This is a genomic window from Cellulomonas sp. P4_H4 (genome assembly GCF_056400865.1).
Genome location: NZ_JBFUKL010000002.1, coordinates 396711 through 454381, shown reverse-complemented (window position 1 = coordinate 454381; position 57671 = coordinate 396711). Strand labels below are relative to the sequence as shown.

General features: G+C 70.6%; 50 protein-coding genes and 1 tRNA gene (2 of these 51 cut by a window edge). 30 read left to right on the top strand and 21 right to left on the bottom strand.

Features of this window, described 5'->3' with window-relative positions:
- Positions 1-179, top strand: the 3' portion of a protein-coding gene (locus AC1DPN_RS08370; protein ID WP_477084272.1) for a GNAT family N-acetyltransferase. 883 nt of this gene lie to the left of the window's left edge; 179 of the gene's 1062 nt are visible here — the last part of the coding sequence; its start codon lies off the left edge, out of view; it ends in the stop codon at positions 177-179.
- Positions 180-185: 6 nt separating this feature from the next.
- On the opposite strand, the gene AC1DPN_RS08365 is transcribed toward AC1DPN_RS08370, so the two are convergent.
- From AC1DPN_RS08365 to AC1DPN_RS08355, 3 genes are all read right to left on the bottom strand, one after another.
- Entirely contained in the window at positions 186-2330 is a 2145-nt protein-coding gene (locus AC1DPN_RS08365) for a DEAD/DEAH box helicase (protein ID WP_477084271.1), read from the bottom strand.
- A 329-nt stretch (positions 2331-2659) separates the two neighbouring features.
- Positions 2660-3940, bottom strand: a complete 1281-nt coding sequence (locus AC1DPN_RS08360; protein ID WP_477084270.1) for an endo-1,4-beta-xylanase — start codon at positions 3938-3940, stop codon at positions 2660-2662.
- Complete coding sequence (locus tag AC1DPN_RS08355; RefSeq protein ID WP_477084269.1) at positions 3937-4992, bottom strand: LacI family DNA-binding transcriptional regulator; 1056 nt, start codon at positions 4990-4992, stop codon at positions 3937-3939. The genes AC1DPN_RS08360 and AC1DPN_RS08355 overlap by 4 nt, the downstream gene beginning before the upstream one ends.
- A gap of 201 nt (positions 4993-5193) precedes the next feature.
- Between AC1DPN_RS08355 and AC1DPN_RS08350 the strand changes: the two genes are divergently transcribed.
- The 9 genes from AC1DPN_RS08350 to AC1DPN_RS08310 all read left to right on the top strand — a co-directional run bounded on the left by AC1DPN_RS08350 (position 5194) and on the right by AC1DPN_RS08310 (position 14293).
- Positions 5194-6585, top strand: a complete 1392-nt coding sequence (locus tag AC1DPN_RS08350; protein ID WP_477084268.1) for an ABC transporter substrate-binding protein — start codon at positions 5194-5196, stop codon at positions 6583-6585.
- 4 nt (positions 6586-6589) lie between these two features.
- On the top strand, positions 6590-7579 hold the full coding sequence (locus AC1DPN_RS08345; RefSeq protein ID WP_477084267.1) for a carbohydrate ABC transporter permease: 990 nt from the start codon (positions 6590-6592) through the stop codon (positions 7577-7579).
- A gap of 3 nt (positions 7580-7582) precedes the next feature.
- Positions 7583-8371, top strand: coding sequence for a carbohydrate ABC transporter permease (locus tag AC1DPN_RS08340; RefSeq protein WP_477084266.1), 789 nt, complete (start codon positions 7583-7585; stop codon positions 8369-8371).
- Positions 8368-9123 carry an SDR family NAD(P)-dependent oxidoreductase gene (locus AC1DPN_RS08335; RefSeq protein WP_477084265.1) on the top strand — a complete coding sequence of 252 codons (756 nt, stop codon included), beginning with the start codon at positions 8368-8370 and terminating at the stop codon, positions 9121-9123. Before AC1DPN_RS08340 ends, AC1DPN_RS08335 begins: the two co-directional genes overlap by 4 nt.
- A 63-nt stretch (positions 9124-9186) precedes the next feature.
- Positions 9187-10260 carry a Gfo/Idh/MocA family protein gene (locus AC1DPN_RS08330; protein WP_477084264.1) on the top strand — a complete coding sequence of 358 codons (1074 nt, stop codon included), beginning with the start codon at positions 9187-9189 and terminating at the stop codon, positions 10258-10260.
- A complete protein-coding gene (locus AC1DPN_RS08325; protein WP_477084263.1) occupies positions 10260-10646 on the top strand; it encodes a tautomerase family protein in 387 nt (128 codons plus the stop codon). The genes AC1DPN_RS08330 and AC1DPN_RS08325 overlap by 1 nt, the downstream gene beginning before the upstream one ends.
- Positions 10647-10668: 22 nt before the next feature.
- Positions 10669-12948, top strand: coding sequence for a beta-xylosidase/alpha-l-arabinosidase (locus AC1DPN_RS08320; protein WP_477084262.1), 2280 nt, complete (start codon positions 10669-10671; stop codon positions 12946-12948).
- Positions 12945-13691, top strand: coding sequence for an SDR family oxidoreductase (locus AC1DPN_RS08315; protein WP_477084261.1), 747 nt, complete (start codon positions 12945-12947; stop codon positions 13689-13691). Before AC1DPN_RS08320 ends, AC1DPN_RS08315 begins: the two co-directional genes overlap by 4 nt.
- A 5-nt stretch (positions 13692-13696) precedes the next feature.
- A complete protein-coding gene (locus AC1DPN_RS08310) occupies positions 13697-14293 on the top strand; it encodes a LacI family DNA-binding transcriptional regulator (RefSeq protein ID WP_477084260.1) in 597 nt (198 codons plus the stop codon).
- A 111-nt stretch (positions 14294-14404) separates the two neighbouring features.
- Here the strand turns inward: AC1DPN_RS08310 and AC1DPN_RS08305 are convergent, their stop codons facing one another.
- The 5 genes from AC1DPN_RS08305 to AC1DPN_RS08285 all read right to left on the bottom strand — a co-directional run bounded on the left by AC1DPN_RS08305 (position 14405) and on the right by AC1DPN_RS08285 (position 18287).
- Complete coding sequence (locus AC1DPN_RS08305; RefSeq protein ID WP_477084259.1) at positions 14405-15550, bottom strand: endo-1,4-beta-xylanase; 1146 nt, start codon at positions 15548-15550, stop codon at positions 14405-14407.
- A gap of 216 nt (positions 15551-15766) precedes the next feature.
- Positions 15767-15910 (bottom strand): hypothetical protein, encoded by a 144-nt coding sequence (locus AC1DPN_RS08300; RefSeq protein WP_477084258.1) that lies wholly within the window; start codon positions 15908-15910, stop codon positions 15767-15769.
- Positions 15907-16890 carry an alcohol dehydrogenase catalytic domain-containing protein gene (locus AC1DPN_RS08295; RefSeq protein ID WP_477084257.1) on the bottom strand — a complete coding sequence of 328 codons (984 nt, stop codon included), beginning with the start codon at positions 16888-16890 and terminating at the stop codon, positions 15907-15909. The genes AC1DPN_RS08300 and AC1DPN_RS08295 overlap by 4 nt, the downstream gene beginning before the upstream one ends.
- On the bottom strand, positions 16887-17306 hold the full coding sequence (locus AC1DPN_RS08290; RefSeq protein WP_477084256.1) for a MarR family winged helix-turn-helix transcriptional regulator: 420 nt from the start codon (positions 17304-17306) through the stop codon (positions 16887-16889). The genes AC1DPN_RS08295 and AC1DPN_RS08290 overlap by 4 nt, the downstream gene beginning before the upstream one ends.
- A gap of 111 nt (positions 17307-17417) precedes the next feature.
- On the bottom strand, positions 17418-18287 hold the full coding sequence (locus tag AC1DPN_RS08285) for a helix-turn-helix domain-containing protein (protein WP_477084255.1): 870 nt from the start codon (positions 18285-18287) through the stop codon (positions 17418-17420).
- 165 nt (positions 18288-18452) lie between these two features.
- Between AC1DPN_RS08285 and AC1DPN_RS08280 the strand changes: the two genes are divergently transcribed.
- Positions 18453-19301, top strand: a complete 849-nt coding sequence (locus tag AC1DPN_RS08280; RefSeq protein ID WP_477084254.1) for an SDR family oxidoreductase — start codon at positions 18453-18455, stop codon at positions 19299-19301.
- Between the two features lie 58 nt (positions 19302-19359).
- A complete protein-coding gene (locus tag AC1DPN_RS08275) occupies positions 19360-20124 on the top strand; it encodes an SDR family NAD(P)-dependent oxidoreductase (protein ID WP_477084253.1) in 765 nt (254 codons plus the stop codon).
- 113 nt (positions 20125-20237) lie between these two features.
- Here AC1DPN_RS08275 and AC1DPN_RS08270 read toward each other — a convergent pair whose 3' ends face one another.
- Positions 20238-20792, bottom strand: coding sequence for a TetR/AcrR family transcriptional regulator (locus tag AC1DPN_RS08270; RefSeq protein ID WP_477084252.1), 555 nt, complete (start codon positions 20790-20792; stop codon positions 20238-20240).
- A gap of 80 nt (positions 20793-20872) precedes the next feature.
- Here AC1DPN_RS08270 and AC1DPN_RS08265 point away from each other — a divergent pair, with 80 nt between their 5' ends.
- Positions 20873-21778 carry an alpha/beta fold hydrolase gene (locus tag AC1DPN_RS08265; protein ID WP_477084251.1) on the top strand — a complete coding sequence of 302 codons (906 nt, stop codon included), beginning with the start codon at positions 20873-20875 and terminating at the stop codon, positions 21776-21778.
- Positions 21779-21860: 82 nt separating this feature from the next.
- Here the strand turns inward: AC1DPN_RS08265 and AC1DPN_RS08260 are convergent, their stop codons facing one another.
- On the bottom strand, positions 21861-23036 hold the full coding sequence (locus AC1DPN_RS08260; protein WP_477084250.1) for a VOC family protein: 1176 nt from the start codon (positions 23034-23036) through the stop codon (positions 21861-21863).
- Positions 23037-23187: 151 nt separating this feature from the next.
- Complete coding sequence (locus AC1DPN_RS08255; protein ID WP_477084591.1) at positions 23188-23562, bottom strand: PH domain-containing protein; 375 nt, start codon at positions 23560-23562, stop codon at positions 23188-23190.
- 728 nt (positions 23563-24290) lie between these two features.
- Between AC1DPN_RS08255 and AC1DPN_RS08250 the strand changes: the two genes are divergently transcribed.
- Positions 24291-25160, top strand: a complete 870-nt coding sequence (locus tag AC1DPN_RS08250) for a hypothetical protein (protein ID WP_477084249.1) — start codon at positions 24291-24293, stop codon at positions 25158-25160.
- A 275-nt stretch (positions 25161-25435) separates the two neighbouring features.
- Here AC1DPN_RS08250 and AC1DPN_RS08245 read toward each other — a convergent pair whose 3' ends face one another.
- From AC1DPN_RS08245 to AC1DPN_RS08225, 5 genes are all read right to left on the bottom strand, one after another.
- Positions 25436-26173: a primase 1D-like protein gene (locus AC1DPN_RS08245; protein WP_477084248.1), complete on the bottom strand. Its 738-nt coding sequence runs from the start codon at positions 26171-26173 to the stop codon at positions 25436-25438.
- Entirely contained in the window at positions 26170-26901 is a 732-nt protein-coding gene (locus AC1DPN_RS08240; RefSeq protein WP_477084247.1) for a ComF family protein, read from the bottom strand. The genes AC1DPN_RS08245 and AC1DPN_RS08240 overlap by 4 nt, the downstream gene beginning before the upstream one ends.
- Positions 26898-27776, bottom strand: a complete 879-nt coding sequence (locus tag AC1DPN_RS08235) for a DNA-processing protein DprA (protein ID WP_477084246.1) — start codon at positions 27774-27776, stop codon at positions 26898-26900. The genes AC1DPN_RS08240 and AC1DPN_RS08235 overlap by 4 nt, the downstream gene beginning before the upstream one ends.
- A 56-nt stretch (positions 27777-27832) precedes the next feature.
- Positions 27833-29224, bottom strand: a complete 1392-nt coding sequence (locus AC1DPN_RS08230; protein WP_477084245.1) for an SIR2 family protein — start codon at positions 29222-29224, stop codon at positions 27833-27835.
- A 305-nt stretch (positions 29225-29529) separates the two neighbouring features.
- Positions 29530-29934 (bottom strand): ankyrin repeat domain-containing protein, encoded by a 405-nt coding sequence (locus tag AC1DPN_RS08225; RefSeq protein WP_477084244.1) that lies wholly within the window; start codon positions 29932-29934, stop codon positions 29530-29532.
- 438 nt (positions 29935-30372) lie between these two features.
- Here AC1DPN_RS08225 and mobF point away from each other — a divergent pair, with 438 nt between their 5' ends.
- Both mobF and AC1DPN_RS08215 read left to right on the top strand, forming a co-directional pair.
- Complete coding sequence (mobF, locus tag AC1DPN_RS08220; protein WP_477084243.1) at positions 30373-33210, top strand: MobF family relaxase; 2838 nt, start codon at positions 30373-30375, stop codon at positions 33208-33210.
- A gap of 303 nt (positions 33211-33513) precedes the next feature.
- The gene (locus AC1DPN_RS08215; protein ID WP_477084242.1) at positions 33514-34644 is read left to right on the top strand and encodes a tyrosine-type recombinase/integrase; all 1131 of its coding nucleotides are present in this window, start codon (positions 33514-33516) and stop codon (positions 34642-34644) included.
- 166 nt (positions 34645-34810) lie between these two features.
- Here AC1DPN_RS08215 and AC1DPN_RS08210 read toward each other — a convergent pair whose 3' ends face one another.
- Complete coding sequence (locus AC1DPN_RS08210; RefSeq protein WP_477084241.1) at positions 34811-35176, bottom strand: VOC family protein; 366 nt, start codon at positions 35174-35176, stop codon at positions 34811-34813.
- A 266-nt stretch (positions 35177-35442) separates the two neighbouring features.
- Between AC1DPN_RS08210 and AC1DPN_RS08205 the strand changes: the two genes are divergently transcribed.
- Positions 35443-35781 (top strand): hypothetical protein, encoded by a 339-nt coding sequence (locus AC1DPN_RS08205; RefSeq protein ID WP_477084240.1) that lies wholly within the window; start codon positions 35443-35445, stop codon positions 35779-35781.
- A 116-nt stretch (positions 35782-35897) separates the two neighbouring features.
- On the opposite strand, the gene AC1DPN_RS08200 is transcribed toward AC1DPN_RS08205, so the two are convergent.
- Positions 35898-35970: transfer RNA gene (locus AC1DPN_RS08200), tRNA-Arg, on the bottom strand.
- Between the two features lie 199 nt (positions 35971-36169).
- Here AC1DPN_RS08200 and AC1DPN_RS08195 point away from each other — a divergent pair.
- Entirely contained in the window at positions 36170-36655 is a 486-nt protein-coding gene (locus AC1DPN_RS08195; RefSeq protein WP_477084239.1) for a VOC family protein, read from the top strand.
- Here the strand turns inward: AC1DPN_RS08195 and AC1DPN_RS08190 are convergent, their stop codons facing one another.
- A complete protein-coding gene (locus AC1DPN_RS08190; RefSeq protein WP_477084238.1) occupies positions 36656-39286 on the bottom strand; it encodes a LuxR C-terminal-related transcriptional regulator in 2631 nt (876 codons plus the stop codon). It lies immediately after the preceding gene.
- Between the two features lie 290 nt (positions 39287-39576).
- Here AC1DPN_RS08190 and AC1DPN_RS08185 point away from each other — a divergent pair, with 290 nt between their 5' ends.
- From AC1DPN_RS08185 to AC1DPN_RS08165, 5 genes are all read left to right on the top strand, one after another.
- Positions 39577-41145, top strand: a complete 1569-nt coding sequence (locus AC1DPN_RS08185; RefSeq protein WP_477084237.1) for a phage tail sheath family protein — start codon at positions 39577-39579, stop codon at positions 41143-41145.
- 40 nt (positions 41146-41185) lie between these two features.
- On the top strand, positions 41186-41665 hold the full coding sequence (locus tag AC1DPN_RS08180) for a phage tail protein (protein WP_477084236.1): 480 nt from the start codon (positions 41186-41188) through the stop codon (positions 41663-41665).
- A 77-nt stretch (positions 41666-41742) separates the two neighbouring features.
- Positions 41743-42144, top strand: a complete 402-nt coding sequence (locus tag AC1DPN_RS08175; protein ID WP_477084235.1) for a hypothetical protein — start codon at positions 41743-41745, stop codon at positions 42142-42144.
- Between the two features lie 9 nt (positions 42145-42153).
- Positions 42154-42327: a DUF6760 family protein gene (locus AC1DPN_RS08170; protein WP_196804605.1), complete on the top strand. Its 174-nt coding sequence runs from the start codon at positions 42154-42156 to the stop codon at positions 42325-42327.
- Positions 42320-42784 (top strand): phage tail protein, encoded by a 465-nt coding sequence (locus tag AC1DPN_RS08165; protein WP_477084234.1) that lies wholly within the window; start codon positions 42320-42322, stop codon positions 42782-42784. The genes AC1DPN_RS08170 and AC1DPN_RS08165 overlap by 8 nt, the downstream gene beginning before the upstream one ends.
- 1132 nt (positions 42785-43916) lie before the next feature.
- Here the strand turns inward: AC1DPN_RS08165 and AC1DPN_RS08160 are convergent.
- Positions 43917-44969, bottom strand: a complete 1053-nt coding sequence (locus tag AC1DPN_RS08160) for a hypothetical protein (RefSeq protein WP_477084233.1) — start codon at positions 44967-44969, stop codon at positions 43917-43919.
- Between AC1DPN_RS08160 and AC1DPN_RS08155 the strand changes: the two genes are divergently transcribed.
- The 7 genes from AC1DPN_RS08155 to AC1DPN_RS08125 are packed head-to-tail and all read left to right on the top strand — an operon-like array spanning position 44968 to position 52226.
- Positions 44968-46353 carry a hypothetical protein gene (locus tag AC1DPN_RS08155; protein WP_477084232.1) on the top strand — a complete coding sequence of 462 codons (1386 nt, stop codon included), beginning with the start codon at positions 44968-44970 and terminating at the stop codon, positions 46351-46353. The two genes, AC1DPN_RS08160 and AC1DPN_RS08155, sit on opposite strands and share 2 nt — an antisense overlap.
- On the top strand, positions 46353-47042 hold the full coding sequence (locus tag AC1DPN_RS08150; RefSeq protein ID WP_477084231.1) for a CIS tube protein: 690 nt from the start codon (positions 46353-46355) through the stop codon (positions 47040-47042). Before AC1DPN_RS08155 ends, AC1DPN_RS08150 begins: the two co-directional genes overlap by 1 nt.
- Entirely contained in the window at positions 47039-48805 is a 1767-nt protein-coding gene (locus AC1DPN_RS08145) for a phage baseplate assembly protein V (RefSeq protein ID WP_477084230.1), read from the top strand. The genes AC1DPN_RS08150 and AC1DPN_RS08145 overlap by 4 nt, the downstream gene beginning before the upstream one ends.
- Positions 48802-49227: a GPW/gp25 family protein gene (locus tag AC1DPN_RS08140; protein ID WP_477084229.1), complete on the top strand. Its 426-nt coding sequence runs from the start codon at positions 48802-48804 to the stop codon at positions 49225-49227. The genes AC1DPN_RS08145 and AC1DPN_RS08140 overlap by 4 nt, the downstream gene beginning before the upstream one ends.
- Entirely contained in the window at positions 49227-51173 is a 1947-nt protein-coding gene (locus AC1DPN_RS08135) for a putative baseplate assembly protein (RefSeq protein WP_477084228.1), read from the top strand. The genes AC1DPN_RS08140 and AC1DPN_RS08135 overlap by 1 nt, the downstream gene beginning before the upstream one ends.
- Before the next feature lie 10 nt (positions 51174-51183).
- A complete protein-coding gene (locus tag AC1DPN_RS08130) occupies positions 51184-51744 on the top strand; it encodes a phage tail protein (protein WP_477084227.1) in 561 nt (186 codons plus the stop codon).
- A complete protein-coding gene (locus AC1DPN_RS08125) occupies positions 51741-52226 on the top strand; it encodes a hypothetical protein (RefSeq protein WP_477084226.1) in 486 nt (161 codons plus the stop codon). Before AC1DPN_RS08130 ends, AC1DPN_RS08125 begins: the two co-directional genes overlap by 4 nt.
- Positions 52227-52334: 108 nt before the next feature.
- Here the strand turns inward: AC1DPN_RS08125 and AC1DPN_RS08120 are convergent, their stop codons facing one another.
- Positions 52335-57671, bottom strand: the 3' portion of a protein-coding gene (locus tag AC1DPN_RS08120) for a carboxypeptidase regulatory-like domain-containing protein (RefSeq protein WP_477084225.1). The gene runs 765 nt beyond the window's last position; the window shows 5337 of its 6102 coding nt (coding positions 766-6102); its start codon lies off the right edge, out of view; it ends in the stop codon at positions 52335-52337.

The window sequence follows — 57671 nt, the reverse complement described above, 5'->3', positions numbered from 1 at the left end:
GTCACGGGCTCGGCATGCTCGCGAAGCTCGCGGTCCTCGACGCCCTGTCCGTCGTCCGCCCGCAGGCCGAGCGCATCCACACGTGGAACGCGCAGGAGAACCAGCACATGCTCGCCATCAACGTCGCGCTCGGGTTCCGGCAGGAGAGCGTCGACGCCGAGTGGCAGCGGCCCATGTGACGTCGGTCAGCCGTCGCCCTCGGCGACGAGCGCGTCGGTCAGCAGCCCGACCAGCGTCTCGAGCTGCACGTCCGTGGATCCGGGAGTGTCCTCCTCGGCGGCCCCGTCCAGCGCCCGCGCGGCCAGGCCCGCCTTGCTGTCGATCAGCTCGGCGATCTTCGAGTCGATGGTCTGGGCCGCGATGATCCGCCACGCGGTGACGGGCTCGTCCTGGCCGATGCGGTGGATCCGGTCGATCGCCTGGGTCTGCTCGGCGTCGGTCCACGACAGCTCGGCCAGCACCAGGTTGGACGCGACCTGCAGGTTGATCCCCACGCCGGCGGCCATCAGGGAGCAGACGACGATCTGCACCTCGGGATCGTCGACGAACGCGGCGATGTTCTTGTTGCGCGTCCTCGTCGTCTGGTCGCCCCGGATAGAGGCGTACTTGATGCCGCGGTCGGCGAATGTCTGCTCGGCCTGGTCCATCACGTCGACGTGCTTCGCGAAGAACACCACCTTGCCGACGTTGCGGGCGAGCTGCGCGGCGTAGTCGGCCGCCAGCCCGGCCTTGGCCTGGCCGATCCGACGCACCATGGTGAACACGTTGTCGCCACCAGTCTGCGAGCTCGAGTCCTTGAGCTCCCCCGCCGCGATCCGGCGGACGAGGTCGTGGTCGATCCCGTCCATGACGCCCTCGGCGGCGCGCACCTCCATCGCGGATCGGTAGCGCGTGACCATCCGAGAAGCGAGCGCGGCCTCGGCGGCCCGGATCGAGCGGCCGACCGCGCCGTCGAGCTCGACCGGCAGGTCCGCCACGCGGCGGGCGGGGATGTCGGCGACGACGTCGACCTTGCGACGACGCACGATGCCCATGTCGATCACGCTGGCCCGCGCCTCGGAGTAGAACCCCGGGTCGGCAGGGGTGAGGCCGGTCTCGTCGAGCGCGACCTGCAGCTTGCCGAGCGGCTTCTTGTCGTCGATCCAGCCGAGGAACTGCCAGATCGCCCGGAAGTCCTCGATGTCGTTGATCAGCGGGGTGCCGGTGAGCGCCATCAGCAGCGGCCGCGCAGTGCGCGCGCGGATGCGCTCGGAGAGTGTGAGGACGTGCTGCGAGCGCTGGGACGACTTGTTCTTGATGAAGTGCGCCTCGTCGACGACCATGCCGCGGAAGCCGAGGGTGCCGAGCCAGCCGACGTGCCGGTCCAGGATCTCGTAGTTCACGATCACGACGTCCGCGAACGCGTCCACCTGGGCGCCGTCGCCGTGCACCACCGTGGCTGTGCGGAACGGCGTCCACAGCCCGACCTCGTGCGCCCAGTTCGTCTTCACCACGTTGGGCACGACGACGAGCAGCGGGTAGGCGTCGGCCGCCTGGGCCGCGAGCAGCGCCTGCGCGGTCTTGCCGAGCCCCGGCTCGTCGGCGAGCAGGAAGGTGCGATGGCCGTTCGCCGTCGCCGTGACCACCTGGGCCTGGTGCGGCATCAGCTCCCGGCCGGGGGCGACGGACACGTGGCGCGGCTCGGGCAGCGCCATGCAGGCGGGTGCGCCGGTCGCGGCGCGTTCGAAGGAGTTGAAGAGCGGTTCGAGCAGCTCCCAGCCCGCCAGTCGACCGGCCCGGGTCATGCGCTCGGCCGCAGCCTCGAAGTCCGGGGCCAGGAACGGGTTCGCCAGCTGACGCGAGATCACCGATCGCGGTACGACCTGCGGCGCCGCGGAGGCGGTCGGTGGGGCCACCGGAGCGGGTTCGGGCTCCTCGGGTGGCTCCAGACCGCCCGCGCGCATGACCGTCGCCTTGTAGGCGCGCGCCGCGTCGGAGACTCGGGCGTCCTCGGCGAGCAGCTCGAGCAGCGAGGTGTCCCGCGCCGCGGTCCTGGCCAGCATCGTCGCCACCCCGTCGAGGCGCTTGAGCTGTTCGGTCCGTCGCGACGAGGACAGGCCGCTCTCCGACATCACCCGCGCCCGCTCCTCGCGAACGAGCAGCGCCACGACCTGGAACTGGGTACGCACCGCCGGACGTGTCGGGGGTCGCTGCACCGCGCGGTCGACGTCGCGAGCGATCTCGGCGAGGACCGGGATGATGCCCTGCTCGGAGGGTCGCGGAGCGCGAACCCGCTGAGCGCCGGGGTCGGTGCGCGCACGACCGGACCCGCGTCGACCTGCTTGTGCCACATCTCCTCCTTCGCACACCATCCGCACTGCAGCTGCAGCCCAGCGCGCGCCGCCACGGCCACCGGGCCATGTCGACGTCGGCCCCCGACCTGCAGAAGCCAGCGCCCGGGCAAGGGCGCCCTGATGCGGCGCCAGGTCATCGGGCAGCGTCCCCGCCTGCGCCGCCGCGGCCCCGTGCTCATGCCGATGGTGGAATGCCGCCGGCATCTCGGTGATCGCCGCCAGGCACGGGCGTGGCCCTGCGTGATCGCCGGAGACCTGGAGCCTACCGCCGCGCACCTCCAGCAGTCTGGAGGCGGCGGTGATGTCAGTCACCCAGGACCCGGACCCTACCGAGCGACGACGTCTACTGCGTGCTCACCGGGCAGGCCGAGGTGCACCGGAACCGTCGAGCCGTGCACGTCCAGCGCGTAGTCCCCCGCGAACGCCTCGACGACGATCCGCCCGTCCTCGTCCGTGACGACGGTCTGCGGTGTGAGCCACCACTCGTCGCGGACCAGACGGCGCAGGACCTCATAGCCGGGCTTCGGGGTGCCGTCGGCGCGCACGAGACCGGAGGGCGCGCCGAGCCACGACCCGTCGTCGGTGAACCCCCAGTAGGTCGCGGCCTGCACGGCGGGGTGCGAGAGCAACGTCCGGTAGTGCCGCTCCAGCTCGTCGGCCTGCCGTTCCTCGCCCTCGGGGGTCGTCGGCCACGACGGCACCTGGTAGTCGTTGAGGTCGTCGATCTCCGGCGGCATGAGGTCGCCGGACACCAGCGTCGTCTCGGTCAGGTGCAGCGGAAGACCGAACCGGGCGAAGCGGTCCAGCACCTCGAGCGTGCGCTCCTCGCCCCAGTAGCCCTGGTGCATGTGGCTCTGCAGGCCGAGTGCGTCGATCCGGATTCCGGCGCCGAGGCACTCCTCGACCAGCCGCTCGTAGGCCGCCGACATGTTGAAGTCGTTGAGCAGCAACGTCAGCCCGGGATCGGCCGCACGCGCAGTCTCGAAGGCGAGCCGGACGGTCTCGACGCGGCCGAGCCGGCGGGCAAGCTCGGTGACGGCGTTCTCCTCCTTGTCGAAGACCGGCATGATGACGACCTCGTTGATCGCGTCCCAGGTCCGGATGACGTCCGCGAAGTCGCCGACCTCCCGCGTGACCCGTGCTCGGACCACCTCCTCGACGTCCTGGTCGTCGACGTCGAGCAGCCACCGTGGCGCCAGGGTGTGCCAGACCAGAGGGTGGCCCTTGACCGCGACGCCCCGGTCGACGAACCACTGCGCGGTCCGATGCAGCCGCCGGGTGTCGGGACGGCCACGCTCGGGCTCGAACCCCGCCCAGTAGAACGGCAGGGTCGCGGTGTTGAACACGTCGAACCACAGGTCGGCGAAACGGCGGGCGTTCGCCGGGGTCGCGCCGCCGAACGCGGCGCGCGGGGCGTCGTCGTCCTCGTCGTTGGCGACCGGCACGAAGTCGAAGCCGATGTTGCCGAACAGGAAGGCGTGCCGGGTCTGGCGCACCGTGACCTCACGGCCCACGAGTGCCTGTCCGTCCGGGCCGCGCAGGGTCAGCTCCGAGCGGACGACGCGGTGCGCGAAGCGGGGGTCCACCTCGAGGCGAGCGAGGTTCACCGTGCCACCCCTCGCGTCGTTGCCCGGCGCTCCGCACGGCCGGCCGCGTCGCGCGGGGGCGCGGTCGACTGGCGGATGACGATCGACGTGGCGAGCTCGACCCTGGGGTTCGGGGTGACGCCGTCGCGGGCCGCCTCGATGACCATCCGCGTCGCCTCGCGCGCCATCTCCGCGATCGGCTGGCGCACCGTGGTGAGCTCCGGCGACACCCACTGGCACAGGTCGACGTCGTCGAAACCGATCACGGAGAGGTCGTCCGGGACAACCAGGCCACGCGCCCGGGCCGCCTGGTAGACGCCGTAGGCCTGCTCGTCGGACGCGCTCACGATCGCCGTGGGGGGCTCACGAAGGTCCAGCAGCTCGCCGCCGCGCCGCCGCCCGCCACCGACCAGCGAGTCGCCGTTGCGCACGAGCGCCGCCTCGTACTCGATGCCGGCGCGCTGGAGCGCCGCGCGGTAGCCGTCCAGGCGGTCCTGGTGGCACACCTGCTCGATCGGGCCGGTGATGAAACCGATCCGACGGTGGCCCTGCTGCAGGAGGTGCTCGGTCGCGTCCCTGCCGCCGGCCCAGTCGGTGGCTGCCACGGTGGCGAGCGACGACGAGCCGGAGCCGACCGGGTCGACGAGGACGACCGGCATGTGCAGCCGCGCCAGCTCCTCACGGCCGGCGGGCAGCAGCTCGGAGACGACGAGGACGACGCCGTCGGTCCCGCGATCGAGGAGGTGCTCGATCCAGTCGGGCGTGCCGACGGGGCTGCCCTGCGTCGTCGTCACGACGAGGTCCACGCCGAGCCGGGCCGCCTCCGCCTGGGCGCCGCGCAGGAGCGCCGTGGCCCACTGGCTCTCGAGGCCGCTGATGACGAAGTCCACGAGACCGCTGCTGGGGCCCGAACGGCCGCGGCGCTGGTACCGGTGCTCCGCCAGGAGCCCTTCGATCTCGCGGCGCTTGTCCGCAGACACGCCCTTCCGGCCGTTCAGCACCTTCGAGACCGTCGGCACGGAGACACCCGCCTCGGCCGCGATCTCCGCGATGGTGACGCCCCGAACAGCCATCCGCGGCACTCCTCTCGATCCGAACGTTGACGGCGAGTTGCCGACGTGTCTATCGTACGGCATCGCGAAAGTTGCCACGCAACAGTTTCGCGCCAATCGGAGGAAGGCGTGGCGTTGAAGGCGTGCCTGGGTGTCCAGCACGTCACCACGCCACTCGGCGACGGTCCGCGCTGATGCGCGGCCAGATGAGGAGAAGTCACCATGCGGACGTCAACGACGACGCTGCGGCACCGCGGACGGACGGCGGCCGTCGCGGTCGCCGGAGCCGCGCTGCTGGCTCTGGTCGCGGCGTGCTCGAGCGGCACGGCCGGTTCCGCCGACGCGGCGGCCACACCCGGGGCCGCGGCCTCGGGCGACATCACGTGGTGGGGCTGGACGCCCGACGCCACGAACGCGAAGAAGCTCATCGCGAGCTTCAACGAGGAGTACCCCGACATCAAGGTCACGTTCGTCTCGAAGCCGATCGACTCCTACGACTCGGTGCTCGGCCCGGCGATCACGTCGAAGGACGGGCCGGACGTGTTCAACGTCGCGCCCGGCTCCGCCAACGGTGGCGTCGACACGTTCGCACCCGGCGCGATCGACCTCACACCCACGGTAGAGGCGGCTCTGGGCAGCGACTGGAAGGACAAGCTCGCCCCCGCGGGCGTCGACGGCCTGACCTCCGACGGCAAGCTGGTCGGCCTGTCCGCCGGCGCGGTCTACTCGGGCGGTCTCTGGATCAACCAGGGCATCTTCGACCAGTACGGGCTCACGGCTCCCACGACGCTCGACGACTGGAAGCAGGTCTGCGCCACGCTCGAGAGCAACGGCGTCGGGTGCTTCGTGCAGGGCGCCGGCCAGTGGGCGTTCGACATGGACACGTTCGAGGCCATCAGCAACAACGTCGAGCCCGGCCTGTACGTGAAGGCGACGAAGGGCGAGGCCAAGTGGACCGACCCGAGCTTCGTCACGGCGATGAACCTGTGGAAGCAGCTCTTCGACGACGGGATCATGCAGGACGGCGCGATCGGCCTGCAGCAGTACCCGGACGCCAACAACGACTTCATGTCCGGCAAGTACGCCATGGTCATGATGGGCACCTGGTACACGCAGTACGCGGTCAAGGACAGCATGGTCGCGGCGATGGAGGCCGCAGGCGTCGGTAGCCCGACGCCGATCGCGATCACGCCCGTGCCGTTCCCGGACCTCGCCGGGACGGGCAGCACCGGGTCGATGTTCGGCGACGCCGACTACGGGCTCGCGGTGAGCGCGAAGTCGGACCAGCAGTCCGCGGCGGCGACGTTCGCCACCTGGCTCACGACGAGCGAGGCGGGCCAGCAGGCCGTCGCCAACACGCTCAACGACATCCCCGCGCTCAAGGGGATCACGCCGCAGTGGGACTCGATCGACCTCGTCGACCCGGCGAAGCAGAGTGCCGCGCTGCAGGCGTACACCGAGGCTGCGGGGCAGGCGACCGAACCGCGCTTCGCGACCGTGAGCGCGGACCTCAACACCGCGTTCAAGGACGCTCTCATCGGCGTGGCCTCGGGTCAGACGTCGACGGAGAAGGCGCTCGACGGCCTCCAGAAGGTCCAGGATGCGTCGAAGTGAGGTCGTGACGCAGCCCGTCGCGCCTCGCACGCCCGAGGACGCGGTCGGCGCCGTCGTCGCACCGACGTCGGGACGGGTGGCCACTCCGGCCGCCCGCCCCGGCGGAGGGCGCCGGCGCGGCAGGGGTCACCGGCAGCCGACCGGGCTGCCCTGGATCATGCCGGCGATCGTGCTGGTCGTCGGGCTCGTGTACTTCGGCATCGGGTACACCGGGTACGTCTCGACGCTCGACTGGAACGGCTTCATCCTCTCGGCGCCCGAGCACGTCGGTTCGGCGAACTTCGTCGCGATGGTGCACGACACCGTCTTCTGGACGGCGCTGCGCCACACGGCGGTCTTCTTCGTCGTGACGTTCGCGGTCCAGACGGTGCTCGGGTTCGTGCTGGCCGCGATCATGCACTCGCGCATCAAGCTCGCCGTGCTCTACAAGATCGTCATCTTCGTCCCGACCGTGCTGGCCCCGGCGACGATGGCGCCGGTGTTCCGGCAGATCTTCGACGCGGACGGCCAGCTCAACTGGCTGCTGAGCCACGTCGGCCTCGGCGCCCTCACGCAGCCGTGGCTCGCGCAGCCGTCGACCGCCATGGCCGTGGTCATGACGGTCACTGTGTGGCAGTGGACGGGACTGACGTTCATCCTCTTCTACGCCGCGATGAGCCAGATCGACCCAGAGGTGCTCGAGGCGGCACGGATCGACGGCGCGGGGAACCTGCGCGCCCTGCGCTCGATCGTGTGGCCCATGTGCCGCGGCACGACGGCCGCTCTGGCCGTCCTCGGCTTCATCGGGGCGCTCAAGACGTTCGACGTGCCGTACCTCGTCACCAAGGGCGGCCCCAACCACGCGACCGAGTTCCTCGGCACGTACATCTACCAGACGATGGTCCAGGAGAAGCACTTCGGCTATGCCGCCGCGATCTCGGTGGCACTGCTGGTCCTGGCCGTCGGCGGCGGCGTCGTCATGAGCGCACGCAACCGCCGCACCGAGAGGAGCTAGGACGTGTTCGACGTGCGCACACGCCGCTCCCGCATCGGCCTGCAGATCTTCGCCACCGTGATGGTGCTGCCGTTCCTGGCACCGCTCGTCGCCATGGTGCAGGGATCGCTGGCCGGGCTGGGGCTGGAGAACTACGCGAAAGTTTTCGCGACAGGTGTCGTCGGCACCTACTTCAAGAACAGCATCCTGATCTCCGCAGCGACCATCGGGCTCGTCTACGTCTGCACGATGCTCGCCGCGTTCGGTTTCGCGAAGCTGCGGATCGGCGGCAAGGAGATCTGGTTCTGGGTGCTGCTCGCGGCGCTCACGATGCCCGAGGCCGTGCTGCTGACTCCCCTGTTCGTCACGGCGTCGACGTTCGACCTCTACGACGAGCTGATCGCGGTCATCGTGCCGCTCGCCGCACTCCAGGTGCCGTTCACCATCCTGCTCGCGCGCAACTTCGTCGCCGGGATCCCGACCGAGCTCATCGAGGCCGGAAGGGTCGACGGCGCCAACGTCGTGCAGGTGTTCTGGCGGATCGTCCTGCCGCTCACGCGCCCGATCGCCGCCGCGATCGTCGTGCTCACGCTCATCAACGCGTGGAACGCCTACCTGATCCCGATGCTCATGCTCAACGACCCGAGCAAGCAGGTCGTCACGCTGCTGCCCTCGTTCTTCACGAGCCAGTACACGAACGACCAGACCGGGGTGCTCGCCGCGGCCGTCATCACGGCGGTGCCCGTGATCGTCGCGTACGTCTGCCTGCAGCGGTTCTTCGAGCGCGGGCTGTCGGCCGGAGCGCTCAAGTGAGCGCGGGTTCCGGGCTGCTGGCAGGCCGGCTCGCGGTCGTCACCGCCGGCACCGCCGGCATCGGGCGAGCGGTGGTCGAGAGGTTCGTCGCCGAAGGTGCGCACGTCGTCGTCATGTCGCCGAGCAAGCGTGAGCTCGACGCGGTGGTCGACGAGCTCGGACCGCACGTCACCGGAGTCTTGGGCGACGCGGGCGAGCCCGAGGACCTCGCCCGGCTCGCGCTCGCCCTACGCGAGACCGGACGGCTCGTCGACGTCCTCGTCGCCAACGCTGGCCGGGACGTGCCGTCGACCCTCGTCGCCGACACGACGCCCGAGCAGTTCGACCACGTGTCCGGCCTGAACTTCCGCGGCACGTTCTTCACGGTGCACCACGTGGTCCCGGCGATGCGCGACGGCGGCACGATCGTGCTGACCGCCTCGATCGCCGCGCACAACGGCGGGCCTGGGCACGCGGTCTACAACGCGTCGAAGGCCGCCGTGCGGTCGCTCGCGCGGACGCTGACGTCGGAGCTGCGCGACCGGCGCATCCGCGCCAACGCCGTGAGCCCCGGCCCGACCGCGACCGCGGGGTTCGCGGCCTTCACCGGCGGCTCGGCGGAGGTCGAGCAGCGGGTGGTCGCGCAGATCCCGGTCGGACGGGTCGGCCGCCCCGAGGAGGTCGCAGCCGCCGTGCTGTTCCTCGCCTCGGACGAGTCGAGCTTCGTCGCCGGAGCCGAGCTGGTCGTCGACGGCGGCATGAGTCAGGTCTGACCACCCGGTCGGGCCGGAGGACCGCCGTCGGCGGTCCCCATCCATCGAGAGGAAGTACGTCTGGTGTCGGGTCCCGTGAAGTACGCGATCGTCGGGAGCGGTTGGCGCTCCGAGTTCCACCTGCGGATGGCGCAGGCCGCCCCCGAGCGGCTGGAGGTCGTCGCCGTCGTGACGACGACCGAGGCAGAGAGCGAGCGCATCACCGCCCGGTGGGGCGTCCCCGCGGTCGAGACGATCGCGGAGGCCCTGCGCTTCGGCCCGGAGCTCGTCGTCGCGGCCGTGTCCTGGCCCGCGATGCCGGGCGTGGTCCGGGAGCTGGTCGCCGCGGGGGTCAAGGTCCTCGCCGAGACGCCGCCGGCGCCGGACCTCGACGGGTTGCGCGCTCTGTGGGACGAGGTCGGCGCCAGCGGGCTCGTGCAGGTAGGCGAGCAGTACACGCTCATGCCCGGGCACGCCTCGCGGCTCGAGGTGGTGCGTCAAGGAACGATCGGCCGGGTCAACACCGTCGAGGTGGCCTCGACGCACCTGTACCACGCGGTCGCGCTCGTCCGGGCGTACCTCGGCGTGGACATGGACGAGGTCGTCGTGAACGCGCGCTCGTTCGTCGCGCCGCTCGTCGACCCGCTCGGGTTCGACGGCTGGGTGAGCGAGCCCCAGGCCGCTCCGCGCACGACCACGCTGGCGACGCTCGACTTCGGCGAGGGCCGCGTGGGTCTCTACGACTTCGTCGAGAACCAGTGGTGGAACCCCCTGCTCGCCCGCCGCCTCGTGGTGCGCGGGTCGCTCGGCGAGATCGTCGACGACAACGTCACGCGTCTGACCGAGGACGGCGTGGTGTCGTCGCCCCTGGTCTACCGCCGCACGGGCGTCGACATGAACCTCGAGGGCAACGAGGTGGTGCACACCTCGTTCGACGGTCGCGTCGTGTACCGCAACCCGTGGGTGGGCACGCGCCTGTCCGAGGACGACATCGCGGTGGCGAGCCTGCTCGCAGCCGCAGGCAGCTGGGCGCGCGACGAGGGGCCCGAGCCCTACCCGCTCGCTCAGGCCTGCCAGGACCACGCCGTGGGCCTGGCGATCGAGGAGTCCGCCCGGACCGGCGCCGACGTGCGCGTCGCCAAGGAGGTGTGGGCCTGATGCCGCTCGTCACGATCGAGGTCGCCGACACCGTCCCGGTGGCCACGCGGCTCGCGTACGCGGACGCCGTCAACGCCGGGCTCGTCGAGGGCCTGGGGATGGACGCCGAGGACCGGTTCCAGGTGATCCACCCGCTCCCGGCCGACCACATCGTCGCCGACCCGCACTACCTGGGCGGCAACCGCCGCGACGTCGTCTACGTGCGGATCCTCATGGTGCGCATGTACGACCCGGCCACCAAGGCCGCCATGTACGAGGCCGTCGCGCGACGGCTCGAGGCGCAGGGGGTGCGGCCCGACGACGTCTTCATCGCCGTCACCGAGAACGGGCTCGAGGACTGGTACCCGGGCGCGCGGGGCGCACGACCGACCGACCTGACCGCGTAGAGACGACGAAGGACGAGAGCAGATGGTGCAGCAGCTGACGGACACGGGCGTCCGCGTCGCCGAGCTCATGACGCGGATGACCCTGGAGGAGAAGCTCGCGCAGCTCGTGGGCGTGTGGGTCGACGCGGGCTCGGGTGAGGGCGTCGCCCCGCTGCAGGGCGCGATGGTCGCCGACCAGCCGCCCTTCGAGGAGTTCGCACGCGACGGCGTCGGCCAGATCACGCGGTTCTACGGCACCGCGCCGGTCGAGCCGGCGGCCGCCGCCGGACGCCTGCGCGAGCGGCAGCGGTGGCTCGTCGAGCAGACCCGGCTCGGCATCCCGGCGGTCGTCCACGAGGAGTGCCTCACCGGGCTGGCCGCGTGGCGGGCGACGACGTTCCCGGCACCCCTGTCGTGGGGGGCCGCGTTCGACCCGGACCTGGTGCGTCGGATGGGGCAGGCGATCGGGTCCACGATGCGCTCGCTCGGGGTCCACCAGGGCCTCGCGCCCGTGCTCGACGTGGTCCGCGACGCCCGCTGGGGCCGCGTCGAGGAGTGCATCGGCGAGGACCCGTACCTCGTCGGCTCGATCGGGACGAGCTACGTCCGCGGCCTGCAGGACGTCGGCATCGTCGCGACGCTCAAGCATTTCGTCGGGTACTCCGCGTCGCGGGCCGGGCGCAACCTCGCCCCGGTGCACGCGGGCCCGCGCGAGGTGGCCGACGTCCTGCTGCCGCCGTTCGAGATGGCGGTCCTCGACGGCGGCGCGCGCTCCGTCATGCACTCCTACGCCGAGGTCGACGGCCTTCCCGCGGCCGCGGACCGCTCGCTGCTGACCGGCGTGCTGCGCGACCGGTGGGGGTTCGACGGGGTCGTGGTCGCCGACTACTTCGGCGTCGCCTTCCTCGCGTCCCTGCACGGCGTCGCGGCCGACTTGGCCGACGCCGCGCACCAGGCGCTCGCGGCCGGGGTCGACGTCGAGCTGCCGACCGGCAACGCGTTCCGCGAGCCCCTCGCGGCGGCGGTCCGGTCCGGAGCCGTCGACGAGGCCCTGGTCGACCGGGCCGTCGAGCGGGTGCTGCGGCAGAAGGCGGAGCTCGGGCTCCTCGACGAGCGGTTCGAGGGGCCGGCCGACGACCCCGGAAGCCTCGACCCAGTCGAGCACCGCGAGATCGCGCGGACGCTGGCCGAACGCTCCGTCGTGCTGCTCGCGAACGACGGCACGCTCCCCCTGCGTGCGCCGGCCCGCGTCGCCGTCGTCGGGCCGAACGCGGACCGCGTGAACGCGCTGTTCGGCTGCTACTCGTTCGCCAACCACGTGCTGGACAAGCTCCCCGGCGTCGAGCTCGGCATCGAGGCCGAGTCCGTGCTCGACGTGCTGCGCGCCGAGCTCGACGACGTCGTCTACGCCCAGGGCTGCGGGGTCGACGACCCGAGCCTCGCCGGGCTGCCCGCCGCCGTGCACGCCGCGCAGAGCGCCGACGTGGCGATCGTCGTCGGCGGCGACCGCGCGGGACTCTTCGGGCGCGGCACGTCCGGCGAGGGCTGCGACGCCGAGTCGCTCGAGCTCCCCGGCGTGCAGCGCGAGCTCGTCGAGGCCGTCGTCGCGACGGGCACGCCGGTCGTCCTCGTCCTGGTGACCGGGCGTCCGTACGCGGTCGGCTGGGCGCTCGACTCGTGCGCCGCGGTCGTGCAGACGTTCTTCCCGGGCGAGGAGGGTGCTGCCGCGATCGCGGGCGTGCTCACCGGCCGCGTGAACCCGTCGGGCCGGCTGCCCGTGAGCCTGCCCCGGTCGGCCGGCGCCCAGCCGTACTCGTACCTGCACCCCGTGCTCGGCGGCACCACCGAGGTGTCGAACGTCGCGCCCGACCCGGCCCGACCGTTCGGCTACGGCCTGTCCTACACGACGTTCGAGCGCACCGACCTCACGGTCGCCTCCCCCTACGTCACGACCGACGGGAGCATCGAGGCGACCGTTCGCGTGACGAACATGGGCTCCGTGGCGGGCTCGGACGTCGTGCAGCTCTACGGTCACGACCCCGTCGCCTCGATCACCCGGCCCGTCGCCCAGCTGCTCGGCTACGCACGGGCGACCCTCCAGCCGGGCGCGTCCGCGCTCGTCCGGTTCGTCGTGCCGACCACGCGGCTCGCGTTCAGCGGGCGCGACCTGGTCCGTGCCGTCGAGCCCGGGACGATCGAGCTGTGGACCGGCGCCTCGTGCGCCGACCGCGAGCAGGAGACCGTCGTGGAGCTGGTCGGCGAGCGCCATGTCGTGACGACCGCCGACGCACGGTGGGTCGACGTCAGCGTGGTGGACGCATGAGCCCCGGGCGTCTCGACGGCGAGCTCGCGGTCGTCACGGGCGGCACCGCCGGGATCGGGTTCGCGGTGGCGGAGCGGTTCGTCGCGGAGGGCGCGGAGGTGCTGGTGACCGGCCGCACGCGCGACCGCCTCGCCGCCGCGCTCGAACGCCTAGGCCCGGCAGCGACGGGCATCCTGGGCGACGGAGCCGACATCGACGACCTCGACAGGCTCGCGGCGGCCGTCCGCGCGACCGGCCGCCCGCTCGACGTGCTCGTCGCGAACGCCGGCGGTGGCAGCGAGCCGCCACTCGCCGAGATGACGCCGCGCGAGTTCGACCGCGTGGCCGACCTCAACGTGCGCGGCACCTTCTTCGCCGTCCAGCGGCTCCTCCCCCTGCTGCGCGACGGCGCCCGCGTGGTGCTCGTCGGGTCGATCTCGGGCAGCAACGGCGACCCGGGCCACGGCGCGTACAACGCGAGCAAGGCCGCCGTCCGGTCGCTCGCCCGCACCCTGACCGCGGAGCTCGCCGACCGGCACATTCGGGTCAACGTCCTGAGCCCCGGCCCGACGATGTCCGCCGGGTTCGCCGACTACGTCGGGCACGGTGAGGAGGTCCTGTCCCGGATCGCCGCCGCGGTGCCCGTCGGCCGCGTCGGACGTCCCGACGAGATCGCCGCCGCGGCACTGTTCCTCGCCACCGACGAGAGCAGCTTCGTCGCGGGCGTCGAGCTCGTCGTCGACGGCGGCATGAGCCAGGTCTAGCCGACGTGTCCCTCGACCCTCCCGGTGCGCGCCCGGTTCCGTCGCGCCGAGGGTCGACGCCCACGATCGCCGACGTCGCCGCCCTGGCCGGCGTCTCGACGTCGACGGTCTCGAAGGTGATCAACGGCCGCGACGGCGTCTCGGGGGCCACCGGGAGGCGCGTGCGGGAGGCCGTCGACCTGCTGAGGTTCACGCCGAGCATGGCCGCGACGTCCCTGCGTGGCGGCTCGACGCGAGTCATCGGTCTCTTCGCCGCCCGCCTCGGCGCCTGGGAGAGCGAGGTGCTCCGGGGCGCGACGCTGGCCGCGGGAGCCGACGGCTACGGCCTGCTCGCCTGGGTCGGTCCCCGCGCCCCGCAGTCCGCGAGCTCCATGGTGGAGGGGGCGATCCTGCTCGCCGACTCGACGCCGGCGGGCCTCGCGGACGTTCCGCTGGTCCTCATCTCGTTTCGCGCCCCGACGATGTCGGTGCAGTGCGATCTTCTAGGCCCGCCGCCCGACGCACCTGCCCTCACGCCACACGACATCGGGAGCGGTGCGGTCCGCTGCCTGATCTCTCTTCTTCCGAGCGGCGCCGCTGAGCGAGACGGTGCGCAGGTCTGACGCGCCACCGCCAAGGCGCCAGTGTTGTGTCCCGGGAGCGCCTCCTCGCTCTGCGTCGGAGAGGCCGATGGCGCGTGGCCCGGTCCGGGCCCACGCGCCATCGACGCCTTCCTAGCTGTTCAGTCCGGGCGGCGTGCGCGGGGACGTGCCGGGGGTGGCGTCGGTGAGGCTCTCGAGCAGCGCGTAGTACGCCGGCTTCTTCTCGAAGTCCTCGGTCATGATCGTCGCGTAGCCCTCGGGGAAGACGCCCGGGACCCACGAACGCCCGTCGTCGAAGCCCCAGACCGTGAAGCTGGTGCAGGCGGAAACGTTGAGGCACGCCTCGAGCATCTTGTCGTACCGCTCGGCCTGCAGCGCGATCTGTGAGGCGTCCGGCTCCCCGTCCTCGCCGAGCGGCATGCGGACGTCGGCCTCGGTGACTGCCACCTTCAGCCCGAGCGCCGCGAACCGCTCGAAGTTCGCCTGGATCGACTCGTCGAAGCCGTACATGAGGCTCAGGTGACCCTGAGCGCCGAAGCCCTGCAGCGGCGCGCCGTCGGCGAGCAGCTCCTGCGCCAGGGCGTAGTAGGCGTTGGTCTTGTTGTTGATGCCCTCGGCGTTGTAGTCGTTGAGGAAGAGGACCGCCTCGGGGTCGGCCTCGTGCGCCCACCGGAAGGCGTCACCGATGAGGGCGACCGGGTCCGCGGCGCATGCCTTGAGGAAGGGGTTGGCCTCGGTGCGCAGGCGGACACCGCCGGCGTCCCAGTCGTCCTGGAAGATCTCGTTGGCGACGTCCCACTCGTAGACATCGCCGGCGTAGCGGCCGACGACCGTACGGATGTGGTCCTCGAGGACGTCGCGCGCCTCGTCGCAGGTCCAGTCGGCGCTGGCGTCGGTCACCCACTGCGGGTTCTGGCTGTGCCAGAGCAGCGTGTGGCCGCGGACCTTCTGGTGGTTGGCCCGAGCGAACGCCACGACAGCGTCCGCACCGGAGAAGTCGTAGACGTCGGGCTGGGGGTGGACCTCGGCCCACTTCATGTCGTTCTCGGGGGTCAGCGAGCTGAACTCGGCGCCAAGGATGCTCTGGAACTCCGTGGGGTGCTTCCGGTCGTAGTTCAGCAGGTCACGCTGACCCCACACGGCGCTGCCGATCTTGAGGTCTCTCGGGGCCTCGGAGCGCAGGGTCGACTCCGGTGGAGTGGCCTGCGCGAGGGGGGCTGACAATGCGAGGGCGGTGATCGCCGACGCCGCGACGGCGGCGGCACGCCTCATGGTCATGGAATGGGACATCGTTGTTCCTCTCCGATCGGGTTCCGACGCTGGCACAGCACCGGATACCGGACTTTTGGACAATAACGATGTCGATAACGATTTCGCAACCGGTGGAGCTCGTCCGTCCTTGGCCCGACCCGGCTCGCCCAGGCGCCCACTGCGCGCCTGGCGCGCAACGACGGACGGTGCGGTTCTGTCATCGCGCGGACGGGACGGACGCCGTCACAGCGCGCGCTGGTCGTCTTCCTCGCGCGTGGAGTCGACGTCAGTCCATCCGTCGCCTTTCGTCGCCGGCTCGCTCGTCGTGCAGGAGCTGAGTTCCCGCTCTGCGAGCGCGCGCGCCGTGAAGATCTCGGGCGCGATCACAGGACCACCACGCCCTTGCCGCCGACCGTGCCGGCCTCCATGTCGACGTGTGCCTGGGCAATCTGGTCGAGACGGTAGATGCGTCCGACGGGCACCCGGGCCCGACCGTCGGCGACAGCGTCGAGGAACTCCTGGAGCACAGATGCGGGCAGGTCGGCGGCTTCCCCGGAGTAGGCGGTCAGCCGGACGCCGTTGGGGAGCCAGTCCATCGGGTAGAACTCGGGGATCGTCCACTCGTCGGAGAGCATGCCGGTGAAGCAGACGGTGCCGCCGCTGCGGACGGCTCGCAGAGTGTCGCGCAGGACGTTGACGCCGACGAGCTCGACGGCCCCGTCCGCCCCGTCGGGGTGCAGCTCGCGCACCTGGGCGGCGACGTTCCCGTCGTCGACGAGCACGTGCTCCACGCCCACGCTCTCGAGCAGGCCCGTTCTGCTGGCAGACCGGGTCGTGGACAGGACGGTCAGGCCCTGCAAACGGCCGAGGACGGCGAGCGTCAGCCCGATCGAGGAGGTGCCGCCGCGCACCAGCAGGCTCTGCCCCGCCGAGGGGCGGACGCCGACGGCGAGCGACCCGTAGGCGGTCTGCAGCATCTCGGGGACCGCGCCGAGCACATCCCACGGGAGCTTGCTCGTGAACGGGATCACCTGGGCCGCCGGCACCACCACGTACTGCGCGTAGCCGCCGTCGAACGTCCGGCCCATCCCGCCCATCAGCGTGACGACCTGGGTACCTGGTGGGAGCTCGCCGCCCGGGGCATGCTCGACCACTCCGGCCGCCTCGATACCGGGGATCCGCGGGAACGTCCCGGTCGAGGCCTGCCCGCGGCGGAAGTGCAGCTCTGACCGGTTGAGCCCGAACGCGCGCACCCGGATCAGCACCTGACCGGGTTCCGCGCGCGGCACGGGCACGTCGCGCACCTGCAGGACCTCGGGACCGCCGGGGCGGTCGACGACCGCCGCACGCATGCGGGCCGCGGTCACACTGCCACCGTCTTCGTCAGCCGGTCGAGCAGACGAGTCAGGAGGGCGGCCTCCCCAGAGACGTCCTCGCCAGCGAGATGAACGGCGAGCTCGGCATCCACGAGTGCCACGCCGGCATCGTGCGCGACGTCTCCCGCCGGGGTCAGCGTGACCAGCGAGGAGCGCCGGTCGTGCGGGTGCGCGCTGCGCACGACGAGCCCGTCCCGCTCGAGCCGGTCGACCAGCTTGCTGGCCGCGCCGACCGTGATGCCCAGCTCGGTGCGCAGCTCCTGGACCCGGGCGGACCCCGCGTGCCGACGGACGACCCGCAGTGCGGTCAGGTTCGCCAGCGACACCCCGCCCGCGGCCCGGAGATGGTCGTCGAGGTGGTTCCACAGGTAGGTCTCGTACCGCACCACGGCATCGAAGAAGTCCATGCCCACGTCAACTCGGTTCTCGGGAACTATATTCCGAGTGATCTAAATTATGGGTGCCCGCGAGAAGCCCCGGGGCACACCAAAGGACGCTGAGCCGCCGGTACGCAGGCGTCAGTTCCGAGTCCGGCTCGGCACGACGTGATCTGCGGCCCAGCTCGAGAGGAGCCGGAGTGCGTCGTCGTCGGGCGATGCCGGTTCGGCGCTGAAGGCGATCAGGCTCAGGCCTATGTCGGCGGGCAGCTCCATGACGTCGAACGACAGGTGCAGCTCGCCGACGACGGGGTGGCGGAAGTGCTTGATGCCGGTGCGGTGCAGGCGGACGTCGTGGGACGCCCAGCGGGTGCGGAAGGCGTCGCTGCGCGTGCTCAGCTCTCCGACCAGGTCGGTGAGGCCCCGGTTGAACGGGTCGCGGCCGGCCTCCGCGCGCAGTGCGGCCACGGCATCGTCGGCGGCGCGCTCCCAGTCGAGCCAGAAGTCGTGCGCACGGGGGTTGAGGAAGTTGAACCGGGCGTGGTTCGCGGGGCGGGCCTCGTCGGCGAGCACGGGCGCGAACAGAGCGCGTCCGAGCGTGTTCGCGGCCATGAGGTTGAGTGATCCGTCGTTCACGATGGCCGGCAGCCGTGTCATCCCGTCGAGCACCCACTGCAGGCTCGGCCGGATCTGCTGCGCGGCCGGTCGCCGGCGTGTGCGGGCGCCCGGCCCGGCTGCCCGGGCGAGGTCGGCCAGGTGCAGTCGCTCGGCCTCGTCGAGCTCGAGCGCCCGGGCAAGGGCGTCGAGCACGCTCTCGGAGACACCGCTCAGATCGCCCCGCTCGAGGCGGGCGTAGTACTCGACACTGACGCCGGCGAGGTCGGCGACCTCGCTGCGACGCAGACCAGGGACGCGCCGGCCGCGACCAGCGGTCGAAAGGCCGACCTGCTCGGGCGTGAGCTTCGCGCGCCGGGAGGTGAGGAAGGCCTTGACCTCGCTGCGGGTGTCCATCACTCCACGCTAGGCGTGGCCGGCGCGATGAGGGATGCCCTGCCGTTACGCGTTCCAGCGGTGACTTCTTCGCGTGCCCGCCACCGCGTTGCATGGACGTGTCGCCGGAACATGAGGCGGCCGCCGTGGATCAACGCGGTGCGGAGATCGATGAAGGACGACGACATGAGCGAGAAGCAGGTATGGCTGGTCACCGGGGCGAGCCGCGGCATGGGCGTGGACTTCGCGCGAGCGGCCCTCGCGGCTGGTCACGCGGTCGTCGCTACCGGGCGGGACCCGCAGAAGGTCACCGAGGCCGTCGGCGAGCACGCTGAGTTGCTGGCCGTGAAGCTGGACGTGACCGATCCGGACGATGCGGCCGCCGCGGTGCGGGCGGGCGTCGATCGCTTCGGGTGCATCGATGTGCTGGTGAACAACGCCGCGAACTTCTACGCCGGATTCTTCGAGGAGATCACGCCCGACGACTTCCGCGCGCAGGTCGAGACGAACCTGTTCGGTCCGATCAACGTGACGCGAGCCGTCCTGCCGGTCATGCGTGCGCAGCGATCGGGCCTCGTGCTGACGATCTCCTCGACCGCGGGTCTGGCGGGTGGGGAGTTCGTGTCGGCGTACGCGGCCTCCAAGTTCGGGGTCGAGGGCTGGATCGAGTCGCTGACCCCCGAGGTCGCGCCGTTCGGGATCCGCACGATGCTCGTCGAGCCGGGCTTCTTCCGCACCGATCTGCTCACCCCCGAGTCGACCAGCTACGCGCAGCCCACCATCGACGACTACGCCGAGCGCACCCGCCAGACCGTCACCGCGTGGAGCGCGATGAACGGACAGCAGACCGGCGATCCCGCCAAGCTCGCCGCCGCGCTCGTCCAGCTCGCCGGGCTCGACGAGCCGCCCCTGCGCTTCGCGGCCGGAGCCGACGCAGTCGGCGTGTTCGAGCAGAAGGCGCAGGACCTGCTCTCCCAGGCCGACGCCCACCGCGAGCTGTCGTCCTCCCTTGCGCACCAGGACGCAACGGTCTGACCCCGCGCCCACGACCCGCCGCCTCACGCCTGAATCAAGGGATCAAGGACTCCACACCATGGCAACACGACTGACCGGAACCGTCGCCCTCGTCACCGGCGCGTCCAGCGGGATCGGCGCGGCCACCGCACGCCGCCTCGCCCAGGAGGGCGCCTCGGTCGCCCTGATCGCCCGCCGCGAAGACCGCCTCCGCGAGCTAGCGACGACGATCGAGAGCGAGGGTGGCACCGCCCTGGTCGCCGTCGCGGACATCTCCGATCGCGACCAGGCGAAGGCTGCGGTGGCGCGCACCGTCGAGCAGTTCGGGCGCCTCGACACCGTGGTCAACAACGCCGGTCTCATGCTCCTAGGTCCTGTGGTCGGGGCCGACACCGACGAGTGGGACCGCATGATCGCCGTGAACGTCCAGGGACTGCTGCACGTCACCCATGCCGCTCTGCCTCACCTGCTCGAGGCCGCCGAGCAGGAGCCTCGGCGGGTGGCGGACATCGTGAACGTGAGCTCGATCGCCGGCCGCGTCGCGTGGAACGGGTACGGCGTCTACAACCTCACCAAGTTCGGCATGAACGGGTTCACCGAGGCGCTGCGCCAGGAGATCACCAAGAAGCACGTGCGCGTCGGCGTCCTGGAGCCCGGCGGCGTCGCCACCGAGCTCGGCTCGCACAACCGGGCCGAGATACGCGAGGGCATGATCGACCCGTTCTTCGAGCAGACCGAGGTCCTGGCACCTGAGGACATCGCCGATGGCGTCGCCTACATGGTCACGAGACCTCGGCACACCGCGATCGGCGAGATCTGGATCATGCCCACCGACCAGTCCTGAGCCGCCACCCGGCCGACGGGACTCGAGCCTCGCCGGACCGGCGCCAGCACAGAGCGTTCCACTGACGGGCAGGGGACGAACCACGCCCGCTGCTCATTGCCGCTCGTGCGCCGCTATGCCTTGGCCATGAGTGCGTGCACAGCCCGCTCGACGGCTGGCCGTATGTCGAGTGTGGGGTCGACGGTGAGCCGATGCAGCAGCAGTCCGTCCCCGAGTGCCATCAGAGCGCGCGCGGCGGGAACGGGATCGGGGATGCCGGCCGCGGTCATGACCTGCTCGGTCCAGCGTTCGAACTCGTGCCGCTGCCGCCGCAACGGCGCCCCGAGCTCGGGGTCCGAGGCGACCTCGAGGAAGAGCGCGTAGCGCGCCCTGGTGCGCGTCGCGAAGGGACCCGTCTGCAGCTCGGCCATGGCGCACAGGCCGTCGATCAGCCCATCGGCGTCAGGCACGACGGGTGAGCCCGAGGGATCAAAGTCGGCACGCTCGCGCTCGGCTATCCAGTCGACGACGCCGGCGAGCAGCGCGCGGCGGGTGCGGAACCAGTTCGACGTCGAGCCGGCCGGGAGCCCGGCCCGGGCGTCGACGCGCGCATGGCTCAGCGCACGCACTCCCTCGGCCCCGAGCAGCTCGACGGCGGCGTCGAGCGCGCGCTCCTTCGTCGTGGGCATGTACACCTCTCTTCGGCAGACCTACTATGAACGTAGTGGAACTAGGAACATAGTGTTCGCACCGCGCCGAAGGAGCCGCCATGAACACGCCCCGTGTCCGCGAGGTCGCTGCCGAGTCGTCCACCTGGTACCCATCGATGCCCGAGGCGCCCGGGTTCGAGCACCTCGTCGTCGAGACGCCCGATCTACGCAGCCATGTCGCGACCATCGGCGAGGGCGACCCGGTCGTGCTGCTGCACGGCTTCCCGGCGCACTGGTGGCAGTGGCGCGAGATCGCCCCCGTCCTCGCACGCGCCGGCCGCCGCGTCATCTGCCCCGACCTGCGCGGCACCGGATGGACCACGGCCGACGACCCCCGCATCGAGCGCGAGACCCACCATCACGACCTGCTCGCGCTGCTCGACGCGCTCGGCATCGAGCGGGCGCACCTCGTCGCGCACGACCTCGGCGCGATCAGCGCGAACCAGCTCGCCTACGCGCACCCCGAACGCGTGCGCTCACTGGTACAGCTCTCGGTGCCGCCCATCTTCATGCCGTTCAGCCTGAAGCTCGTCAAGGGGATGCGCCACATGCCGGCCCTGATCTGGCACCGCCGAGGCCGCTCGCTCGCCGGCTTGTTCGACCCCAGCCACATCGCCCACCCGCTGCCGACCGAGACGATCGACGCCTACCTCGCACCGATGGCCCGCCCCGAGATCGACGGCGCCGTGCGGCGGCTGTTCCGCGGCATCGCCATCCCGGTGTCGATGCAGGTCGCGCGCGGCACCTTCTCCCGGCAGCGACTGCGGCCGCCGACCCTCGCCGCGTTCGGGCGACTCGACCACCCGTGGGACGAGCCGTTGATCCGCCGCCTCTGCGGAGACCTCACGCGCTACGCCGACCGGTACGAGCTCGCGTTCGTCGACGACGCCGCGCACTTCATCACCGACGACGCACCCAGCGAGGTCACCGCCCTCGCACTCGCCTGGTTCGAACGGGCGGGCTAGGTGGACTCGGCTGTCACGTTCGTCGTGATCGGCGGGAAGCCGACGGCGGATTGGTGGCTGATCTTTGCGGAACGCAGCGAGCTCATGGCCCGCTGACGATCACCAGTTCGTTGCCTTCGGGGTCGGCGACCCGCCAACGATTCTCTGACTCGTCAAGGAGCCGGCCACCGGCTGCGACGGTCGTGGCGAGGCGCTCCAGCGCGAGGTCCGACGGCACAGCGAGCTCGACGTGGATGCGGTTGCGCTGCCGGCGCCGCTCCGTCTCCGACGTGTCGATCTCTTGGAACATCAGCACGGGGTTCAGCCGCCGCGGATCGTAGATGTCGATGACCCAGGCTCGCCGGTCGGGGGTGTATCCCAGTGCGGCAACCCAGAACGCGCGGACCGCGGCGACGTCGGCGGCGTCGAAGACGAGCTGAGCGAAGCGCGACAGCCCCGGATCCGCAGTGGCACCAAGCTCGCGGGCAGCGGTCTGGAGGTCTCCGGCGAGTGCGGCGAAGTCGAGCTCGAGACCATGGGCGTCGTCCTCCCACTGATCCTTGCCGCTGTCGACGATCACGAGCCCGGGGCGCAGGTCGACCAGCAGCGGGAAACCCGCGTCGTCGGCCAGCGCCGCTGCTGCAGCGGCCAGGTCACGCTGCTGCGTCGGCGAGGTGATGCGGTAGTACGCGATCGCGCTGAACACCGCCTGCCAGTCGGAGGTCCCGGCCTTCTCGCTGAGTGCGTCGCCCGGCACCAGGTCGACCTCGTTGCCGTCAGGATCGGAGTGACAGACCCCGAACACTCCGAATGCCTCACCAAGGCTCGCCTGCTCGACCGCCGCGGCCGGCCGCACCACGTCGAGGTGGATGCGGTTGCGCAATGGCCGTCGTTCGGTCGAATGCCGGATCCGTATCGTGGGGTCGCGCTGGAACGGATCCGCCAGGTCGCCGTCATTCGCTGTCGCGTAGTCAAGCGCGCTCTGCCAGAACGGCCTTACCGCAGACGGGCTCGCGGATTCGAGCACGACGCTCAGATGCTGCAGCACGGCAGGGTTCGCGGCCAGCCCGAGATCGCGCGCGGCCGCCGACACTGCCTCCGCGTGCTCGTCTGAGTCGAGACGCACCCGGACGCCTGTCGCGCGCACGTCGACCAGGACCTCGGCCGACACCTCCACGATGCGCCCGGCCAGTGCGGCCCCGGCGATCAGCGAAGGCGCGTCGAACCATGCCGTCGCAACGCCATCGACTACCCGCCAGTCCGTTCCGTTCTCGGCCATGCCCTTCACCGTAGAATCCATTCCGGTCAGTCTCCTTCCGGATGGTGATCAGTCTGGCCGGGCCATGGACGCCGCTGGCATCCCCGCTCCGACCAAGCGCCAGCCGCGCACTGGCTACGCGCGAACAGCTCGGACTCCGGCCACCTCGCCGTCAGTGACTCCTGAGGACCGCCCAGGCGAGGAGGCTGTCGATGCGACGGATGTCGGCTCCCTTGGTGAGCTTCACCTTGATGTGGCCGGCCTTGGTCCACAACTCGATCTCGGCATCGCGGTCGAGCATCCCGCCTGCGTTCTCCGAAGACCACATCTCGATCGAGCTGTAGGGGAGCGAGTAGATCTCGACCTTCTTACCGGTGATGCCCTGCGCATCCCTGACGATAAGGCGCTTCGTCGTGAACGTCGCCGAGTCACGGAATGTCTTGAAGGACGCCACCGTTGTCTCACCCTCCACGAGGAGCGGCTGCACGTCGTCAGGTACCGGGATCTCCTTCTGCAGGGTCCATGCGAAAATGGCGGCGGTCTCCACCACGGGCCTCCTCTGAACGTCGTGCCCCTGTCGGGCGCGAACGCACACCACGGTACAGACAAGCAAGAGCCCGGCTCACTCGTCGAATGCCAGGCTGACGTGGGGCGACGCACCGCATCAGCGCTCTGATGACCGCGAGGTCCCGCGAGCGCCGCGGCGGGGCCCATCGGCTGCAGCCTCCCGGCCGCGGACCTCGACCAACACCGTGCGCCTGGGCAGATTCAAATGCCGACACCCGCTTTAGGAGTTCGACCCCAGCCTGGTCCCAGCGCGCTGAACTGCGGAAATACACGTCAGTAGTTCAAGAAATGACACCGTTCCGAGCGTGCCGCTGACCACACGCTGACCACACCCAGTTTGATGTGGTCTCGCTCCGCCCGCCCACGGCGCGGACTGCTCGCTTGAGTCGGAGGTCGATTCGGCTTCCGATTCGCCGACTCCCGACGGGGGTTGCCCATAGATTTGGCCCCGGTTCAGGTTTGGTGCCTGCGACCTCCGCCGACGCCATCGGCGTCGCGATATGGCGAGAGTAGTCATGTCTGACCGGGCGATCGCACGGGAGCCCACTGAGGCGCGGGAGGCCGATCATGCGGCGCACTACGCGCCCCACTCACCCAGAATTGCGCAAGGCGAGCAGGTCCCGCGTACGCCCGGTCCGACCGGCAGTGCGGCTCGAGCAGAGGTCGCGCCCACGGGCGGACGTCCCGAGCATCGCTGTAATTCTGCTGGTGGCCGGAATCCTCTCTATCGTCGCCGGACTGTGGCTCGCGCTCCCTGCGCTTGCGAAGCACAACAGTTCGAGCTTCTCGGGCAACGCCGTGCTGTGGACGAGCGACCCCGACGCCAGCCCGTGGCTCACCGCGACCGTCGTCGACCAGGGTCGAGCGTTTTCAGACGACCAAGTCGGATATCTAGCATTCACAATCGGATGGGGCGAAGGGCGCTCTTACTCACCACCCGGACCCGGCGTCAGGTGGCTCCTAGCCCTCGATGGGGACGCACGCTTGACGGACGCCACGACCTGGGGACCGGGAGATGACGTCGAGCCGACGGCGCCCAGTGCCGTTGGCGACTACAACGGCAGTGAAGCTCAGTGGTTCACCGGCGACGGCAGCGACTGGGTCGAGATTCGAGGGAAGCCGGGGTCCCCGATGGTCGTTGCCACCGATGACCGAACGACCGTGCGCATGCCTCGACTGGGAGGCGACTTTCTAGTTGCCGTCGGCTTCCCGAATCCGCGCCCCGATCTACCAGTGCCCGGCTCGTGGTACGTGCCCACATTTGCCTGGAACACCGCCGACGCGAGCGTGGCGGTTACGAGCAATCTCTCACTGACGTCGGTCATCCCAGACGACGCCCTCATATCCGACACATCGCTCGTCTGGGGGTCGGACTCCAGCATCACCGCGTCGGCGACGCTTGTTGATCAGGGGGCGCTCGACGAGCGAGCCGTGAGAGGCTTTGTAGGAGGCATCCTGCTAGGTGTCGGGCTGCCCTTCGTGATGGAGGGCGGCATCAGAATGTCGGAGTGGATATCCGCGCGGACCCGAACCCCGGGACGCCGCAAAAGTCGCCGCCCTAGGCGGGCTCGCGCCTAGGGCGGCGATGAGCGTGGCAAACAGCTTCCCTGGCGCGCCTACTCCTGCCCGCGGGGCAATCCCGTAGTGCCGAGCCGAAGATGCTCGCATATCGCGCCGGCCCGCCCCGCCAACTCGATCTGAAACCCGAGAAGGCGACGCGCCTCTCCCCGCTGCGATACGGTCTCAATAGACGAATCACATGGTGGCACTAGCGAGCCCAGTAATTCGCGTCGGATGGTCGTTCCTACGACGCGACTTCAATCCAACTTTGGGCGCGCCCTGAGCGAACGACGCTATCCGCGGCGACCAATTCGGGCCACAAGGCGAGTCTCACGGGTATGGCGTTCAACGTCGGTTGAGATCCGCAATCGGCATTCGCCATCAATGAGGGCATGTGAGACCCAGCGGGCGTCGACGATGGGCGAAAGCAGTTGTGCGTGAGCCAGAAATTGGACCAGGTCGACGTCGTCAAGCAATCTTTCGCCGACAAAATGATACGAATTCCCGGAGGCCAACAATATGCCATTAACGCCGAGGGCAGACAACGCGTCACCGGCGACTTGTGCCGTGAGGGCACCCGCGTCTCTGATGGCGAGATCCAACATTGGGACGTGGAGGGCACCGGGATTCTGAGGTAGTCGGGAACACAGGCTGACAACCGTGCGGGCTGCCATGTCGGCCCACCGCCGGTCGGCAAGAGCATCCTCCAACTCGTCGACACTCATGATGTGCAACTCTTTGGACCCTGCCGTGTCATGCCGCAGCGCACCAGCAATCAACGCCTCTCGAGTCTGCTGGCTGACTTGCGACATGTCCTGCAACACAAACTCCCAAAACCCGAACCCGGCTTCGCGGGAACGTGCACGAGCTGCTCGTGTGATCGTCTGCGCCTCCGGACCAACGTCACCGCCGCGGAACGAGGCCGGTCTTGAGATCACCTCGACCTCAACACTGCTGACGCCTGCTGCGCGTAGTAGGGCTGGCAGCACCGCGACAAGCGTTGTGGCGTCATCTTCTTTGGCGCGGGTCAAGATGCTGACTCCGCCACGAACGGCCCGTCTGCCCAAGTGAATGGCCCGCTCCGGGCGTCGTCCCATAGAGCCCGTGCGGCAGCGTGGTAATCCGGGTTGATGCGGCGCGCCAGGACAAGTGCGCCAGCAACGTGCCCGCCCCCAAGACGAATGGCTTCGGCAGCAGAGTTGAGGTGGGCGCCAGTCGTATACACATCGTCGATTAGATAGATGCGGGCGCCGGCGGATGTGTCGGCAAGCTTGTACGCGTTCGGATTCGCAGTGCGATACCCAATCGGCTCGCTCGTGCGGCTCAGCGAAGCCATAACGGGGATTCCGAGGTCAACTTCGGCGACAATGCGTTCGAGGGGGTGCGGCGGCGTGCGGTCGGTGGACGGAACGATCAATATGGCGTCCAGCGGTTCGAGAACGGATCGAATTGCGCGCCAATGGTGGTCGACGAAGCCTTGGAGGACCTGGCGGAGCAATGGCGCGGCAGCCGGATCGTACTGGTCAACATCGCCTGGCCGCGCCTTGTATTGCGTAAGCCAGTTCCGCAACGCTGATGGTTTGGTGTACAGCGTCACGAATGACGCGGCGATGGGATCCGCTCCGATTACTGCTGCAACTTCGTCGCAGTTCTCACAGCGAGTTTGCACGTTGGAGACCCATGTGTGGCAGAAAATGCACGTCCCGGGCCGGTTCGCGTCCACCACGGCCAACTCGTTGCGCAGGACGGCGTCGATCACGCAGGCACCGTGTGAAGAATTTCTTGCACATCGTGAGCTTCGTCGAAGAACCGGGCGGCGCCAGTCGAGGCGAGTTCAGTCGCCCACGGCAAGCGACCCAAAGTGGGACGCCACATTACGCAGGGTCGTCCGTACTCCAGGGCGCGAGTTAGCGCCTGCCGACTGCCGGAGCGCTCGGAGGCGTCCATGACGACAAAGACATCGGATAGGGCCGCGATCGTCGCGTTCCGGACCAAGAAGCTTGTTCCCGTTCGTGGTGCGTTTGGAGGGAATTGCGATATCAGAGCCCCTTGACGCACGACATCCTCAGCAAGGCTCGCGTGCGCGCTCGGATAGATGTCAAGGATGCCTGTACCAAGTACCGCCGTAGTGCGTCCGGCAAGCAGCGCCCCGCGGTGGGCTGCCCCGTCCACGCCCAGAGCAAGACCCGAGACGATGTCGGCGCCATCAGCGGCGAGGACTCGGGCGATGTCTGACGCCGCCTTCAGAGTGGTCGCGTCGGCGTCGCGCGATCCAATGATCGCCGCAGCGGGAGCGCGGTCGTCCGCCACCTCCCCTCGAGCGAAGAGGACTGGGGGCGCGTCCCAAACGGTCGCCAACCGGGCCGGATAGTCGTCGTTGCCTGCCACTAGGAGCCGGTAGGCGCTCTGGCCTTCCACCTCTCGATCCAGCCGGTCACGCCAGTGCAGAACCCGATCGGGATCAACAGCTTCGACGAGGTACCGGGTCAGAGGTGAACTGTTCGGCGTGATGAGACCCGAGGTCAAATCGTGCAACTGGCCGTGATCGCGAAGGATGCGGGTGAGATCTGCGGGGTCGGCGGGGGCTACCTCTAGCGCTGCGAGCACCAGTGCGGCCAGACCGACGGTTTCCATACTTGAACGGTAGACGACACCCCTGACAGCTACGTCTTCGTGCCTCACCATCCTGCTCAGTCGCGGAAGTACATCGCCTGATCGAGCAGCCTGCTCGCTGCGCGCGCGGCCACGCCAAGATTCGGATCGTTGAGCCGCTCCCAGACGGCTGGGTCGACCGGTCTGCCGCCTAGGTCAGGTGGGGCATCCTCCACGTCTCTCCAGTACTCGGCGGCCGCTCCACCGGCACTGGCGAACGGCACGATGCCTACCCCCGCGGCGCGTGCCCAAGCAATCTCGTCCTTCGTGTTCGCGCGGCCACCAATCAGCACCATCGCTCGGCACTCGGAGAGCAATTCAGGTACCAACTCTTCGCGTTCAAGGGCGTGGTAGACGAACGTACCCAGGCGCTCTTCCGCGGCTTCGGCCGGTGCTGTCGACGAGCGGAAGTTGAACTCGAAGTCACTCGCACGGTAGGACTTCTCCGCGCGTCGATGCTCGCCTACCTGCTGGCTCAAGTGCCAGCCGGCCGGACCTGCCATGGATACGAAGGTCCAATCACCACGCTGAGCGACCTGGTCGGCCAGCGCTGCGCAAGCCTGGCGGCCGATCGCGGTCGGATTCCCCCTTTCGAAGCTCCCGGATACGAACAGCCGCTGTGGTCGGGTTCGCCGCACGAGGGCTGAGAAGAGCAGGTCAAGTTCGACATAGTCGCCAACCTCATGCACACGGACGCCGGAGTCTTCGAGGTCGCTCACGCGAAGGTTGTGTGCGCGAAGCTCGTCGTTATCGGTTGCCGCTGGGCGCCGCATCACCGTCATGTGTCGGTCGCCGACCGCAGTGCCAAGAGTTCGCGCGAGCCGTAACAAGATCTCGATGTTGGGGTCCGTAAAGCTGAACCCAACAAACAGCATGGTTCGGCTGAGGTAGGCGGCCTTTAGCAGTGCCCACATCCTCCGGTGCTCCTGCTGGTACTCCTCGTAGTCTCGCCGGGTGATCACGGGCGTACGCGCCCATCCCGTCTCGGAAAGCGATCCGTGCATCTTGATAACGCAACGCCGAGCCGCGCCGATTTGTGCGCCGTCATCCTCGTTCTCGATGACGACGGCGCTTCCGCAGGCGATCTCGATCAACTGGTCGTAGTTCGTGGTCCAGATCTGATCGACCGGCAGCCGAGCCAGGTCGATGTGCGCTGGGCCGGGCACGGCCCCGACCGCAAGGATCTGCTCGCGGATCGCCGACTCAAGTTGATCCCGACTCACATCACCCGTCTGCACGATGTATTCGGCGACAAGCGGTAGGTCATTGCCCATCGGCACGTTGGCGGTGCGCGCGGGTGCGGCGAGGAGTTCAGCCCAGTCGGGCAGACGAACGGCACGCGAGAGACCGGCGCCAACGAAGATCACAGCGTTGCCGATCTCAGCCGCACGACCGAACTCGTCGACAAGAGTGTCCACGGAGAGCGCCATGTGCGAAGTATCGCGGACCGCGAGGCACCCGCTTGCGACGACGCGCATCGCTGCAGATCGGTCGACCCACCCAACGTCGACAGTGGTCGCTATTGCTCGTCAATAACCGCAGAACGCCATGCCGCCGTTCGAGCGCTCCGGCACTAGGCGCCGTCATGCACGATCGGTCAGGCAGACACGACCCACGTGCTCGGGCACACGTGCAAGAAGAGTCGACGCTGTGATCTATCGGGCCGGCAGGCGAGGTACGCCTCTCGCGCCTCAGGGCACACGGTCGTCAGCTGTTGACCGCGAGTCGTCGTCGGTCACGCGGGTTTGGCGTCGTCGAACAACTGGGCCACGGGGGCGGTGGCGATGAGTTCGGCGAGCTCGACGGGAGTCTTGCCTGCCCTATTGCGATGGTCCGGGTCGGAGCCGTGCTCCAGGAGCATTTGGACGAGGCGCCCATCACCGCGGGAGTTGAACACCGCGGTCCATAGCGGCTGGTTCCCGTGTCGGTCCTCCAGATCGACGCGCGCTCCCATGGCAAGGAGCGCCTCGGCAGCCTCGATCTGAACCTGTTGCGCCGCGAAGTGCAGGGGCGTGTAGCCGCTCTTGTCTTGGAGGTTTACGTCGGCCTCCGCCGCGACGGCTCGTCGAACCGCCTCCGCGTCTCCCTCGAGTGCGAAGTAGTGCAGCGATGAGCGCCCCTCGCGGTCCAGTACCGTCATGCCGCCCATCCTGACGTACGCCTCACTCAAGCGCGGAGCTCGCGGAGCCGCCGACCAGGACGCCGACCTCAGCCCGGGGAACTCATGCCCAGCTGACGATCATCCTTCCGTTTCCTTCCATGTCGGCGACCCGCCATCCGTCGTCTCCTCCTCCACGAGCCGGCCCCGCGATGGTCGTGGCGGTGCGCAGCCGCGGTCCGAGCGTTGGCTGACGCTGCATCGGAACTCGTTACCGCCCAGCGGATCCAGCATCGCCCTGCGCCTGCTGCGCCTACCGCCTTCCGCAGTACTCGGCGTCAGGCAGGCTCGGAGCCTGCACTCGTCGCACTTGCGGCACTGGTTACACGCCGGCGAAATTGCCGTCGCGTCTTACACACTTTCTGGCGCACCTACACGTGGGAGCACTCGCACGAGCTGCTCCCACGGGAGGTGCTCGCGGTGCTGTCGACGCACAAACTGACTGTCGGCGACGGGTACGCATACCTGACGAGGCACGTCGCGGCCGGCGACGCAGGGTTGTCCGCCGGCGACTCGCTCACCACGTACTACGAGCAGACGGGCAATCCGCCGGGCCGGTGGATCGGCGGTGGTCTGAACACCCTCGGCGACGGGCGACTCAGGGCGGGCACGGCTGTGTCCGAGGCCGCGATGACGGCGGTCTTCCGCGACGGGTGCGACCCGATCACCGTCGAGCCGTTGGGCACGCCCTACAAACAGATCGTGCCCGGCGAGGGCCGGCACACCGTCGCCGGGTACGACCTGACCTTCACGGCGCCGAAGTCGGTCTCGATCCTCTGGGGCTTGGCCGACGACCGGACGCGGACCGCTCTCTACGACGCGCACCGCGCCGCCCTGACCTCGGCCCTGAAGTTCGTGGAGCACTCGGTGATCCGGACGAGGGTCGGCGCGGCTGGCTGCCGGCAGGTCCGGACGCGCGGCATGGTCGCCGCCACGTTCGACCACTGGGACTCCCGCGTCGGCGATCCGAACCTGCACACGCATGTCGTCGTCGCGAACAAAGTCCAGGGACCCGACGGCGCGTGGCGGTCCGTGGACGGCCGGACGTTGCATGCCGCGGTGGTGACCGTCTCCGAGCTGTACGACGCGTTGCTCGCCGACGAGGTCTCGCGGCGACTGGGCGCGACGTGGTCGTCGCGTGCCCGCGGGGAGCGCCGCAATCCCGCCTTCGAGGTCGATGGCGTCAGCGAGAACCTGCTGGCGGAGTTCTCTGGTCGGTCGGAGCAGATCCACTGCGCGGAGCAGCGGTGGGCCGAGGAGTTCGCTGAGCAGCGGGGACGGGCGCCTTCGCGTGTGGAGACGACGAAGGCGCGCCAGCATCTGACTCGCGAGACTCGGCCGCCCAAGGTGGTCCGTGCGCTGCAGGAGCTACTGACCGACTGGGCCAACCGGGCGCGTCCCCTGACAGGCATCGAGCCGGTCGACCTGGCAGCCCGCGCCCTGGCCGGCCGCTACAGCCGTCCTCTGCGGGCGGGCGATGTGGGGCCGGAGGTTCGCGCGGCGATCGTCGCCCAGGTCCTCGAGGACGTCTCGGGCCGCCGATCGGTCTGGTCGACCTGGAACCTCGGCGCTGCGGCGCTGCGCTCGTCGCTCGAACTACGGATGGCCTCACCCGAGGACCGGCTCCGGCTCACCAACACGATCGTCACCGAAGCCGGCCAGGCGTGCGTGCGCCTCGACGACGACACCGATCCGACCCGCCGTCGGGTTGGGGAGGAGACGTACACGTCGCTCGAACTCCTTCAGGCCGAGCGCACCCTGCTCGATGCCGCGGAAGCCATCGTGCCGCTCGGCATCCATCCCCTGGCGAGCCGCCTCGCGGACGGGCGCATGACGCACCTGTCCGACGACCAACGGGAGGCGGCCAAGGCTGTGCTGCTCTCACCGCGGCAGCTCGACGTGCTCGTCGGCCCGGCTGGCACCGGGAAGACCACCACGCTGAGCGCCCTGGCCGATGAGTGCCGGCGTACCCGCGGAGCGGTCATCGGTCTGGCCCCGTCCGCCAGCGCCGCCTCGACCCTCTCGGAAGCTCTCGGTGCGCGGTGCGAGACCGCCGCCAAGTGGATCTACGAGTCGACCGGTGACGGAGCGATGCAACGAAGGTTGCGGTACGCCGCCTACACAGCCGCCGTGGACGACCCGACGGCCACGTACTCGGATCGCCGCGCTGCGAACGAGCGCCGCTACGCGCTCGCCGTCGATCAGGAGCAGTGGCGGTTCCGGCGTGGGGACCTGGTGGTTGTCGACGAGGCCTCGATGGCGGATACCCGAACGTTGGCCGCGTTGATCGACCAAGCCGGCGCAGACGAGGCGAAGGTGCTGCTGGTTGGGGACCACCTGCAACGCGGAGCGGTCGACGCCGGCGGCGCGTTCGGGATGCTCGCCCGCCGCGGGCCGACCGCCGAGCTGCGCACCCTGTGGCGGTTCAGCCAGCCCTGGGAAGCGCGCGCCACCCTCGAGCTGCGCCACGGCAGCCCGGCCGCCCTGGACGCCTACGTCCGGCACCGCCGGATCAGCCACGGCACCCACGACGAAATGCTCGACGACGCCCTCGCCGCGGCCGCTGGAGCCGAGGCGAACGGCCGAGTCGTCCTGCTCGCGGCCGCGGATCGGCGGACCGTGAACGAGCTCAACGCCCGCAGCCGTGCCGAACGCGTCCGCACCGGCGACGTTCGCACCACCGGCATCACACTGAGCGACGGACTGACCGGCGGCGTCGGCGATCGCATCGTGACCCGTCGCAACAACCGGCGGCTGCGCACCAGCGACGGGTTCGTCCGCAACGGTGAGCTCTGGCAGATCACCGCCGTGCTGCCCGACGGCGGCCTGCGCGTCCGGGCCGCCGGCGACGCCGCTGGCGGGACGTTGAGCCTTCCCGCGGGGTACGTCGCCGAGTCCGTCGAACTCGGCTACGCCACCACCACTGCCCGGTCCCAGGGCATGACCGTCGACGAGACCCACACCGTCATCACCGCCGGCATGGGCCGCGAAGACCTCTATGTCGCTGTCACCCGCGGCCGCCACCTCAACCGGCTCTACGTCGCCACCGACCGCCCCGACCCGGACTGTCTGCCGAGCAGCGAACCCGAGGTCCTCGAGAGCTGCTCGACCGCATCCTCGCCAGTTCGCACGCCGAGACGTCGGCCACCGAGACCTGGGCGACCCATCACCCGGAGAGCCCAGAGCCGCCGTTGCCGACGACCCGTCCACAGCCCGCCATCCCGCCGCTGCGTCCACCGATCACGCGCGGCCCCTTGACGCCCCCGACCAGCCCAAGTCCCGATGGACCTGTGCTGGAGCGGTGGTGACCGCAAGATCCGTCAACTCACGCAAGGAGAACGATCATGACGACAACCACGCAGTCCGACACGACCGCACCCGCCATCACCCCTCGTCGGCAGTACTACCGCGTCAAGGACGCGGCGGCCGTCCTCGGGGTGCCCGTCCGGACGCTCTACCACCTGGCCGAGACCGAGCAGATCCCTGCGGCCGGCTCGGCACCGTCATCCTCATCCCGGCCTCGTGGGTCGATCGGGAGCCCGCGCAGCCGCGCCGACGCTGATGTCCGTCACCCGGCGGACGTTGCCCTCGGGCAAGGTGACCTGGCGCGCGAAGGTCTTCTTCGAGCACCGGGTCATCGCCGAGAAGTCGTTCCCGCGGAAGACCGACGCCAAGCGTTGGGAGGCCGACCAGCTGGTCAAGCTCCAGAGCGGCACCTGGATCGACCCGACACGCGGCCGGGTGTCGTTCGGGTCGCTCGCCGAGGAGTGGCAGGGCTCGCGACAACACCTCGCGGTTCGGAGTCAGGAGACGACGCGGTTCCTGCTCGACTCCTACGTCATCCCCGTGCTCGGGCGCCTGCCGATCGCCGTGATCTCCGCGACGGACGTCGAGCGCGTGCTCACGGCGATGACGGTCCGCGGGCTGGCGACGGCCACCCGGCGGCGCGTGCTGTCCGTCATCCGGCTGGTGCTCGACTACGCCGTCCGGGACCGGCGTGTCTCCGTCAACGTCGCCCGCTCGATCCCGCTCCCCAAGGGCACGACCAAACGCGAGCCGCACTGGCTGCGCGCGGAGCAGCTGGGCAAGCTCGCCGACGCCATGCCGCCAAACTGCCGGCCGGTCGTGCTCTTCCTCGGCCTGGCCGGCTGCCGGTTCTCGGAGATGTGCGCGCTCCGGGTCGACGACGTCGTTCAGACCCCGCACGGCCTCGGCGTCCGGATCCACCGCGCCGCCCCGCAGTCGAAGAAGACCAGCGGCGCGGTCTTCGGCCCGACGAAGACGCACCAGACCCGAACCGTGCCGGTCCCGCCAACGCTCGAGACGTACGTGCGGGAACGGATCGAGAGTGCGCCGTCGGGCTCGTACCTGTTCCCCAGCCCGACGGGCGCGATATGGACCAACACCAACTTCCGGGTTCGATCCCGCTGGACAGAGACGACGCAGACCGTAGGCCTGGCGGGCACGACGATCCACGACCTCCGCCACACCGCGGCCTCGCTGCTCATCGCCGCCGGCGCTGACGTGAAGGCGGTCCAGATGATCCTCGGCCACGCCACCGCGACGATGACGATGGACCTCTACGGCCACCTCTTCTCGGAGGCGCCTTGGGTGGCGATGGAGCGCATGCCAGTGTTCTCAGAGCCGCCTCCTCGCCTCGGACCCGCGGCGCACCAGCCACCAAGTGCTTGAGCCATGCTCCGGCGATCCCGCCGACCTACGTCGTCCTCGGGACCAATCACGAGGTCGGCTGCTCGAGAGCGGTGCTCTATCCCCTGAGCTACAGGCGCGCGGGCTGCGGGAGCGACCCGGGTGCGCCCGATGGAACCCCGGACGCGGGAAGGCACCACCGATCGGTTCACTCCTCGCTCAATACGCAGAACTCGTTCCCCTCGATGTCCGCCAGGACGACGAACGAGCGCGACGGCCCTTGCCCCACGTCGACGCGAGTCGCGCCGAGCGCCTCGAGCCGTGCGACGTCGGCGGCCTGGTCGGCGGAGTAGAAGTCGAGGTGGACGCGGTTCTTCACGGTCCGCGGCTCGGGGACCGGTTGGAACACGATGGTGGGCGGGCCGTAGACGGTCTCGCCCTCCTGCGCCTCGATGATGACCTCGCCGCGATCTCCGGATCCGCGGCCGGACCAGCCGAGGGCCTGTTGCCAGAAGTCCGCGACGGTGGCGGGGTCGGCGCTGTCGATGACGATTCCGCTGAAGATGAGTGTCATGCCCTTCATCGTGCATCAGGGGTCTGATGCTCCCCGCCGGTCTTGGCAGAGCCGCCCGGTTGCCGCCAGAGTCGTGCCACGCCCACGGCAGGTCTGCTCGCCGCCAGCTTCGAGGGTGACGTCCTCGTCCCCGGCTCCCCCGAGTACGACTAGGCGCGCGTCGTCTGGAAGGCACCGTCGATCGTCGCCCGAAGTACGTCGTCAGCGGATCACGATGACCCTCGCAGCCCGACGTCCCGCGGCAAGCACCGGGCTAGGGTCTCGGCGTGGACTTCACTGACGAGGAACGGGCGGTCCTGCAGGCAGGACTCAGCGAATGGGGTGGGCCCGCGCACCCGAACGAAGCTGTCGCGGTTGCGATGGGATTCGCCGGCGTCGCGAACCTCTACGAGGAGTGCAACCGGCTCGGGGCCTTGATCCGCGCAGGTGGTCGCGCGACCCGCGCTGACACCGACCGCGCGATCGCTGCAACGGAGTTGGTGTTCGTGTCGGACCGAGTCGGTTCTGGCGTCGATTGGGAGACGACAACCGGTCTCTCCGATGCCGAGACCATTCGGCACCTCCGCTCGATCCAGCGCAAGGTGCTGCTCGGCGCGACGCTCTGACTTGGTTCACCAAGCATGAGGACTGCTGACCACATGCTGACCACGAACCGGACATTGCGGTCGCAGCCACCACACGGGTCGCACCCAAGATCGCGCTGACCTGCAACAACACACTGTGCGCCTGGGCAGATTCGAACTGCCGACACCCGCTTTAGGAGAGCGGTGCTCTATCCCCTGAGCTACAGGCGCGCACGCCGGACGGGTGGGATACGAGCCCGTCAGACGCCCAGGAGCCTACCGAACTCGCCAGGGCACGGCGTCCGCCCAACTAGTCCGCCCAACTAACGAACCGCGCCATGTCGAGATCCCCGCGTCGGCTCCGACCACCTCATGAAAGGACGACGCACCGGCACGAGGCCACGCGTCGCTGACGACGGAGGCAACCGAGATGACCATCAGCCCGTTCCTGTGGTTCGACGACGAGGCCGAGCAAGCCGCGCAGCGGTACGTCGAGATCTTCCCCAACTCGCGGATCACGACCGTGGCCCGTTACCCCGACGGGGCGCCCGTGCCCGCCGGCACGGCCATGACCGTGGACTTCGTCCTCGACGGCATCGAGATGCAGGCGCTCAACGGTGGCCCGCAGTACACGTTCAACGAGTCGTTCTCGCTGGTGGTGTCCGTGCCGGACCAGGCCGAGTGCGACCGCGTCTGGGACGCCCTGCTCGAGGACGGGGGCGAGCCGGGGCGGTGCGGCTGGCTCAAGGACCGCTGGGGTCTGTCGTGGCAAGTGATCCCGGCCGCCCTGCCGGCACTGCTGGGCGACCCGGACCCCGACCGTGCAGGTCGCGCCATGAACGCGATGTTCACGATGAGCAAGATCGACGTGGCGGCCCTGGAGGCGGCGGCCGACGGCGTCGGCGCCACGATCTGATCAGCGCAGGACGACCGACAGCCCCTCGCGCGAGTGCACACCCGTCTTGGCGAACACGCGCGCCAGGTGGCTGTCCACGGTCCGCACGGACAGAGTCAACCGCTGGGCGATGGCCCGCGAGGTCATGCCACCGGCGGCGAGCGCGGCGATCTCCTGCTCACGACGCGTGAGCGCGACCGGCGCCTCCTGCGGCGGGAGCCAGAGGCCGGCCCGGTTCAGGGACCGCTCGGCGATGCGGATCAGGTCCGGGTCGCCGATGGCGAGTGCGGACACGTGCGAGACGAGCGCGGCGGCGCGCGGACCGTCGACGAGCGACGAGAGCTCCTCGACCCGGGCGAGCAGGACCGGGTCGATCAGGCGACCGCGCACCGACCGGTCGACGCAGCGGTGCAGCGCCTCGAGCTCGGTGCGGGGCAGGCCGTGGCTCGCAGCCCAGCCAGCGAGGTGGGAGGCCTCCTGCGCGCCACGCGGGTCGCGCATCCACAGGAGGGCATCGACGCGTAGCAGGCGAATCTCGGACTCGAGGCCGGCGGTCGTCCCGAGGTGCGCGTCGGACACCGAGGCGAGCAGCGCGCGGGCGGCAGAGCCGTCACCGGACGCGGCGGCGGCCAGGGCCTCGGCGGCGTGCGTGAACACCGCGACGCCGCCCAGACCGGTCGCGCCGAGGCGGGCCGACGCCGCACGCAGGTCGGTGCGGGCGGCTGACCAGCTGCCGTGCGCCGCTCCGACGAGCCCGCGGGTGATGTGGGTGGCCACCCACTCGGGGGCGGCGTAGGCCGGGTTCGTCCCGGCGACGGTCTCCGCGGCGGTGATGTCGCCGGACCACAGGGCGGCGAGGAAGCCCGCGATCGCGACCTCGCTGAGGGCCCAGCGGTAGCGGTCACGGTGCGCGACGGCGAGCTGCGTGTAGCGGGCGGCCACACGTGCGGCGTCGGCGAACCGGCCGGACTGCGCGAGGCCCAGGATCGTGGGGCAGGCGAGCGGAAGGGCGAGGCCCGCGACGGCGGGGTCCATCAGGACCGTGAGCGCGGCGTCGAGGTCGGCCCGGCCCGCGTACGCGAGGCGCGTGAGCCGAGCCAGGTCGAGCTCTCGTCGGCCGACCATCGCCAGGGGCGCGGGCAGGGTGTCGATCCACCACTCCGCCGGTCCGAACGAGACGAGCGCCTGCAGCAGGTCGCCGTCCTGGCTGTGCGCGACGCCCGCCTGCATCGCGACCGCGGCCACCATCAGGCGGACGGTGCGGGCGTCCGGGGACTTGATCTCCCGGATCGCGTCGATCACGTCGGCCAGGTCACGGGCGGCCCGCGCGTGCTCGGCCTGGTGCCACCGCGCGTCCGCCCGCTGCACGATCAGCTCGATGCGGTGCACGTCGTCCAGCAGTCCTCGACGCAGCGCTGCGGTGGTGAGGCGCACGACCGTGTCGGGCTGCTGCATCTCGAACGCCGCGTCGATCGCGGCGCGCAGCCGGGGCGCGTCGACCGCCATGTCGCAGTCGAGGGTCAGCGAGACGGACCGCACGAGGGCGGGTCCGCTGCGCAGGCCGTCGTGGGTGAGCTCGGCCACCCGGAGCAGCACCTCGCGACGCTGGGCGCGCGGGATGCCGGAGCGGACCGCCTCCGCGTACAGCGCGTGCGCGAGGTCCACCAGCACGTCACCGGATCCCGACACCGAGATGCGCGGGGTCAGGGTCAGCAGGCCGATGCGCGTGAGCTCGTCGACCGCGGGCCTCGGCACCATGTCGAGCAGTGCGCCGAGCGGTATCGGGCACGCCAGCGACGCGACCTCGATGGCGTGGCGCGCATCGGCGGACAGCAGGGACATGTCGTGCGCGACAAGGTCGAGGAGTCGCCGACCCGGCGTGGCCCGACCGGTCCACACCCACACGCCGTCGGCCTGCCGCAGGGCGCCGCCCGGACGGTCGGCACGCACCAGCTCGGACAGGTGGAACGCGTTGCCGCCGGTCTCTGCCCAGACGCGCCGCACGGTGTCGACGGACACCTGGCCGCCCAGCTCGGCGATCAGCCAGTGCTCGACCTCGGTCATGGTGAACGTCGGGACGTCGATGCGCTCGACGATGTCGTCCTTCCACAGCTCCAGCCAGGGCGAGCCGGCGACGGCAGAGGCACGGGCGGTCGCGACGACCAGCACCTCACCCTGCTGCACCATCCAGCCCAGCGCCTGCGAGCTGGCGGTGTCGAGCAGGTGCGCGTCCTCGACGCGCAGCACGAGCGGGCCGCCGTGGGCGCGGCCCCGCAGGGATGCAGCGACGGCGGCGACCGTGCGGGCCACGCTGCCGAGCGACACGAGCGCGTCGTCACCGAGCAGCGGCTCCAGTGCGCCCAGCGGGATGCCCCCGCGGGCCGAGGCACCCGAGATCGTCACGACGTGCGGCGCGGTCCCGTCGGCGAGCCGCAGGATCGACAGAGCGGTGGTGACCAGGTGCGTCTTGCCCACGCCGGCGTCACCGACGACGAGCACGGAACGTCCGCTGGCCAGCTCGCTGCGGACCTGGTCCACGACGGGACGTAACAGGCTCGTGCGACGACGCGAGTGGTGGGCCTGGACCTGCTGCGGGACCGACGGCTGACCGTCCGCTACGGGCTGGGCCAGCACGTGGGACGGCGACGACACCGTCGTCGTCGACGGATGCTCATGTCCTGACACCATCGGGTTCCCGCCTCGTGCACGACACAGCGCCAGACTCGTGTCTCTCGCTTGTGTGTCGGCACGGTGCGAAGCGTTCCCGAGCACTTGTGCCAAGTCGAAACCATATGGCTCGCAGCAGGGGTTTGAAAACCTCGGTAGCGATTACCGATGTCCCGTACGGAGGGGCGTCCTTAACGTGACGACGACACACCCGCGTCGCAGCGTCCCCGCGCAGGTCATGCCCGGGCGGGAGCGATCCAACTTAAGGATGGCCAGTGCCCACATACACCGCGCCCGGCGTCTACGTCGAAGAGATCCCCTCGAGCCAGAAGGTCCTCGCTTCGGCGCCGACCGCTGTGGCCGCATTTGTGGGGTTCACCGAGCGAGCGCCCCAGGACGACCCCAACGACCCGCAGGGCCTCGCGCCCCGTCTGGTCACCAGCTGGACCCAGTTCGAGGCCCTGTACGGCGGCTTCGTCGAAGGGGCGATCCTGCCCCTCTCCGTGTACGGCTACTTCCTCAACGGCGGCAGCCTCGCGTACGTCGTCCGCGTGCCCAACGCGGAGCCGTCCGGTGAGCCCGCTCGCCTGGCCCTCCCCGCCGCGGACCGCTCGCTCGGCCTGCCGATCTCGGTGGAGTCCATCGAGCCCGACGCCAACCTCACCATCGTCGTGGAGGCCGCCGAGGTCGCCGACGACCACGACGGTCCCGCACCGTTCAGCATCACGATCGTCGACGGCGGCGAAGCCGTCGAGAGCTACGACGACCTGACGCTCGGTGGCCCCCGTGATGCCGCGACGGTCATCAACAAGACGTCCACGCGCGTCAAGGTCGAGGTCAAGCTCGCCGAGGACGTCGACCTGACGAGCCAGCTCGAGCTGCTCAAGCCGGGCGCGTACACGCTCGAGCAGGCCGCCGCCAAGCCGGTCCCGGTCAACGGCCGCAAGTTCGCGGGCTCGGAGTCGGCACGCACCGGCATCGCCGGCCTCGCGATCGCCGACGACGTCACGATCGTCCTGGTCCCGGACCTGGTCACGGCCGCGACCAAGGAGGACGGGTCGCTCGACCTCGGCCTCTGGAGGGCCGTGCAGACGAGCCTCATCGCGCACTGCGAGCAGCACGCCAACCGCATCGCCATCCTCGACGCCCCTCCCGGACTCACGCCGCAGGCGGTCAAGGAGTGGCGCACGGACACCGCGAAGTTCGACTCGGCGTTCGCGACGCTCTACTACCCCTGGATCAAGGTCGAGAACCCGACCGGCTCCAACGGCAACTCCGAGATCCTGATCCCGCCGTCGGGCCACGTGGCCGGCGTCTGGGCCCGGACCGACGAGACCCGCGGCGTGTGGAAGGCCCCGGCCAACGACACCATCCGCGGCGTCCTGGACGTCGAGCGGAGCATCACCCAGGCCGAGCAGGGTGTGCTCAACCCGCTGGGCATCAACGCGATCCGGCCGTTCGGCCAGCGCGGCATCCGCATCTGGGGCGCCCGCACGCTCTCCAACGACACGGACTGGACGTACATCAACGTCCGCCGCCTGTTCAACATGATCGAGGCGACGATCCTCGAGGGCACGCAGTGGGCCGTGTTCGAGCCCAACAACGTGGCCCTGTGGGAAGGCGTGAAGCGCACGCTCAACGCATACCTGCGCGGTCTGTGGTCGGCAGGCGCCCTGTTCGGCCAGAGCCCGCAGGAGGCGTTCTTCGTCAACTGCGACGCGACGACCAACCCGCCGGAGTCGATCGACGCCGGCAAGCTCGTCGTCGAGGTGGGCATCGCGCCCGTCAAGCCGGCCGAGTTCGTGATCTTCCGCATCAGCCAGAACAAGCAGACCGCGTCCTGAGCGCGCGACCACCACTCACTTCAGACTGAGGAGCATCTAGATGCCAAACGACCTCATTGCCACAGACCCGCTGATCGCCCAGAACTTCTTCCTGGAGATCGACGGCAACGTCGTCACCATCCTTGCGTCCGTGTCCGGTCTCGACGTCGAGATGGAGGTGGCCACCACGCAGCAGGTGGGTAAGGACGGCAAGTCCGTCCAGGTCAAGACCCTCGCCGGCCGCAACAAGGCGCCCGACCTGTCGCTCGTGCGCATGGCGCCGCCGGACTCGACCCAGGACAAGATGTGGGGCTGGTTCAACGACATCTACACCAAGGGCATCCTGCTGTCGGACCGCACCAACAACCGCAAGAACGGGTCGATCGTCATGTACGACTCCACCCACGTCGAGGTTGCGCGGTTCAACTTCACCAACGGCTGGCCGAGCAAGATCTCGACCGACCAGCTGAGCGTCGACTCCAACGACCCGGTGAAGGAGACCATCACCCTCACCATCGAGTCGCTCGCCAGGATCAAGTGACCCTCAAGACCCGCTACGAGTTCACGCTGCCCCGGGGGTATGTGGACCGGGACGGCGGACTCCACCGGGAAGGTGTCATGCGCCTGGCAACGGCGCGTGACGAGCTCGAGCCCCTGCGCGACCCCACGATCAGCGGCCCGGACGACCCGCGGCTGACGATCGTGGTGCTCGCGCGGGTCGTCGAGAAGCTGGGCACGTTGGTCATGGTCACCGCGCACGAGATCGAGGGTCTCTTCGCGGCCGACCTGGCCTACCTGCAGGACTTCTACGGCGTGATCAACTTCGGCTCGCAGGAGGAGTTCGACGAGTTCGTCGCAGCTCAGCAGCAAGCCGGACCTCTGCCCGGGTCGGCTCCGGAGCCTGTGGCTCCGGAGCCGGCTCCGGCCGCCGCTGATTCGTCGTCGGAGACACCCGGGCACACCATCACCTACCGGACCGGTCGCGCGTCGATCGAGGAGATTCCGACCGAGGCACGGTAGGACCGAACGATGCTGCGCTACCCCACCGAGGCGTTGTGGCAGGAGATCGCGTTCCTCGCGTACCACCTGCACTGGCCACTCAACGAGCTGCTCGACCTCGAGCACCTGGACCGGGTCCGGATGGTGCGCGCTGTGTCGGCAATGAACGCTCGAGCGTGGGAGGCGGTGAGAGAGAGTGCCTGAGGAAGCACTGGGTGGCGACGCGCCCGTCGCCACCAACTTCGTGTTCGAGGTGGACGGCGTCGAGATCGGCGCCTTCAAGGAGATCAGCGGCCTGCAGCTCACCGTCACCGAGCACGAGTACGTCGAGGGCGGCCAGAACCAGTACGTCCACAAGCTTCCGGGCGTCATCCGTTGGCCGCACCTCGTCTTCAAGCGCGGCCTGGTGAACTCGGACGCCCTGTTCACCTGGGTGGGCAAGTCCTCCGGCGAGGGGTTCACCGGCGCCCAGAACAAGATCACGCGATCGACCGGTGCGGTGACGGTCATCAGCGGTGATGGCACGCGCCTACGCTCCTGGGAGTTCGAGGGCGTGTTCGCCGTCGCGTGGAGCGGTCCGACACTCAGCGCCGACATGGCCAGCACCCTGTCCGAGACGCTCGAGGTCGCGCACAACGGGTTCCGGGCGAAGACCCTGTGAGCATCGCACCGACATCATCGGAAGACGACCCCCGCACGCGGCTGGGTCGTTCCATCGGCGTGCGCATGCGTCGGCCCGGACCGGTGCTCGGGCACCTTCGTCCGGCCCGCATCGGCTCGGTCGCGTCGTCGTCGGCCCGGTTCTCGGAGGGCTGGGGGCGCTCCGTCGCGGTCCGCCGCTCCCTGGTCGGTCCCGCGGCCTCGATCTCGGTGGGGACCGGACCCGCGAACGTCGCACCGCCGCGCTGGTGGTCCGACGTGTCCGCGGTGCGGTCGACCCACGAGCTCGTCCCGGACGCGCCCGCGCGCCGGGGCCTTCCGCGGATGCTCGAGCGCGTGCCCGACCAGTCCACGTACCGCCCCGGCGGCTCGACGCAACGCCTGGCACCCCAGACGATCCCCGTCCGCGTCTCCGAGGACGTGCGCGCGAGCGGCAAGATGACGATGAGTTCCGACTCGCGGGTCATGCGCTCGCACGTCGCGGCCCGCACAGCCGATCCCCCGGCACGCCCGGGGAACGACGGGGGGTCCGGACGAGCGTCGTCCGCCGTGACCGGTGGCCGGACTCCCTCTGCCGCGACGCTCGCCTCCCGCCCTGTTCCTGCTGGTTCCTCGCTGCCGAGCAGCGCCCCGGCGCCGTCCGGTCGGCTCCTGCGTCGGCGTGCCCTCGCGACCGCCACGGCCGACGCCCGCCGAGCGGCTGCCGTCCCCGCACCCACCCGGTCCGCAGCACGTCCGGCGGCGTCCGCCGCCCCGGTCTCGGGCGCCTCCCGCGCCGGTGTTCCGACGACCGCAGCGTCCGCATCGTCGGCCGGACCCGCCCCGGCCCCGGTCCGGCGCTCGACCCTCTCGACGAGTGCGCCGGCCGCGCCGTCGTCCGCGAGCGCACCGTCCTCGGCGTCGAGCGCGTCGTCGTCATCGACCGCGTCGTCTTCCAGCGCGTCACCGTCTCTCAGCGCGCCGTCGCCTTCCAGTGCGTCATCGACGTCCAGTGCGCCATCGCCCTCTTCCGCACCGTCGTCGTCAACCTCCGCACCATCGCCCTCCGGCCCTGCTGCGCCGACACACAGCGGGACGCCCTCGTCGGCACCGACGGCCGCAACCACCGCCGCGCCGACCGCGGTCGCGTCTGCCTATCCCTCCGGAGTGTCGACCTCGTCGGCCACTCCCCCGCCGGCTGCTGCCGCGCCCGCTCCGTCGTCAGCCACCTCGAGCGCCTCCTCGACCGCACCGACCGGGCCCGCACCGGCGACCGGCATAGCGTCCATGGGCTCTGCCGAGGCTGGCGCGCAGGTCTCGAGCAGCAGTGCCGCAGGTGCGGCGTCCGCCGGATCGCCCGACGCCGCGTCCGCCGCCGGGGTGCCCGCCGCCGCACCGACCATGTCCCTGTTCGCGGGCGCACCCCTCGGGTCCTCCGGCGACGGCCCGATGCCCGCCCCCGCGCACCGGCCGCTGGCCAGCGCGATCCGGCGCACGCTCGCGCGGCCGCTCTTCCGGCCCAACAGCACGCTGACCGACCCGACCCTCCGCGTGCGCCGCTCCGTCGCTCCGACGTCCGCGGCCGTCGCCGCCGTCGGCGCGGACTCGGCGGCCGCCGCAGCCTCCGCGGCCGCGGACTTGGCACGCTCGGCGTCCTCGTCGTCGGCCTCCCGAACTGTTCCGAGCTCGGCCCGCCCGCCGTCGGCACCTGCAGGTACGTCGGGCACAGCCGGTCCGAGCCGCGTCGCCCCGGCCAACCCGACCGGTCCCAACAACTCGGTGCCGGCCGTCCCCGTTCGCACGGCCGGGGCGCCCAGCAGCTCGAGCGGCGCGGCCTCCTCCAGCAGCGGCGGGCCGTCCAGCAGCCCGGGTTCGTCCAGCAGCGCCGGGCCGTCCAGCGCGAGCCCATCCAGCGCGAGCTCATCCAGCGCCAGTTCGTCGAGCGCCGGCCCGTCCAGCGCCAGGACGTCCAGCGCTGGTGCGTCGAGCGGCGCGAGCTCGTCCAGCGGCGCAGGTTCGTCCGGCCCGCTCAGCGCGTCGACGACCAGCGCTCCGTCGCCCGCTTCGGCGGCCTCCACGCCCGCACAGGCCACCACCGCGTCGGCCCCGGCAGCGCCCGGCTCGACTCCTGCGACCACCTCGGCGGCGACACCCGTGCGCCGGTCGCTCGACGCGTCCCACCCGGCCGCGGCCGCTGTCGCTGTCATGCCCGGTACCTCGTCGACCAGCGCGACCGGCGGCCCCGCGAACCTCGATCTCACGAGTGCGGACGCGGGCCTCGCCGGGTACCTGCCGGGAACCGGCCACCGCCGCAGCGGGCACGCCCGCACCCGGGCGTCCGGGCGGGGCCTGGGCATCGAGCGCTCGACGGTCCGCCGCGCCACGCGCATCCCGGGCGGTTCGTCGGCGATCACCGTCGGCGACCACCGCGGCAGCTTCGCACCGCCCACCGCCGCCGCAGCGGTGTACGCGTCGGCGCAGCGGTCGGCGGCAGCGGCGTCGTCCGTCGGCACGCCGGGCTACGCAGCGCAGCCCGGCGCACCGGTCCGGTCGGAGTACGCCGGCCCCGGGGACACGTTGCGCATGATGTCCCCGGTGACCGTCCGCACAGCCGGAAGCGGCACGACCTCGATCCTGTCGGCGTCCGCACCCGTACGCCGCCGGACGACCACGACCCCAGCCACGAGCCCGAGCACGTCGGGCCCGGCGGGCTCGCGTCCGGGCTCAGGCGCCGCAGCCACGGGTCTCGCCGGCTCGTCGCGCCCGTCCGCGAGCGCGGGCACCTCGACGACCTCCCGCGGGCCCGCGAGCGGCGCAGCACAAGGCGGCGTCAGCACCTCCGGCTCGCGAGCGGCCAGCGGGTCACCCTGGTCGAACGGTGTGCCGACGATGAGCCGCGCGGGCGCTGCGACCCCGGGGCTCCCGACGGTGGGCCTCCCACCGGGCGCGGCCGTGCGCCGGTCGACGTCGGTCGGCAAGCCGGCGACCGGCGTCCACTCGACCCGGGGCGGGACAGCTACCGGACGCGGTGCCGGCACGACCGCCTGGGCACCGGGCGCCGCCGCGACCGGCCTGGCGGCCACGATCGGCTCCTGGGAGGCGGCGCCGCCACCTCGACCGGCAAGCGGCGCCAACCCGCCGCGGCTCCCGGAGTCGTGGAGCATGCTTCCGCCGCGGACGGTCGTGCGCCGGTCGCCGGAGGGACCGCCCGTCCCGAGCTCGGCGGCGGCGAACGCCCTGGCCACTCGGACGTCCGGCGGATCACGGACCGCACCCGCACCAACCACCGGCATTCCCGCCGGACCCATGACCTTCGGCGCTCCCGCCGGCTCGCCGCACGTCGTGCGACGCTTCTTCGATGGGGAGGGGGGACCTGACATGAGCGACCTCGACTTCGCCCAGTTCGACAACTCGCAGGTCGACAAGACCATCGGTGTCGGCAAGATCGGCGTCAACGACGTCGGCGTCGCCGGGCCCGACGCCTGGCTCGATGCCGACGGCTTCCGCTGGGCCGTCCTGAGGATCATCGACGAGCGGCTCCGGGAAGAGACCGAGCGCCGCGCGTGGCGTCGCGGGTCGGAGGTGTTCTGATGCCCACCCCACCGCCCCCCGCCGCGCCCGCAGCCCCGTCGAGCCAGAAGGCGTTCCTCGAGACCGAGGACGGCACGCGCGTCGCCTGCCTGTTCAACCCGGCGCAGCTCAAGATCAGCCGCAGCAACGCCTGGGCCGGCGCCGCACTGCCCGGTCGTGGCGTCACGCGCCTGCGCTACACCGGTGCGAACTCGGGCGTCCTGCGGGTCGACCTGTTCTTCGACACCACCGACACGGGAACGGACGTCAGCCTCCACACGGGCAAGATCGTCTCCCTCATGGACGTCGACCCGGCGCTGCCCGGCACCGACGAGTCCAAGCACAGCCAGCGCCCGCCCTACGTGACGTTCCACTGGGGCGACCTGCACTCGTTCAAGGCGGTCATCGCCCAGCTCGAGCTCACCTACACGTACTTCTCGAGCACGGGCATGCCGCTGCGCGCCACGATGGCTCTCGTGATGCGCCAGTACGAGGAGTCCCAGGCGTTCGGCAAGCAGAACCCGACGTCCGGCACCCCGCGGCCGCACCGCGTGCACCGCGTGCAGCCGGGCGAGACCCTCGACCGCATCTCCGCGCAGTACTACGGCGACTCGACCAGGTGGCGCATGCTCGCGACGGCCAACTCGATCGCGGACCCCCTCGCCCTGAAGCCCGGCGCGATGCTGACGATCCCGAAGCTCGACTCATGACGAGCCCGATGCTCGAGTCGGACGCCGTCATCCGGCTCGATATCAAGTCCGAGGGCCAGATGGTCCCCGAGACCCTCCAGATCCGGCGGATCCGCGTGCACCGGGGGCTGCGCACGATCGGACGCGCCACGCTGACGTACCTCGACGACGCCTTCACGGTCGTCGCGTCCGGCATGTTCAACATCGGCAAGAGCATCTCGATCGAGGCCGGGTACGGCGACAAGACCGACCCGGCGTTCGAGGGCAAGGTCACCTCGGTCACCAGCGAGCTGGACTCGTACGGCGGGCTCAGCCTGACCGTGGTGGTGCAGGACGGCGCCTACGAGCTGCTCCGCAACACCGACGTCGAGTCGTTCACGGACATGTCGCTCAAGGACATCGTGTCCCAGCTCGTGCAGACGGCAGGTCTGAGCCTCGGGACGATCGACCTCCCGACCGCGCCCGTGAAGTACGTGCTGCGCAACGACACCGCGCTCGGCATGATCGACGAGATCGCCGAGCGCACCGGACGCGACTGGAGCATCCTCGGCGACAAGTTCTCCATGTGGTCCGCGGCCACGGGCAGCGCCCCGGGCGCCCAGCCCGTCTCCATCACGATGGGGCTGGACGTCCTGTCGTTCTCGGCGCGGCAGGTCGGCGACGGCGCCACCTCGGTGACCGTGCGCGGGTGGGACCCCGTCGCGCAGTCCGCGGTGGTCGGCACGGCCGCCACCCCGACGTCGCGCGCAGGCTTCGACGCGACCACCGGCGGCGGCACCAAGTACACGCGGGTCGACGCCCGGGCGGCGACCACGTCGCAGACGGAGGCCACCGTCGCCGCCACGGCGATCGCCGCGCGCACCGGACGTGTCACCGCGGAGGGCGAGTGCCAGTACACGGCCCTGCTCGTGCCCGGGGGCCGGCTGACGGTCAACGGAGCCGGTCCGTCGAACGGGAACTACTACATCCGCGAGGTCGACAACACGTGGATGGACGGCAACGCGATCTCGCGGTTCGTCGTCGGTGACCGCGACCCGGTGCAGCTGTCGGACCCGTGGGAGAAGTCCTCGCCGGTGTCGAGCTTCCGGCGCAGCGGGCTCGCCGTGGGGATCGTCGACAACATCAAGGACCCCGACGGCCTGGGCCGGGTGCGCGTCTCGCTGAGCACCGCGTCCGACCAGCTCTCCAGCGCGTGGGCCCGCGTGCTCGCCATGGGCGCCGGGGCGAAGCGTGGCCAGGTCGTCATCCCCGAGGTCGGCGACGAGGTGCTCCTCGGGTTCGAGGACGACGACGTCACGCGTCCCGTGGTGCTCGGGGGCCTGTACGGCAACAAGTCGACCACGCCCACGGCCGAGGCGGTCGACCAGAACGGCGCCGTCGTGACCCGCGCGATCACCTCGCGCCTCGGTCACACGCTGACCATGAGCGACGGCACGACGCCGGCCACCCAGCACGTCGAGCTGGCCCTGGCCGGGCTCGACCACTCGCTGCGGATCGGCAAGGACCGCGCCGACCTCAAGGTGCCGGCGGGCGTCCCGCTGAAGATCGCGGTCGGCTCGGCGTCCATCGAGTTCGACGGCAACGGCGGCATCACGATCGACGCCACGAAGGTCACCATCAAGGCGACCAGCAAGGTCGCCGTGAGCGGAGTGGACGTCGAGGCCACGGCGACCAACGGGCTCAAGCTGCAGGGCACGCAGGCCTCCCTCAAGGGCACCGCGATGGGCACGGTCGAGGCCGGCGGCGTGCTCTCCGTCAAGGGATCGCTGGTGCAGATCAATTGAGCGAGCTAGCGCCCAGCGCCCCCACGTCAGACTTCGTCGGCCGCGGCTTCGCGTGGCCCATGGGGGTCGACCACACAGGCTCGATCGCACTGACCCGACAGGGCGGCGACCTCGAGGACTCGATCCGCATGGTCCTGCTCACCGCACCCGGCGAGCGGCTCATGCGCCCGCAGTTCGGCTGCCGCATCTGGGACCTGCTGTTCGAGCCCGTCAACGCCAACCTGCTCGGGCTCATCAGCCAGGCCGTCCGTGACGCGCTGGCCCAGTGGGAGCCGCGGATCGAGGTCGACTCGGTCACGCCCGTGCAGGACGACACGAGCTCCGGACTGGTCCGGATCGCCATCGCCTACCGGGTCCGCGCGACGAACGACAAGCGCAACCTGGTGTACCCCTTCTACGTGATCCCCCGCGAGGACGCCTGATGCCGCTCGACCCGCCGAACCTCGACGACCGCTCCTTCCAGGACATCGTCGACGAGACCAAGCGCCTGATCCCGCGGTTCACCCCCGAGTGGACCAACCACAACGTGTCCGACCCGGGCGTCGCCCTGATCGAGCTGTTCGCCTGGATGAGCGAGATGGTGCTCTACCGCATCAACCAGGTGCCCGACCGGATGTACGTCGAGTTCCTCAACCTGGTCGGCATCGAGCCGTTCCCGCCCGCGGTCGCGGACACCGACCTCACGTTCTGGCTGTCCGCCCCCGCCGAGCGCATCGTGCGGGTGCCCACCGGCACCGAGGTCTCGACGGCGCTCGGTGACGCCGACGCCATCGTCTTCAGCACGTCGGATGAGGGTGTCGTCGGTCCCCCGCAGCTCGTCGCCGCCTGCACGTCCGACGCGGACCTCGTCGCGACGAACGACGTCTGGGAGGACCTGACGCTCCCCGGCCAGTCGGCCACGTGCTTCCCGTCGGACCCGCTGCGCGAGGGCGACGCCCTGTACCTGGGCACCCGCGAGTCGCTGGGCGGCTACGCGGTGCGCCTCGACCTGGCCGCGCACGCCGAGGGCATCGGCGTCGACCCGCTGAACGCTCCGCTCGCCTGGGAGGCCTGGAACGGTGCGGCGTGGATCCGCACGATCGTCGAGTCCGACGGCACCGGTGGCCTGAACAAGCCCGGCTCCGTCGTGCTGCTGGTGCCCCAGCGACACGAGCCGCTGATGCTCGGCGGGACGCTGGCGCACTGGCTGCGCGTCAAGCTGCTCCGGCCGCAGCCGGGCCAGCCCACCTACCAGGCGTCGCCGCGGATCGCCGGTATCGCACTGCACGCCATCGGCATCACCGTGCCCGCCGAGCACGCGCGCGCCGAACCCGCCGAGATGCTCGGCCGGTCCACGGGTGTGGCCGCGCAGGTGTTCCGGGTGGCCGTGTCCCCCGTGGCCGAGCGGCGCGGCGACGAGCACGTGTTCGTCGTCGACCGCCGTGGCACGCAGGTGTGGACCGAGGTACCGGACTTCTCCGCGTCCGGTCCGCACGACCTGCACGTGGTCTGGGACTCGAACACGGGCGAGGTCCGCTTCGGCCCCTCCGTCCGGCACCCCGACGGCCACGCCCGCCAGCACGGTGCGATCCCGCGCGACGGTGCCGAGATCCGGGTCTCCGGGTACCGCAGCGGCGGCGGGGCCGGCGGCAACGTCGGCGTGCGCACCCTCACGGCGCTGCGCACCGCGCTGCCCTTCATCGCCTCGGTCACCAACCTGCTCCCGGCCAGGGGCGGCGTCGACGCCGAGACCCCGTCCGAGGCCAAGATCCGCGGACCGCTCACCCTGCGCACCGGCCAGCGGGCCGTGACCGCGTCCGACTTCGAGGCGATCGCCCGGCAGGCCTCGGTCGAGGTCGCCCGCGCCCGCTGCCTGCCCGCCACGCACACCGGCTCCTCGGTGGTCCGGGTCCTCGTCGTCCCCCGGCTCGAGTCCGACCCGCGCGTGCACAAGATCGACGACTTCGCGCTGTCGCCCGAGCTGTTCGAAGCCGTGAAGACCTCCCTGAACCTGCGCCGGATGGTCGGCGTCCCGCTCGAGCTCGGCACTCCGTACTACCAGGGCGTGAGCGTCGCCGCGCTGATCAGGTCCCTGCCCGCTCGCCCGGCACAGATGGTCCGTCAGCGGGTGGTCGACCAGCTGACCCGGTTCGTGCACCCGCTCACCGGCGGTACGGACGGCGCCGGCTGGCCTTTCGACGCCCCGCTCACCTCGACGGCCGTGACCCAGGTGATCGAGTCCGTCGAGGGCGTCCTGGCCGTCGACGAGCTCCAGCTGTTCGAGTACGACCTGCGCACCGGCCGGCGCGTCGGCGGCGGTCGCGAGTCCATCCCGCTCGCCGAGCACGCCCTGTTCCTGTCGGCGGACCACCGGGTGGTCGTCCGATGAGGCGCCTGCCGTGAGCCGGCACGACGACTGGCTCCTCAACCAGCTCCCCGCCGGGATGCTCGGGGAGGCCTTCTTCGTGCGGTTCGTGCGCATCTTCCAGGAGCAGGCGGGCACGCTGCTCGCGCACGCCGACAACCTGCCCTACCTCGCGGACCGCACGATCACTCCGCTCGCGATGGTCCGCTGGATGGGCCAGTGGCTCGGGCTCGACGGCATCGACGACTCGTTCTCGGAGCCCCTGCAGCGGCAGATCCTCGCGACCGCGGGTGCGACCCTGCAGTGGCGCGGCACGACCAGGGGTCTGCAGATGCTGCTCGAGCTCTTCTCGGGCGGACCGGTGACGGTCAGCGAGGGAGGCGGAGTCTTCGAGCCCGGAACCGCGCCGATCGGTCCCGCCTGGGTGGTCATGGAGGTACAGTCCACCGGGCTCCTCGAGGAGCCGGCTTTCCTCCAGCTCGTCCTGGACGAGGTGCCCGCGCACGTGCACGCTGAGGTCTGGGTCGGGGCGCGCCGAGCGTGGCCCCTGCCGCAGAGGCTCGGCGAAGGACATACCGAAGGGGTGGCGTCATGACCGACGTGATCGGGTCTGCGACCGGCGACTCGCTGGTGCTCGCATGCCCGGAGTGCGGCACGGTGTCGACCGTCCACGCCGACCGTCGCCTGGCCACCGACTTCTGCCCGACGTGCGACTACCCGTTGTTCTGGGCCCGCCCGTCCTCCAGCGCGCTGGCGGACGACGGTTCGTCCGACGACGCCTTGCGCCGCGCACCCGGTGCCTCCGGCAACGCGGCCCCGGCGACGCTCGCGTGCCCCGCGTGTGCCGAGCTCAACGTGCCGACGTCCGTCCCCGGCGCCCGCTGCGTCCGCTGCGGCTCCCTCATGGACCCGCCTCCGCCGCCCCCGCCGCCGCCCCTGCCCGAGCCGGCACCCGCACCGGTGGTCATCGTGCAGACGGTGGTGGAACCCTGCGTGCACCCACCCACCTGGCTCGTCGTGCTCGACACGGCGATCTTCTCGGTGGGGCTCACGCTGATGCTCGTCTGGCTGTTCTGACACCGTCGGAATCCTGACGCCCTCGGCGTCGGGCTTTCACCGACGCCCCGCGTCGAGCACGGCCGGCGCCGTGGGATCCCACGGCGCCGGTCGGCGTCTGTCCCCTGCTCAGCCGGTGCCGGTGACGTCGACCTTGTCGCTGGTCGACGGGATCCAGGTCGTGGTGCTGAGGTCGGTCTTGGCGTAGATCTTGGTGTCGGCCTTCGGCTGCGTGAAGGTGCACACGGCCGTCCCCGACGCCGTCACTGTCCGGTTGCCACACCCGGAGACCGCCGAGTTGTCGTCCCAGAAGAAGTCCACCCGTCCGCCCGTCGTGCTGGGCGTGATGGTCGCGGTGACCGTGGTCGTGACGGGGCCCGGAGAGAGGGCGATCTGGGTCGGTGTCCTGACCGTCACCGTGAACGACGGAGTGCTCGAGGAGGGGAGCCAGACCCCGGCACCCTCGTACGCCACCCGCAGCGTGACCGTGCCCGTCCCCCAGGCATCGTCGACCGGGGCGGTCAGTGCCTGCTTCGACCCGTCCGCGACCGCGGTGCTACCGACGGGCGTCCAGCCGTTCGGAGCGCTGGACAGCCACTCCAGCTGGAGGTTCCCACCGGTGACGGTCCCCGTGCCGGTCGTCGGCGCGACCTGCCCGGAGGCGTGGAACGTCCCGCCCGGGTCCACGGTGGTGTCGGCGTCCGAACCGGTCGTCGTCGTCGCCCGTCCCACGACGTCGAGCTTGACCAGCTTGTACGAGTCGGTGGCCGCGATCGTGCCGCCTGTGACGGTGACCGGGTAGGGGTTCCCTGTCGGGGCGGCGATGACCGTCGTGGCCGCCGCCGGCACGAAGACCACGGTGTCGCCACCGCCGACGAACGCGACCACGTCGTAGCTGGTCGCTGTCGCACCCGTGCCCTGCTTGATCTGCGCCGTCACGGTCGTCGGACCGGGTGTGAGGGTCGTCGTCGCACGCAGAGCGATCTGGGTCTCCGTGACGGAGACCAGAGCCGGGATGGGGACCGGGTCAACCCCTGGGTCGGGTGCGACCACGTCTACCGAGCCCGTGGTCGTCCCGAGGTGCCCGGACGGTCCGGAGACGCTGATACCCCACAAGCCCACGGCCGGAACCTGGTTGAACGTGGTGCTGTAGGTGTTCGCCCCGGGCGCCGTGCGGACGACGGGCTGTGCGGCCGGCCCGACGGTCCCCGCGTGGGCTATCGACACCAGCGCGCCGGACAGGTCGGTGCCTCGCTCGGACCTGACCGTCACGACGACCTGCCGCGTGACGTCCTGCAGCACGAGGTCGACCACCAGTCCTTGCCCCGCGAGGACCTTCACCGTGCGGCTGATCGACGGCCCGTTCACGATCGATGTCGAGACCTGGTAGATGCCCGCCGGAACGGACGGGAACTCGTAGTGGCCTTGGCTGTCCGCGGTGACGAACTTCTCCGTGGCCCCCACCTCCGTGGACTTGAGCCCGACCTTGGCGCCCGGGACCACCGTGGTCCCACCCGTCGCCGCCTGACGCAGGACCACGCCCTGGACCGACCCCGCGGGGGTGGTGATCGGGACGGTGATCTGCTTGAGCTCACCGGGCGCGACCACGACGGGAAGCGTCAGCGGTGAGTAGCCGCCGCCCGAGATGCTCAGGTTGTAGGTCAGTGGCAGGACACCCTTGAAGATGTAGAGCCCGCTGGCGCCCGAGCAGCCGGGCGCGACGATCCCCGGGTAGCAGTCTGCGGGCCTGGACACCTCGTTGACCGCGTCGCGGTAGGTGATCTGCATGTCGAGGAAGTCAACCTCTTGCTGCCCCTTGGGCTTCTCGCCGTCGACCGCGAAGACCTGGAGGTCGCCGAGGTCCGCCTGCATCTCGATGGGCGGGGACGGGTCGCCGGGAAGGAGGCCGGGGAGCCCGATCTCGAGGGCGGACGGCGGAGAGACGCTCTCCACGACCGGGACGTCGATCGCGCTGGCGCCGTCGGAGTGTCCCGGAGCCGTGGTGGTGATGCTCCAGGCGCCCTCGTTCAGTCCGTACCTCTCGGCGGTGCCCGTGACCCGGAAGGCGCCCTCGGCGTCCGTCACGCCGGTGAAGGTCTCGCCGCCGACCTGCTTCACGGTCACTCGGGCGCCAGGCAGGTCCTCGGTCCAGCCCACCGTCAGCCTGGACTTGACGACCCCGTGGACCGCACCCAGCTTGACCAGGTCCACGTGCTCAGGAGCCTCAGTGGTCTGACCCGAGGCGACGTTGACATCGGCGGTCGTCCCTCGATACCCCGGCGCCTTCACGGCGATCTTGTACAGGCCCTTGGGCAGGTCGCCGAAGTCGACGAACGTGTCGCCCGGGTGCGCCTCGATCTGCTGGGTCAGGCCGCCCGGCAGCGACAGCGTCATGGTCGCGCCGGTGATACCGACCGTCGGGGTCTGGAGCGTCATGGCGTGGACGCGAAGGAAGCCGAACTTCCTCATGGTGAACGTGATGGGCGCCATGGCGGTGTCCGGGGCGTCGCTGGGCTCGATGGTGAAGTTTGCCGGCTCCTTGTCGTAGCCGGGCAGCGTCGCGGTCAGCTCGTACCGGCCGGGCAGGATCAGGGTGGCGCCGTTCGTGCCGTCGGCAGGCTGCTTCGTGTCCGTCCAGATCACCGTCGGCGTGCCGTTGACCACCGCTGCGGTGAGGGAGACCTCGCCTGTCCCCGGCGGAGCGCTCAGGACGTCGAAGCGGACGTCGGCGAGCGTCGTCTCGACGTCTCCGGGAAGGAGCGCGGGATCGAAGGCGACCGTGCCGTGGAACTTGACGCCCTTGGGGGTGAGCATGATGGTCGAGAGCGAGTCGACCGGGACGTCGTTGGCCCGGTACTCCTCGAAGGCGGGGTGGGTGACGCGCACGTCGACCTGCTTGCCGATGAGCCTGAGCCTGGTCGGCGCCGGCTTGCCCGGGCACCCGTCGATGGTGACGCAGAGCGTCCACAGGCCGCCCGGGGATGTGGTGACCGCGTCCGGGACGCCGGTGCTGCGCACCGGGTCCAGATTGACGTACCCCGTCGTGCCCGTGACCTGGACGGTGGCGAGCGGGACCGGCAACGACGTCCCGGCAGACCGCTGGTACTTGACGGCGCCGTCCACGTTGTTCGTGAGCAACGTCGTGACGACCATCTGGACCGTGATCTCCTGGTTCAGTCCGATCGCGACGTGCCGCGTCGCCGTGCCCGACGTCCCGCTGGACGTGACAACGAGGTCGCCGTTCGGCGCGAGCCCGCGGATCTGCGCGGACCCGGTCGCGTCCGTGACGGCAGTGGGGGGTGGCGGGACCAGCTGGGACGGTGGGTTGGTCGTGACCGTCGCGCGCACGTCCGGGGTGAGCTGCGGAGAGCCGTCGGACTTCATCACGACCACGTTGAGCACGCCGTACCGGTCGAGTATCGCGTCGAAGCGTCGCGACGAGCCGGGCACCAGCGAGACCGCGCCCTTCTCCGGCGGCAGGAACTCGCTGCCCGCAGATGGCAGGACCCACACGTCGTAGGTGCCCGCCTGCAGGCGGTTGATGGCGAACGAGCCGTTGGTGCCGAGGAACGAGCATCCGTTCACGGGCACGATCGTGCAGACCTTGTCCCCGACCGGCCCCGTCTCGGTGCACGGACCGGTGGGCTTCACGCCGGGCACCCCGGTCACCGACTTGACCGCGACCACGCAGGTCGTGTCCGTCGACGGCAACGTGCCCACGCGCGCCTGCACGGTGCCGACGATCGACGGCGACTGCTCCAGGGCGACGGGTGCGGCGTCGACCACCTGGCCCATGGGCACCGTGACGTTGACGTGACCGGACTCGTAGCCCGGCGCCGAGATCGTCAACCGGTAGAAGCCCGGGAGCAGCCCCGAGCTGATCTTCTTGTCCGGGAAGGTGTAGTCGCTGTCGGGATCCCCGTGGGGCACGCTCACCGTGGACTTGATGCCCGTCACCGGGTCCTTGACCTCGGCGGAGATGGTGATGATGCAGGGCTCGCCCTTCGGGCCGTCCGGGCAGGTGATCTGGCCACCGGTGCTGGCGTCGTGCACGCTGCCGCGGATGAATGACGAGGCCTTGATGCCGTCACCGGGGACGATCGGAAGCACCAGGTCGACGGTCGCCGAGCCACCGCTGACGACGGTGACCTGTGACGACGCGGGTTCGTGGCCGAAGGCGACCGCCGTCAGCACGTACTCGCCGGGCGCGATGCCGCTGAAGCGGAACGTCCCGTCGGCGTCGGACGCGGACATCGTCTTGTACGTCCCGGCGGGCCCGTCGAGCACCAGCCCGACCGCAGCGATGCCGTGGCCACCCGGTTCGGTGACCGTGCCCTGAACGGTTCCGCCGATGCTGGTCATCGCGATGTCGAGCGGGGAGATCCCGGCGGACGTCAGGTCGATCTGGCGCGTCTGGGTGGCGTACCCGTCGCCGGAGACCGTGACCGTGTACGAGGCGGGCACAGGCAGGTCGGGCAGGACGAAGGTTCCTGCGCGGTCGCCGGTGACCGTCGTGGCCGTCCGGGTGATCTCGCCCGCGCTCGCGGTGATGGTGAGGCCGCCGAGGCCACCGAACCCACCGAGCGAGTCGATGCCGCGAGCGGTGCCCGACAGCGTGGCGACGCCGGGGCGCAGGGCGAGGTCGACGGTGCGCTTCCCGGCGGCACCGAGCGTCACGAGGGTCGACTGGGCGCCCAGCTTGTCCCCGCTCGCGCTGACCAGGTACGTGCTCGGCGTCGACAGGCCGTCGACCTCCCAGTAGCCGACCCGGCCGCTCGTCGCGGTCCGGGTGGTCACCGTGGTGGTGCCGTCGGAGAGGGTCACCTCGACTCCGCCGACAGCGCCCGCCGGTCCGGTGATCCGGCCCGACATCGTGCCCTTGCCGGGCACCATCGCGAGCTTCATCGGCGCGGCAGCGGCCTGGGCGCCCGTGACGAGGAACCGTTGGGTCTGGTACCCGGGCTTGGCCAGCACGATGAGGTAGCGGGCCGTCGGGGACAGGTCCGCGAACGCCCAGACGCCGTTGTCCTCGGTCACCGTGCTGCGTCGCTGGGAGATCTGGTCGGTGCGCTCGACGGGCAGGCTGGTCGACAGGACCTTGCCGGCGCCGGCCGGCTTCCTGCCGGTGCCGAGGACCGCGGTGACGATCGCGCGGTCGGGGTCCGCTAGCGCTGTGACCGCCTTCTCGATCCCGGCGGCCGTCGCGGGCGGCGTGGCCGACGTGCTGCTCGTGGTCGAGAGCGCGGACGCCGGCTGGACGGAGACGACCACGCCCGACGGCTCCGAGCCGGTGACGAGGCCGGAGACGCGGACGTCGGGGGCGGCCTGCGCGCCGTCGGCGCCCGCCTGCGGGTCGGAGCCTGAGCCATCGGTCCCGGTCCCGCCACCGTTCCCGTCGGTGCCGCTCGTCGGCGGAGGCGTCGGCGCGGTGGCGGTCTTGTCGCTGTCGGAGAACTGGTCGGAGAC

Bases quoted from the DNA above. Each gene is read 5' to 3' on its own strand.
- AC1DPN_RS08355 (WP_477084269.1), bottom strand. From the start codon at position 4,992: ATGGCTGTTCGGGGCGTCACCATCGCGGAGATCGCGGCCGAGGCGGGT.
- AC1DPN_RS08350 (WP_477084268.1), top strand. From the start codon at position 5,194: ATGCGGACGTCAACGACGACGCTGCGGCACCGCGGACGGACGGCGGCC.
- AC1DPN_RS08325 (WP_477084263.1), top strand. From the start codon at position 10,260: ATGCCGCTCGTCACGATCGAGGTCGCCGACACCGTCCCGGTGGCCACG.
- AC1DPN_RS08320 (WP_477084262.1), top strand. From the start codon at position 10,669: ATGGTGCAGCAGCTGACGGACACGGGCGTCCGCGTCGCCGAGCTCATG.
- AC1DPN_RS08315 (WP_477084261.1), top strand. From the start codon at position 12,945: ATGAGCCCCGGGCGTCTCGACGGCGAGCTCGCGGTCGTCACGGGCGGC.
- AC1DPN_RS08305 (WP_477084259.1), bottom strand. From the start codon at position 15,550: ATGACCATGAGGCGTGCCGCCGCCGTCGCGGCGTCGGCGATCACCGCC.
- AC1DPN_RS08290 (WP_477084256.1), bottom strand. From the start codon at position 17,306: ATGGACTTCTTCGATGCCGTGGTGCGGTACGAGACCTACCTGTGGAAC.
- AC1DPN_RS08285 (WP_477084255.1), bottom strand. From the start codon at position 18,287: ATGGACACCCGCAGCGAGGTCAAGGCCTTCCTCACCTCCCGGCGCGCG.
- AC1DPN_RS08280 (WP_477084254.1), top strand. From the start codon at position 18,453: ATGAGCGAGAAGCAGGTATGGCTGGTCACCGGGGCGAGCCGCGGCATG.
- AC1DPN_RS08275 (WP_477084253.1), top strand. From the start codon at position 19,360: ATGGCAACACGACTGACCGGAACCGTCGCCCTCGTCACCGGCGCGTCC.
- AC1DPN_RS08270 (WP_477084252.1), bottom strand. From the start codon at position 20,792: ATGCCCACGACGAAGGAGCGCGCGCTCGACGCCGCCGTCGAGCTGCTC.
- AC1DPN_RS08265 (WP_477084251.1), top strand. From the start codon at position 20,873: ATGAACACGCCCCGTGTCCGCGAGGTCGCTGCCGAGTCGTCCACCTGG.
- AC1DPN_RS08260 (WP_477084250.1), bottom strand. From the start codon at position 23,036: ATGGCCGAGAACGGAACGGACTGGCGGGTAGTCGATGGCGTTGCGACG.
- AC1DPN_RS08235 (WP_477084246.1), bottom strand. From the start codon at position 27,776: ATGGAAACCGTCGGTCTGGCCGCACTGGTGCTCGCAGCGCTAGAGGTA.
- AC1DPN_RS08230 (WP_477084245.1), bottom strand. From the start codon at position 29,224: ATGGCGCTCTCCGTGGACACTCTTGTCGACGAGTTCGGTCGTGCGGCT.
- AC1DPN_RS08225 (WP_477084244.1), bottom strand. From the start codon at position 29,934: ATGACGGTACTGGACCGCGAGGGGCGCTCATCGCTGCACTACTTCGCA.
- AC1DPN_RS08215 (WP_477084242.1), top strand. From the start codon at position 33,514: ATGTCCGTCACCCGGCGGACGTTGCCCTCGGGCAAGGTGACCTGGCGC.
- AC1DPN_RS08210 (WP_477084241.1), bottom strand. From the start codon at position 35,176: ATGACACTCATCTTCAGCGGAATCGTCATCGACAGCGCCGACCCCGCC.
- AC1DPN_RS08195 (WP_477084239.1), top strand. From the start codon at position 36,170: ATGACCATCAGCCCGTTCCTGTGGTTCGACGACGAGGCCGAGCAAGCC.
- AC1DPN_RS08180 (WP_477084236.1), top strand. From the start codon at position 41,186: ATGCCAAACGACCTCATTGCCACAGACCCGCTGATCGCCCAGAACTTC.
- AC1DPN_RS08175 (WP_477084235.1), top strand. From the start codon at position 41,743: ATGCGCCTGGCAACGGCGCGTGACGAGCTCGAGCCCCTGCGCGACCCC.
- AC1DPN_RS08170 (WP_196804605.1), top strand. From the start codon at position 42,154: ATGCTGCGCTACCCCACCGAGGCGTTGTGGCAGGAGATCGCGTTCCTC.
- AC1DPN_RS08155 (WP_477084232.1), top strand. From the start codon at position 44,968: ATGCCCGGTACCTCGTCGACCAGCGCGACCGGCGGCCCCGCGAACCTC.
- AC1DPN_RS08160 (WP_477084233.1), bottom strand. From the start codon at position 44,969: ATGACAGCGACAGCGGCCGCGGCCGGGTGGGACGCGTCGAGCGACCGG.
- AC1DPN_RS08150 (WP_477084231.1), top strand. From the start codon at position 46,353: ATGCCCACCCCACCGCCCCCCGCCGCGCCCGCAGCCCCGTCGAGCCAG.
- AC1DPN_RS08145 (WP_477084230.1), top strand. From the start codon at position 47,039: ATGACGAGCCCGATGCTCGAGTCGGACGCCGTCATCCGGCTCGATATC.
- AC1DPN_RS08135 (WP_477084228.1), top strand. From the start codon at position 49,227: ATGCCGCTCGACCCGCCGAACCTCGACGACCGCTCCTTCCAGGACATC.
- AC1DPN_RS08125 (WP_477084226.1), top strand. From the start codon at position 51,741: ATGACCGACGTGATCGGGTCTGCGACCGGCGACTCGCTGGTGCTCGCA.